General features: G+C 73.6%; 48 protein-coding genes (2 of these 48 cut by a window edge). 31 read left to right on the top strand and 17 right to left on the bottom strand.

The features are described 5' to 3' along the window. The 6 genes from fbaA to IO30_RS0102225 all read left to right on the top strand — a co-directional run. A protein-coding gene (gene fbaA / locus IO30_RS0102250) for a class II fructose-bisphosphate aldolase (protein WP_031138672.1) crosses the window boundary here: on the top strand, positions 1-192 show its 3' end. Its footprint begins 831 nt before the window's first position; 192 of the gene's 1,023 nt are visible here — the last part of the coding sequence; the start codon falls outside the window, past its left edge; it ends in the stop codon at positions 190-192. A gap of 143 nt (positions 193-335) precedes the next feature. Then, complete coding sequence (locus tag IO30_RS0102245) at positions 336-749, top strand: DUF3151 domain-containing protein (protein ID WP_031138670.1); 414 nt, start codon at positions 336-338, stop codon at positions 747-749. Positions 750-909: 160 nt separating this feature from the next. Beyond that, positions 910-1,755: a tryptophan 2,3-dioxygenase family protein gene (locus IO30_RS0102240; RefSeq protein WP_031138668.1), complete on the top strand. Its 846-nt coding sequence runs from the start codon at positions 910-912 to the stop codon at positions 1,753-1,755. Continuing rightward, positions 1,748-2,953 carry a kynureninase gene (kynU, locus tag IO30_RS0102235; protein WP_031138667.1) on the top strand — a complete coding sequence of 402 codons (1,206 nt, stop codon included), beginning with the start codon at positions 1,748-1,750 and terminating at the stop codon, positions 2,951-2,953. The genes IO30_RS0102240 and kynU overlap by 8 nt, the downstream gene beginning before the upstream one ends. A 171-nt stretch (positions 2,954-3,124) precedes the next feature. After that, positions 3,125-4,003 (top strand): alpha/beta hydrolase, encoded by an 879-nt coding sequence (locus IO30_RS0102230; protein ID WP_031138665.1) that lies wholly within the window; start codon positions 3,125-3,127, stop codon positions 4,001-4,003. Positions 4,004-4,103: 100 nt separating this feature from the next. Then, on the top strand, positions 4,104-6,152 hold the full coding sequence (locus IO30_RS0102225; RefSeq protein WP_031138663.1) for a serine/threonine-protein kinase: 2,049 nt from the start codon (positions 4,104-4,106) through the stop codon (positions 6,150-6,152). A gap of 65 nt (positions 6,153-6,217) precedes the next feature. Here the strand turns inward: IO30_RS0102225 and IO30_RS0102220 are convergent, their stop codons facing one another. Next, positions 6,218-7,501, bottom strand: a complete 1,284-nt coding sequence (locus tag IO30_RS0102220) for an adenylosuccinate synthase (RefSeq protein WP_031138661.1) — start codon at positions 7,499-7,501, stop codon at positions 6,218-6,220. 184 nt (positions 7,502-7,685) lie between these two features. On the opposite strand from IO30_RS0102220, the gene IO30_RS0102215 reads away from it, so the two are divergent. Together IO30_RS0102215 and IO30_RS41610 are read left to right on the top strand one after the other, a co-directional pair. Then, positions 7,686-8,522: a diacylglycerol kinase family protein gene (locus tag IO30_RS0102215; RefSeq protein WP_031138659.1), complete on the top strand. Its 837-nt coding sequence runs from the start codon at positions 7,686-7,688 to the stop codon at positions 8,520-8,522. Then, a complete protein-coding gene (locus IO30_RS41610; RefSeq protein WP_031138657.1) occupies positions 8,498-9,082 on the top strand; it encodes a hypothetical protein in 585 nt (194 codons plus the stop codon). Before IO30_RS0102215 ends, IO30_RS41610 begins: the two co-directional genes overlap by 25 nt. On the opposite strand, the gene IO30_RS0102205 is transcribed toward IO30_RS41610, so the two are convergent. From IO30_RS0102205 to IO30_RS0102155, 11 genes are all read right to left on the bottom strand, one after another. Further along, on the bottom strand, positions 9,079-10,296 hold the full coding sequence (locus IO30_RS0102205) for a cytochrome P450 (RefSeq protein WP_031138656.1): 1,218 nt from the start codon (positions 10,294-10,296) through the stop codon (positions 9,079-9,081). The genes IO30_RS41610 and IO30_RS0102205 overlap by 4 nt on opposite strands. 60 nt (positions 10,297-10,356) lie before the next feature. Continuing rightward, the gene (locus IO30_RS0102200) at positions 10,357-11,016 is read right to left on the bottom strand and encodes a response regulator (protein WP_031138655.1); all 660 of its coding nucleotides are present in this window, start codon (positions 11,014-11,016) and stop codon (positions 10,357-10,359) included. After that, positions 11,013-12,338: a sensor histidine kinase gene (locus IO30_RS0102195; protein ID WP_031138653.1), complete on the bottom strand. Its 1,326-nt coding sequence runs from the start codon at positions 12,336-12,338 to the stop codon at positions 11,013-11,015. Before IO30_RS0102195 ends, IO30_RS0102200 begins: the two co-directional genes overlap by 4 nt. A gap of 89 nt (positions 12,339-12,427) precedes the next feature. Continuing rightward, the gene (locus tag IO30_RS0102190; RefSeq protein ID WP_031138651.1) at positions 12,428-13,099 is read right to left on the bottom strand and encodes a response regulator; all 672 of its coding nucleotides are present in this window, start codon (positions 13,097-13,099) and stop codon (positions 12,428-12,430) included. Further along, a complete protein-coding gene (locus tag IO30_RS0102185) occupies positions 13,096-14,421 on the bottom strand; it encodes a sensor histidine kinase (protein WP_037892797.1) in 1,326 nt (441 codons plus the stop codon). The genes IO30_RS0102190 and IO30_RS0102185 overlap by 4 nt, the downstream gene beginning before the upstream one ends. A gap of 10 nt (positions 14,422-14,431) precedes the next feature. Continuing rightward, positions 14,432-15,634: an acyltransferase family protein gene (locus IO30_RS0102180; protein ID WP_037892794.1), complete on the bottom strand. Its 1,203-nt coding sequence runs from the start codon at positions 15,632-15,634 to the stop codon at positions 14,432-14,434. Continuing rightward, positions 15,627-16,811: an alpha/beta hydrolase gene (locus IO30_RS0102175; RefSeq protein ID WP_237403441.1), complete on the bottom strand. Its 1,185-nt coding sequence runs from the start codon at positions 16,809-16,811 to the stop codon at positions 15,627-15,629. Before IO30_RS0102175 ends, IO30_RS0102180 begins: the two co-directional genes overlap by 8 nt. Before the next feature lie 147 nt (positions 16,812-16,958). Beyond that, positions 16,959-17,348, bottom strand: a complete 390-nt coding sequence (locus tag IO30_RS0102170; protein WP_031138643.1) for a nuclear transport factor 2 family protein — start codon at positions 17,346-17,348, stop codon at positions 16,959-16,961. Positions 17,349-17,426: 78 nt separating this feature from the next. Further along, positions 17,427-19,055 carry a serine/threonine-protein kinase gene (locus IO30_RS0102165; RefSeq protein WP_031138641.1) on the bottom strand — a complete coding sequence of 543 codons (1,629 nt, stop codon included), beginning with the start codon at positions 19,053-19,055 and terminating at the stop codon, positions 17,427-17,429. Positions 19,056-19,629: 574 nt separating this feature from the next. Continuing rightward, the gene (locus IO30_RS0102160) at positions 19,630-20,085 is read right to left on the bottom strand and encodes a MarR family winged helix-turn-helix transcriptional regulator (RefSeq protein ID WP_237403518.1); all 456 of its coding nucleotides are present in this window, start codon (positions 20,083-20,085) and stop codon (positions 19,630-19,632) included. 295 nt (positions 20,086-20,380) lie between these two features. Beyond that, positions 20,381-21,052, bottom strand: coding sequence for a DJ-1/PfpI family protein (locus tag IO30_RS0102155; protein ID WP_051901793.1), 672 nt, complete (start codon positions 21,050-21,052; stop codon positions 20,381-20,383). 189 nt (positions 21,053-21,241) lie between these two features. On the opposite strand from IO30_RS0102155, the gene IO30_RS0102150 reads away from it, so the two are divergent. From IO30_RS0102150 to IO30_RS0102140, 3 genes are all read left to right on the top strand, one after another. Next, positions 21,242-22,615 (top strand): aspartate aminotransferase family protein, encoded by a 1,374-nt coding sequence (locus tag IO30_RS0102150; RefSeq protein WP_031138635.1) that lies wholly within the window; start codon positions 21,242-21,244, stop codon positions 22,613-22,615. 147 nt (positions 22,616-22,762) lie between these two features. Beyond that, the gene (locus IO30_RS0102145; RefSeq protein WP_031138633.1) at positions 22,763-23,428 is read left to right on the top strand and encodes a GntR family transcriptional regulator; all 666 of its coding nucleotides are present in this window, start codon (positions 22,763-22,765) and stop codon (positions 23,426-23,428) included. Positions 23,429-23,526: 98 nt separating this feature from the next. Next, positions 23,527-24,177 (top strand): hypothetical protein, encoded by a 651-nt coding sequence (locus tag IO30_RS0102140; RefSeq protein WP_031138631.1) that lies wholly within the window; start codon positions 23,527-23,529, stop codon positions 24,175-24,177. A gap of 60 nt (positions 24,178-24,237) precedes the next feature. Here IO30_RS0102140 and IO30_RS0102135 read toward each other — a convergent pair whose 3' ends face one another. Then, complete coding sequence (locus IO30_RS0102135) at positions 24,238-24,984, bottom strand: SLATT domain-containing protein (protein ID WP_031138629.1); 747 nt, start codon at positions 24,982-24,984, stop codon at positions 24,238-24,240. A 256-nt stretch (positions 24,985-25,240) separates the two neighbouring features. On the opposite strand from IO30_RS0102135, the gene IO30_RS0102130 reads away from it, so the two are divergent. From IO30_RS0102130 to IO30_RS0102100, 7 genes are all read left to right on the top strand, one after another. Beyond that, entirely contained in the window at positions 25,241-25,585 is a 345-nt protein-coding gene (locus tag IO30_RS0102130; protein WP_078903734.1) for a YbaB/EbfC family nucleoid-associated protein, read from the top strand. Positions 25,586-25,665: 80 nt separating this feature from the next. Beyond that, positions 25,666-26,265, top strand: a complete 600-nt coding sequence (gene recR / locus IO30_RS0102125) for a recombination mediator RecR (protein WP_031138625.1) — start codon at positions 25,666-25,668, stop codon at positions 26,263-26,265. After that, on the top strand, positions 26,258-26,905 hold the full coding sequence (locus IO30_RS0102120) for a DUF5063 domain-containing protein (RefSeq protein WP_031138623.1): 648 nt from the start codon (positions 26,258-26,260) through the stop codon (positions 26,903-26,905). The genes recR and IO30_RS0102120 overlap by 8 nt, the downstream gene beginning before the upstream one ends. Before the next feature lie 107 nt (positions 26,906-27,012). After that, positions 27,013-28,287: an aspartate kinase gene (locus IO30_RS0102115; RefSeq protein WP_031138621.1), complete on the top strand. Its 1,275-nt coding sequence runs from the start codon at positions 27,013-27,015 to the stop codon at positions 28,285-28,287. Continuing rightward, positions 28,284-29,357: an aspartate-semialdehyde dehydrogenase gene (locus IO30_RS0102110; protein WP_031138619.1), complete on the top strand. Its 1,074-nt coding sequence runs from the start codon at positions 28,284-28,286 to the stop codon at positions 29,355-29,357. Before IO30_RS0102115 ends, IO30_RS0102110 begins: the two co-directional genes overlap by 4 nt. A gap of 169 nt (positions 29,358-29,526) precedes the next feature. Continuing rightward, the gene (locus IO30_RS0102105) at positions 29,527-30,270 is read left to right on the top strand and encodes a SigE family RNA polymerase sigma factor (protein WP_078903733.1); all 744 of its coding nucleotides are present in this window, start codon (positions 29,527-29,529) and stop codon (positions 30,268-30,270) included. Then, entirely contained in the window at positions 30,267-31,376 is a 1,110-nt protein-coding gene (locus IO30_RS0102100) for a hypothetical protein (protein WP_051901791.1), read from the top strand. Before IO30_RS0102105 ends, IO30_RS0102100 begins: the two co-directional genes overlap by 4 nt. A 76-nt stretch (positions 31,377-31,452) precedes the next feature. Here the strand turns inward: IO30_RS0102100 and IO30_RS0102095 are convergent, their stop codons facing one another. Both IO30_RS0102095 and IO30_RS0102090 read right to left on the bottom strand, forming a co-directional pair. After that, a complete protein-coding gene (locus IO30_RS0102095; RefSeq protein ID WP_037892792.1) occupies positions 31,453-32,274 on the bottom strand; it encodes an SURF1 family protein in 822 nt (273 codons plus the stop codon). A 42-nt stretch (positions 32,275-32,316) separates the two neighbouring features. Next, a complete protein-coding gene (locus IO30_RS0102090; protein ID WP_031138611.1) occupies positions 32,317-34,134 on the bottom strand; it encodes a S9 family peptidase in 1,818 nt (605 codons plus the stop codon). A gap of 99 nt (positions 34,135-34,233) precedes the next feature. On the opposite strand from IO30_RS0102090, the gene IO30_RS45135 reads away from it, so the two are divergent. The 10 genes from IO30_RS45135 (at position 34,234) to IO30_RS0102040 (ending at position 41,964) form a co-directional block, all read left to right on the top strand. Next, a complete protein-coding gene (locus IO30_RS45135) occupies positions 34,234-34,401 on the top strand; it encodes a hypothetical protein (protein WP_157853056.1) in 168 nt (55 codons plus the stop codon). 18 nt (positions 34,402-34,419) lie between these two features. Then, positions 34,420-35,745, top strand: a complete 1,326-nt coding sequence (codA, locus tag IO30_RS0102080) for a cytosine deaminase (protein ID WP_234321537.1) — start codon at positions 34,420-34,422, stop codon at positions 35,743-35,745. A gap of 6 nt (positions 35,746-35,751) precedes the next feature. Continuing rightward, the gene (locus tag IO30_RS0102075; RefSeq protein WP_031138607.1) at positions 35,752-36,348 is read left to right on the top strand and encodes an HD domain-containing protein; all 597 of its coding nucleotides are present in this window, start codon (positions 35,752-35,754) and stop codon (positions 36,346-36,348) included. Positions 36,349-36,411: 63 nt separating this feature from the next. Further along, positions 36,412-37,017 carry a DUF5956 family protein gene (locus IO30_RS0102070; RefSeq protein WP_063768405.1) on the top strand — a complete coding sequence of 202 codons (606 nt, stop codon included), beginning with the start codon at positions 36,412-36,414 and terminating at the stop codon, positions 37,015-37,017. Beyond that, complete coding sequence (locus IO30_RS0102065) at positions 37,017-37,529, top strand: hypothetical protein (RefSeq protein ID WP_031138602.1); 513 nt, start codon at positions 37,017-37,019, stop codon at positions 37,527-37,529. Before IO30_RS0102070 ends, IO30_RS0102065 begins: the two co-directional genes overlap by 1 nt. Positions 37,530-37,632: 103 nt before the next feature. Then, entirely contained in the window at positions 37,633-37,911 is a 279-nt protein-coding gene (locus tag IO30_RS0102060) for a hypothetical protein (protein ID WP_031138601.1), read from the top strand. 168 nt (positions 37,912-38,079) lie between these two features. Then, entirely contained in the window at positions 38,080-38,562 is a 483-nt protein-coding gene (locus IO30_RS0102055; protein ID WP_051858936.1) for a DM13 domain-containing protein, read from the top strand. A gap of 86 nt (positions 38,563-38,648) precedes the next feature. Beyond that, a complete protein-coding gene (locus tag IO30_RS0102050; protein ID WP_031138597.1) occupies positions 38,649-39,710 on the top strand; it encodes a PucR family transcriptional regulator in 1,062 nt (353 codons plus the stop codon). Positions 39,711-39,833: 123 nt separating this feature from the next. Further along, positions 39,834-40,349 (top strand): NfeD family protein, encoded by a 516-nt coding sequence (locus IO30_RS0102045; protein WP_031138595.1) that lies wholly within the window; start codon positions 39,834-39,836, stop codon positions 40,347-40,349. Positions 40,350-40,392: 43 nt separating this feature from the next. Continuing rightward, positions 40,393-41,964 carry a flotillin family protein gene (locus IO30_RS0102040; protein ID WP_031138593.1) on the top strand — a complete coding sequence of 524 codons (1,572 nt, stop codon included), beginning with the start codon at positions 40,393-40,395 and terminating at the stop codon, positions 41,962-41,964. 46 nt (positions 41,965-42,010) lie between these two features. Here IO30_RS0102040 and IO30_RS0102035 read toward each other — a convergent pair whose 3' ends face one another. Next, entirely contained in the window at positions 42,011-43,306 is a 1,296-nt protein-coding gene (locus IO30_RS0102035) for a SulP family inorganic anion transporter (protein WP_078903732.1), read from the bottom strand. A gap of 236 nt (positions 43,307-43,542) precedes the next feature. Beyond that, complete coding sequence (locus IO30_RS0102030) at positions 43,543-44,490, bottom strand: methionyl-tRNA formyltransferase (RefSeq protein ID WP_031138588.1); 948 nt, start codon at positions 44,488-44,490, stop codon at positions 43,543-43,545. A gap of 260 nt (positions 44,491-44,750) precedes the next feature. On the opposite strand from IO30_RS0102030, the gene IO30_RS0102025 reads away from it, so the two are divergent. The 3 genes from IO30_RS0102025 to IO30_RS0102015 all read left to right on the top strand — a co-directional run. Beyond that, positions 44,751-46,103 carry a lysine N(6)-hydroxylase/L-ornithine N(5)-oxygenase family protein gene (locus tag IO30_RS0102025; protein ID WP_031138587.1) on the top strand — a complete coding sequence of 451 codons (1,353 nt, stop codon included), beginning with the start codon at positions 44,751-44,753 and terminating at the stop codon, positions 46,101-46,103. 200 nt (positions 46,104-46,303) lie between these two features. After that, complete coding sequence (locus IO30_RS0102020; protein ID WP_031138585.1) at positions 46,304-47,299, top strand: iron-siderophore ABC transporter substrate-binding protein; 996 nt, start codon at positions 46,304-46,306, stop codon at positions 47,297-47,299. 140 nt (positions 47,300-47,439) lie between these two features. Further along, positions 47,440-57,671, top strand: partial view of a non-ribosomal peptide synthetase gene (locus IO30_RS0102015; protein ID WP_031138583.1) — the 5' portion only. It continues 4,021 nt past the right edge of the window; 10,232 of the gene's 14,253 nt are visible here — the first part of the coding sequence; it begins with the start codon at positions 47,440-47,442; its stop codon lies off the right edge, out of view.

The raw sequence follows: 57,671 nt of genomic DNA, 5'->3' as shown, positions 1-57,671 counted from the left end.
TACGCCTTCACCCGCCCGGTCGTGGACCACATGTTCCGCAACTACGACGCGGTGCTGAAGGTCGACGGCGAGGTCGGCACGAAGTCGAAGTACGACCCCCGCACCTGGGGCAAGGCGGCCGAGGCCGGCATGGCCGCGCGCGTCACCGAGGCCTGCGCGAACCTGCGCTCCACCGGTACGAAGCTCAAGTAGGCGTTCCGCGCCCGCACCGCAGGGCCCGGCCCCCGTCCCAGGACGGCGGGCCGGGCCCTGCGGCCTTCCCCGCCCCCGCAGTTGCGGCGCCGCCGACCGTAGGGCGCCGTCCGGCGGGTGCGGTGATACCCCAGACTGGGTCCATGTCCATTCACCAGAACCTGCTCGGGGGCCCCGCCCCCACCCACCTGCCCGACGAGCCGGGCCGCGAGGCCCTCGCCGCGGGTACCCCTGCCGTCGAGGTGGCGGCCGCGCACCCCACCTCGTCCCTCGCCTGGGCGACCCTCGCCGACGAGGCCTTCGCGGCCGGCCGCACGGTCGAGTCGTACGCCTACGCCCGTACCGGCTACCACCGCGGGCTCGACGCGCTGCGCCGCGCCGGCTGGAAGGGCCACGGCCCGGTGCCGTGGGAGCACGAGCCGAACCGCGGTTTCCTGCGCGCTCTGCACGCCCTGGCCCGCGCGGCCGAGGCGATCGGCGAGAAGGAGGAGTTCGAGCGCTGCTCGACCTTCCTGCGCGACTCGTCCGAGACGGCCGCGGACACGCTCAACGCCTGAGCCTCCCGGCGGGGGGTGCACGCAAGACATGTGACCTGCCCCACTCCCCGCTGGAGCCCCGGCGCACCGTCGTCCTATGATGCGGGCAGGGGACCGGGGCTCCACTCACCTCACGGAAGGAGCGGACCGCTACCCGGAAGCACGTGTCGAGGAGACAGCGATGTCGCACGCCCTTGATGCCTCCGGAGCCGGTTCGGACACCCCGAACCTCGACTTCGCCGGCACCACCCCGTACGAGGACTACGTCCAGGCGGACGTCCTCACCCACCTCCAGCAGCTGCGCTCGGACGACCCGGGCGAGATGGTCTTCCTGGTCACGACCCAGGTCATGGAGCTGTGGTTCACCGTCATCGTCCACGAGTGGGAGACCGCGGCCCGCGCACTGCGCGAGGACCGGATCCCGGTGGCGATGGACGCGCTGAAACGATCCCTCCGTGAGCTGGAGGCCCTCAACGCCTCCTGGCGCCCGCTCGCGCAGCTCACCCCCGGACAGTTCAACGCCTACCGCTCCGCCCTCGGCGAGGGGTCGGGCTTCCAGTCCGCGATGTACCGCCGGATGGAGTTCCTCCTCGGCGACAAGTCGGCCTCCATGCTGGTCCCGCACCGCGGCGCCCCGCGCGTCCACGCGGAGCTGGAGAAGGCCCTCCACGAGCCCAGCCTCTACGACGAGGTCCTGCGCCTGCTCGCGCGCCGCGGCCTGCCCGTCCCGGAGGCCGTCCTGGACCGCGACCTGGCGCAGCGCTACGAGCCCTCGGCCGAGGTCGAGGCCGTCTGGACGGCCCTGTACGCCGACCCCGACGCGCAGCCCGACCTCCACCGCCTCGGTGAGGTCCTCACGGACGTCGCCGAGCTCGTCTGGCGCTGGCGCAACGACCACCTGGTGGCCACCCGCCGGGCCATGGGCGCGAAGACCGGCACGGGCGGCTCCGCCGGGGTGACCTGGCTCGAGAAGCGCGCGACGAAGAACGTCTTCCCGGAGCTCTGGACGGCGCGCAGCCATGTCTGAGCCGACCGCGATACCCGCTCTGGCGGCCCGCGCCGCCGCCCTGGACGCCGCCGACGAGCTCGGCAAGCTCCGCGAGCGCTTCACCCTCCCCGACGGGGTCGTCTACCTGGACGGCAACTCCCTCGGGGCGCTGCCGGCCGGCGTCGCGGCGGCCACCGCCGACGTGGTCGCGCGCCAGTGGGGCGAGCTCCTCATCCGTTCCTGGGACGAGAGCCGTTGGTGGACCGCCCCGGAGCGGATCGGCGACCGGATCGCCCCGCTCGTGGGCGCCGCTCCCGGCCAGGTGGTCGTGGGCGACTCCACCAGCGTCAACCTGTTCAAGGCGCTGGTGGGCGCGGCCCGGCTGGCCGGACCGGGCCGGACCCGTCTCCTGGTCGACGCCGCCACCTTCCCGACCGACGGCTACATCGCGCAGTCGGCGGCCCGGATGACCGGCCTGACGGCGGTCCCCGTCGACCCGGCGGACGTCCCCGCCGCCCTCGGCCCGGACACGGCCGTGGTGCTCCTGAACCAGGTCGACTACCGCACCGGCCGCCTGCACGACCTGCCGGGCCTGACCGCCGCCGCCCGTGCGGCGGGGGCCGTGGTCGTCTGGGACCTGTGCCACTCGGCCGGGGCCCTGCCCGTCGGACTCGACGCGCACGCCGTCGACCTCGCGGTCGGCTGCACGTACAAGTACCTGAACGGCGGCCCCGGCTCGCCCGCGTACCTGTACATCGCCGAGCGTCACCAGGCGGCCTTCGACTCCCCCCTCCCCGGGTGGAACGGGCACGCCGACCCCTTCGCCATGACCCCGGACTACCGTCCGGCCGAGGGCGCGGCACGGGGCCGGGTCGGTACCCCGGACATCCTGTCCATGCTGGCCCTGGAGGCGGCGCTGGACGCCTGGGACGGGGTCCGGATCGAGGACGTACGGGCGAAGTCGCTCGCCCTGACCGACTTCTTCCTCGAATGCGTGGCGGCGTACGTCCCGCAGGGGCTCGTCGAGTCGGTCACCCCGGCCGGACACGACCAGCGCGGCAGCCAGGTCTCGCTGCGCACGGAGAACGCCCGTGAGGTCATGGGGGAGCTCATCTCCCGCGGTGTCATCGGGGACTTCCGGGCCCCCGACGTCCTGCGCTTCGGGTTCACCCCGCTGTACGTCGGATTCGCCGACGCGGAGCGTGCCGCACGGACACTGGGTCACATTTTCGGGTGACGCAGTAGCGAAACGTCACATCACCGGGCGGGCGGGGCTGTAGCTCCGCCCGCCGCGGCATATCCGGGACCCCGCACGGAACGCCCCGTTCCAGACTGATACGGTCCCGCTCTGCCGGAACACCGGAACATCTGTCCCCGCTGTCCCACGCGTTACCGAGAGGTTGAGCCGATGACGGACCCCGCCGCAGTGGAACGGGACGCCGCCGAGGCGGCATCGGCCTTCTCCCATCCGCCCGTCGCCCCGGACGCGACCGCCACCTACGGAGAACACCCCGACCAGCTCGTCGACTTCTACGCCCCGCACGGCAAAACCCCGGGGCAGGCGCCGCTGGTGGTGCTCCTGCACGGCGGCGCGTGGCGGGCCCCCTACGACCGGCAGCACGTCACCCCGCTGGCCGGATTCCTGGCCCGGCAGGGCTTCGCCGTCGCCAACGTCGAGTACCGGCGCGGCAGTTCACTTCCCCACCAGGACGCCGAAGGGCCGGTCGCCGGGCGCTGGCCGGAGACCTTCGACGACGTCGCCGCCGCCCTGGACGCGCTGCCGGAGCTGGCGGCGGCCGCGCTGCCGCAGGCCGACCTGCGCCGGGTCGTCGTCACCGGCCACTCCGCCGGCGGGCAGCTCGCGCTGTGGGCGGCCGCCCGGCACGTGCTCCCGCACGGATCCCCGTGGCGGCTGCCCGAACCGCCGCCGCTGCGCGGTGTGGTGGCGCTCGCCCCCATCGCGGACTTCACGGTGGCGCAGGAGCAGGGAGTCTGCGGCGGTGCCTGCGCGCAGTTCCTGGGCGGCGAGGCGCACTGGGCCGAGCGGATCGCGCACGCGGACCCGGCGGCCCTGCTTCCGACGGGCATCGCCACGGCAGTGGTGCACGGGCGCGAGGACATCGTCGTCCCGGCGGCGGTGGCGGACGCGTACGTGGCCGCCGCCGCGAAGGCGGGCGAGACGGTGGGGCTGACGCTGCTGGACGGGGTCGGGCACTTCCCGCTCATCGATCCGGCAGCGGACGCCTGCGCGGTGGTCTCGGAGGAGATCGCGCAGCTGGCCTGGTAGCCCGTCCCGGGAGGTCAAGTCGGCTGCGGGCGGCCCTCGTTGCACCCCGCAGGCATCGGGTAGATTTCCAGAAAATACTTCCGATGCTGACGGGGCTGACGTGTTAGAGCTGAGGGGGAGCGGGGCGGAGCCGCTGGAACCGGAGGATCCGCGTCGGATCGGTCCGATTCCGCTGGCGGGACGGCTCGGGGCGGGCGGCATGGGGCGGGTCTACCTGGGTGTCCGGGACGGCCGGTACGTCGCCGTGAAGCAGCTGCTGGCCTCCGTCGTCGGCGAGGACAAGGACTTCCTGCGCCGCTTCGGGCACGAGCTGGACAATCTCGCCCGGCTGCCCGACGGGGCCACCGCCCCGCTGCTGGCCAGCGACCGCACGGCGCGGCCCCCGTGGTTCGCCACCGCGTACGTCCCCGGGATCACCCTGAAGGAAGCCGTCGACCTGCACGGCGAGCCCCTGCCCGCGCAGGCGCTGTGGCTGCTGCTGCGGGAAGCGGCGGCCGGTCTGGAAGCGGTGCACGCACTGGACATGGTGCACCGGGACCTCAAGCCGTCCAACGTGATGCTGACCCTGGACGGCCTCACCCTCATCGACTTCGGGGTCGCCCGGGCCGCCGAGCAGAGCCAGCTGACCCGGACCGGCATGGTCGTGGGCACGCCCGCCTACATGGCGCCCGAGCAGGCCTCGGGCACCCGGCGGCTGAGCGGGGCCACCGACGTGTTCGCGCTGGGGTCGGTCCTGGCGTACGCGGCCTGCGGACGGCCGCCCTTCGGCGACGAGTCCGGGCACGGGGTGCTGTACCGGATCGTCCACGAGCAGCCGGACCTGGAGCCGCTGCGGGAGACGGACCCGGAACTCGCGGAGCTGGTCGGGGCCTGCCTCGACAAGGACCCCGAGGGCCGCCCCACCGCGGGTGAACTCCTCGCACGCGCCACGGCGCACGACCCGTCCGCGGTGCTGTGGCCGGACCTCGTCTCCGAGCGGCTGTCCGAGCGGTCCGCCTTCGCCGCGCAGGTGCAGGAGGCCGACGTACCGACGCTGCCGCTCGCGGGCGCGGCGCCGCAGGAAGAGGCCTCCGGCGCGGAGTCGGCACCGGCACCGGCACCGGCACCGGCACCGGCACAGGCACCGGTTCAGGCTCCGGTTCCGGTTCCGGTTCCGGTTCAGGCACCGGTGACGCCTACGGCGCCTGCGGCGGATGCGGCCCCGGACCCGGCCGGTGGTCCGGCGGCGGGACCGGCGGCCGGACCGGCCGCGCCGGCGGCGGATGCGGCGCCCGGGGTCCCGGCCGCGGCGGCCCGTCCGGAGGAAGGGCGGCGGCCCGCACGCCGCCGTACCCGCATCCTGCTGGCCGTCCTGCCCGTCGTCGTGGTCGGCGGCGGGACGACCCTGGTCATCCAGAACCTGCCGTACACCTCCGCACCCCGGTCCGAGGCCGGGGCCGATCCGTCGGCCTCCCCCGCTGCCCCGGGAGCCCAGGCCGCGGCGTCCCCGGGCGGGAGCCCCCAGGACCCGGCGGCCCCGGCCGCGTCACCGCCGCCCGGAGCCACCCCGGGCGAGACCGGCGCCGCTGCGACAGGCGGCCTCGGAGGCTCCGGACCGGCGGCCGGCGGGGGCGCCGCGGCCGGGGCGGGCGGCGCCGTCGGCGGCGGCGGGACGGGCACCGGCAGCGGTACGCAGCCCGGGGCGGGCGCGGGCGGCGGCTCCGCGGGTCCCGGCCCGGTCCCCTCCGGTGCGCCCAGCCGGCCCGGCACCACCGCTCCGGGGAAGCCCGCGACCACCCCGCCGCCCGCCTCCGGCACCTACCGCTACCGCAACGGCGACAACGGCAAGTGCATCAGCCAGGTCTACGGCTCGTCGAGCTACGCGGAGTGCGGGGACGCCAGTACCCGGTGGACGGTCCAGGGCCGCTCCGACGGGGGCTTCAAGCTCGTCAACCAGCAGTCCGGCCAGTGCCTGTACTCCAACGGGCTGAACCAGGCCGCCTTCGTCGGGGACTGCGCCCAGGACATCGGCCGGGTGTGGCGCACGGGTGCGGACGGCAGCCTGCGCAGCGACTTCGGCGGCGGCTGCCTCGACCCGTACATGGGCACCGGCCTGCACACGCTGACCTGCGCCGGGAAGGCCTCGCAGCGCTGGACGCGGCAGTCCTGACGGGCCCGGACATGCCGGTGGGGCGGCGGTCGTACCGCCGCCCCACCGGTGTGGGCCACTGGTTCCTAGAGGAACGAGTTGATCTCGATCGTCTCGGTGCGGCCGGGGCCGACGCCGATCGCGGAGATCGGGGCGCCCGACATCTCCTCCAGGGCCTTGACGTACGCCTGGGCGTTCTTCGGGAGGTCCGCGAAGGTCTTGGCCTTGGTGATGTCCTCGGACCAGCCGGGGAGGTTCTCGTAGATCGGCTTCGCGTGGTGGAAGTCGGTCTGCGAGTAGGGGAGCTCCTCGACGCGCTTGCCGTCGATCTCGTACGCGACGCAGACGGGGATCTCCTCCCAGCCGGTCAGCACGTCCAGCTTGGTGAGGAAGAAGTCGGTCAGGCCGTTCACGCGGGTGGCGTAGCGGGCGATCGGCGCGTCGAACCAGCCGCAGCGGCGGTCACGGCCGGTGGTCACACCGCGCTCGCCGCCGATGCGGCGCAGGTCCTCGCCGTCCTTGTCGAAGAGCTCGGTCGGGAACGGACCCGCACCCACGCGCGTGGTGTAGGCCTTCAGGATGCCGATGACGCGGCTGATCTTCGTCGGGCCGACACCGGTACCGGTGCAGGCGCCGCCCGCGGTCGGGTTCGAGGAGGTGACGAAGGGGTACGTGCCGTGGTCGACGTCGAGCAGGGTGCCCTGGCCGCCCTCGAAGAGCACGACCTTGTCCTCGTCCAGCGCGTTGTTCAGGATCAGGGTGGTGTCGGCGACGTAGCCCTTGATCTGGTCCGCGTACTGGAGCATCTCCTCGACGATCGCGCCGGCCTCGATCGCGCGGCGGTTGTACAGCTTCGCGAGGAGCTGGTTCTTGCCCTCCAGCGCCGCTTCGACCTTCTGGGTGAGGATCGACTCGTCGTACAGGTCCTGGACGCGGATGCCGACGCGGTTGATCTTGTCCGCGTACGTCGGGCCGATGCCGCGGCCGGTCGTACCGATCTTGCGCTTGCCGAGGAACCGCTCGCCGACCTTGTCGAGGGTCACGTTGTACGGCGTGATCAGGTGCGCGTTGCCGCTGATGAGCAGCTTGGAGGTGTCGATGCCGCGCTCGTTCAGACCGCGCAGCTCGGAGAGCAGGACGGCCGGGTCGACGACGACTCCGTTACCGATGACCGGGGTGCATCCGGGGGAGAGGATGCCGGAAGGGAGAAGGTGCAGCGCGTACTTCTGGTCGCCTACGACGACCGTGTGGCCGGCGTTGTTGCCGCCCTGGTAGCGCACCACATAGTCAACGGATCCACCGAGCAGGTCGGTGGCCTTTCCCTTGCCCTCGTCACCCCACTGAGCTCCGAGCAGCACAAGAGCGGGCACAGGCGTACACCTCTTCCGGATGGGGCATGTCCAAGGTCAGGGGGCGTACGACGATGTACACCGCAGGCTGAGCCGTCGGACCGGTACCCCGGAATAGACGAAGGCCCTGGCGCAATAGCGCAAGGGCCTCTTGCACAAAGATGCTACCCGAGGAAGGACCGAGGTGTCGGCTCCAGAGCCCACCATGAGCCATGCGGGCGCGCCGGTAGGCGGCCTTCTCGTGCTCGTCGACCCGGTCGCCCGCCGTCTTGACGGCGAGTCCGTGCGGATCGCGAAGGATGTGTTGTCAGCGGGAGCAGAAGCGAAAATCTGCCTTCCGGATTCGCAGGAGGAATTTGCGCGGGCTCTTGCCCGCCGGGGCCATCGCAGGCTCGTGGTCGTCGGTGACGACCGCGCTCTGGTGCGCACCGTGGGGCTGCTGCACCGGGAGCGCGGGCTGGGCGAGGGCGCGTTGTCACTGGTCCCGGTGGGTCCCGCGGGCTCGCTGGGGCTGGCCCGGACGCTGGGCGTGCCGCTGTCGGCGGTCGCGGCCGCGCGGGCGGCGCTCGACGGCTCGGTGCGCATGTGCGACCTGTTGGTGGACGACAGCGACGGGGTCGTGCTGGGGGCGCTGCGGATCCCTCCGGTGCGCGGCGGCGGGCGGCCTCCGGAAGCCTCGGGAATCCTGCGGCCGTCCGTGTGGAGTGCCTACCGTTCTCTGGTCCGGACGCTGGCGCGGCCCGCCGGGACGGGCGGCGCGGGCCAGTACCGGCTGCGCGTGGAGGCCGACGGGGTGGTGCTGGCGGACGTGGACCGGCCGGTCGCGGACGTCTCGGTGCGCACGCGGGACGACGGCGGGCTCGCCGAGGTGGTCGTCCGTACGGGCGGCGCGGCCGGCGGGGCGGTGACCGCGCGGGCGAAGACGGTGACGGTGTCGGGGGCGGACTTCCGCTACCGCGCCGACACGGCGACGGCGGGTCCGGTCCGGCGGCGGACGTGGACCCTGCGCCCGCAGGCGTGGACGCTCACGCTGCCGCGGTGAGCCGCGGCGGCGCGGTCCCCGGCGCCGGTGCGCCCCGCCCGGGGCCGGGCGGGGACCTCCTGAGCGGCGCGCTCGGGGACTGGCGGCGCGACGGGCTGCTGCTGTGCCTGCTGCCGGTGTTCTGCTGGCCGGCGGTGGTCGCGGCCGTGCTCACCCGGCCCGTCCTGCTGGTCGTGCTGCTGAGCCCGGTGGTGCTCGGGGTGCGGGAGCTGTACGCGGTCCGGCGGGTGCGGCGCGCCCTGCGGGACCCGGCGGTGCACTGGACCGCGTACGAGGCCGAGGTGGTGCGCCGCGGGGCGCTTGCGCCGGTGCTGGTCCTGGACGGCGGGCCCGAGCTGACGCTCGGGCCGCTGGGGCGCAGGGCGCTGCCGAGGCGTCCGTGGCCGCCCGGGGCCCCGGCGGAGCTCCGGGCGGGTGTCGTCGAGATCGCGCTGGCCGGGGACCCGGCGACGGGGGCCGTCCTGTGGGCGCCGGCGGCCGGCCGCCTCGGCCTCGCCCGGCCCTTGCGCGGTCAGGCCCTGCGGCGGAGCCGGGCCGAGCAGGCGCGGAGCCTTTCCTAGAACTCCACCAGCAGCTGTTCCAGGCCGCGGATGACGTACCCGTCCCGCCACCGGGGTTCCTCGACGAGCCGCAGGGGCGGGATCCCGTCCGCCAGCAGCGCTCCGAAGGAGGCTTCGAGCTCCCGCCGCGCCAGGGGAGCCCCCAGGCAGTAGTGGATGCCGGCACCGAAGCTCAGGTGCGGATTGTCGGTCCGCCCGAGGTCCAGCGTGTCGGGGTCCGTGAAGCGGGCGGGATCACGGTTCGCAGAACCGAACAGCAGTGCGATTTCTGCGCCGCGGGGGATCACCGTGTCCCCGATCCGGATCTCGTCGAGCACCCACCGCTCGAACATCTGGAGCGGTGTGTCGTACCGCATGAGTTCATCCACAGCTGTGGACAACTTTTCGGGATTCCGCGATCCGGGGTCCGCGCGCAGGGCCGCGAGCTCCCCGGGATTGCGGAACAGCGCCCACCATCCGTTGACGGTCGTGTTGACCGTGGCCTCGTGTCCGGCGTTCAGCAGGAGGACACACGTGGAGATCATCTCCTGCTCGCTGAGGCGGCCCTCCTCGTCGTGGGCGGCGATCAGCGCCGAGATCAGGTCCTCCCCGGGGCGGGTACGCCGCTCGGTGATCAGGGCGCGCAGATAGGCGCTGAACTCGGTGCTCGCCCGCACCGCCCGGCGCGCCGTGTCCTCGTCCGGCCGGAGCTCGAACATCCCGCAGATATCGGCCGACCAGGGCCGCAGCAGCTCCCGGTCCGCCTCCGGCACCCCGAGCAGCTCCGCGATCACGGCCACCGGCAGCGGCTCGGCGACCACGCTCTGCAGGTCCCCGCCGCCGTCCGCGAGCAGTTGGCCGACCAGCCGGCGGGCCAGCCGCTCCACGGCCGGTACCAGCCGCTCCACCGTCCGGGGCGTGAAGGCCTTCGCCACCAGCCGCCGCACCCGCGCGTGCGCGGGATCCTCCAGGTCCAACAGGCCGTTGCCGTTGAGCACATGGAAGGGCTCGTGCTCCGCGGGCGGGGCCTCACGGCCGAATTCCTCGTGCGAGAAGCGGTGCAGGTAGGTACGCCCCAGCCGCCGGTCCCGCAACAGCGCACTCACATCGGCGTAGTGCGGCACGAGCCACTGCCCGGTGGCCTCGCACCACACGGCCCGCCCCTGCTCCCGCAACTCCCCGTACGCCGGGTACGGATCGGCGACGAACGCGGCATCCCACGGATCAAAGCCCATCCCGGCACTCTAGTGCTGGGATGGGAAGGTCCACCGGATCGCGGCGCCGGGCGCCGCGACTCAGGCCGGGGTCACCAGCCGGGTCTCGTAGGCGAACACCGCGGCCTGGGTGCGGTCCCGCAGGCCCAGCTTCACCAGGATCCGGCTCACATGGGTCTTGATCGTGGACTCCGCGACGATCAGCCGGTCGGCTATCTCCGCATTGGACAGCCCCTGCGCGATCAGCACCAGCACCTCCGTCTCCCGCTCCGTCAGCTCACCCACCTCCACCGGATCGGCCGGGCGCGGGGTCTCGGCGAGCTTGGAGAACTCCACGATCAGCCGCTTCGTCACCGACGGCGCCAGCAGGGCCTCCCCGGCCGCCACCACCCGCACCCCGTCGGCGAGCTGACGGGCCGAAGCGTCCTTGAGCAGGAACCCGGAGGCACCGGCCCGCAGCGCCTGGTACACGTACTCATCGAGGTCGAAGGTCGTCAGGACCAGCACCTTCGCGTCCGTGTCCGCGGCCACGATCTCCCGGGTCGCCTCCAGCCCGTTCATCTCCGGCATCCGGATGTCCATCAGCACCACGTCCGGCCGCAGGGCCGCCACCTGGGCGATGGCCTGCCGGCCGTCCACCGCCTCGCCGACCACCTCGATGCCGTCCATGGCGTTCAACAGGACGGAGAAGCCCTCCCGGACCATCATCTGGTCGTCGACGATCAGCACTCTGATCGTCATGCCGGTTCCTCCCCCGACGCCTGTTCCGGACGGCTCGACACCGGTATGAACACCGCCACCTCGTACCCACCCGCGGCCGTCTGCCCGGCCGTCATCTCACCCTCCAGCATGGCCACCCGCTCCCGCATCCCGGTGATCCCGTGCCCCGCCCCCGGCGAAGGCCGGACGTCCCCGGTCGCCGCCTCGTTGACGACGCGTATCCCCAGGCCGCCGAGCACATAGGACACCTCCACCCGGGCCGCGGCGCCAGGCGCATGCCGCAGCGTGTTGCTCAGGGCCTCCTGGATGATCCGGTACGCCGACAGCTCCACGCCCTGCGGCAGCTCCCGCACCGCTCCGGTGACCGTCTTGTCCACGCTCAGCCCGGCCTCGCGCACATTGGCCAGCAGCCCGTCCAGGGAGGCCAGCGTCGGCTGCGGGGCATCGGGGGCCTCGTAGTCCGCGGAGCGCACCACGCCCAGCACCCGCCGAAGCTCCGTCAGCGCCGCCACCGCGTTCTCCCGGATGGTGACGAACGCGGCCTCCAGCTCCGGCGGCGGGTTCTTCACCCGGTACGGCGCCGCTTCCGCCTGGATCGCGACCACCGACATGTGGTGCGCCACCACGTCGTGCAGCTCCCGCGCGATCGTCGTCCGCTCCTCCAGCAGCGTCCGCCTGTCCCGCTCGAAGGCCGTGACCTCCAGCTGGGCCGTGACCTCCTCGCGCGCCTGCCGCCGCGTGTTGCGGACCGTGACGGCAAGCAGGGCCAAGGCCGTCAGGAAGGCCATCGGCCCGACCTCGGAGGACCGCCCGATCAGCTCCGGCAGGACCGCACCGGCCACCACGGTGATCACCCACATCCAGGCGGCCACCCGCGGCCTGCTCCGCATCGCGACGACGGTCACGACCGCCAGATGCGCCACGAAGGTGCTCGGCGTCCACGGCCAGGTCATGCCCGTGTCCTGGACCATGGCCAGCGGCAGCGTCACGGCCAGCACCGTCCAGAACGCCCCCGCAGGCCGCACCAGGGTCATCAGCACGGGCGCCGCGGCTATGAGCCCCACCAACAGCGTCATGCCCCCCGGGGCGCCCCCGCTGTTCGCGGTGGAGGCCACTACCGTCACCACCGCCAGCAAGGTCACCACGGCGTGGGGGAGATGGCCGGCATGGGGCCGCAGCCCCCGGGGAAGCCAGCGCACCCACCGCCCCTCGGGACGGAGCGGCGGCAGCGGCCGGTAGGCGAAGGCATCAGTGACCAGGTCTTCGCGGAAGCCCTGGAGCAGGCCCGAGGCGATACGGAGCTCGGGTGCCCGGGCTGTCCCCCCGGTGGTGGTCTCGGTCATACCCAGAACCGTAGGCCGCCGCCACCCTCACCCGCGTCGCCGCTGATGGGGATTTCCCCGGGTCCCCCTCAAGTACTACCCGGGTGGGTTCAGTAGCCCGTCGGGCGTACCAGCCCGGTCTCGTACGCGAACACCGCGGCCTGGGTGCGGTCCCGCAGGCCCAGCTTCACCAGGATCCGCCCCACATGCGTCTTGACCGTCTGCTCCGCCACCGTCAGATGCCGGGCGATCTCCGCATTCGACAGGCCCTGCGCGATCAGCGACAGCACCTCGGTCTCCCGCTCGGTGAGCTCCTCGATCCGCGCCCGCGACGGCGCGCGCGGCGCGCCCATCCGCGAGAACTCGGTGATCAGCCGCTTCGTGATGTTCGGCGAGAGCAGCGCCTCCCCGGCCGCCACCACCCGCACCGCCTCCGCGAGCTGATCGGCCGACGCGTCCTTGAGCAGGAAGCCGGAGGCCCCGGCGCGCAGCGCCTCGTACACGTACTCGTCCAGGTCGAAGGTGGTCAGCACCAGCACCTTCACGGCGGCGCCGGGCACGGCGGTGATGACGGAGGTGGCCTCGATGCCGCCCATCCCCGGCATGCGGATGTCCATCAGGACCACGTCCGGTGCCAGCTCGCCCACCTTGGCGACGGCGTCCGCCCCGTCCACGGCCTGGCCGACCACCTCGATGTCGGGCTGGGCGTTCAGCAACACGCTGAAGCCCTGCCGGACCATCATCTGGTCGTCGGCGATCATCACCTTGATCGGGGTGCTCATCGTTCCCTCTTCGTCTCGTGCGGGGAGCTGGCCGCCCGGACCGGCGGGTCCATCGGGAGAACGGCCGTCACCTCATAACCCCCGTCGGGGCACGGGCCGGCGCTCAGCTCGCCCCCCAGCATGCCCGCCCGCTCCCGCATCCCCAACAGCCCGTGCCCGGCGCCCGGGGAGGGCGGCGCCGCCCGGGTCGGAGCGGAGTTGGCGATGCACAGGTGCAGCTCCCGCGGGCCGTACGCGATACCGACCTCCACCTGCGAACCGGGGGCGTGGCGCAGGCAGTTGCTCAGGGCCTCCTGCACGATCCGGTACGCGGTGAGCTCCACCCCCGGCGTCAGCGCCCGCCGGATGCCCGCGATCTCGGTGGTGACCGCCAGTCCGGCGCCCCGGACGTTGTCCACGAGCCCGTCCAGCTCGGCGAGGGTCGGCTGCGGATGCTGCGGGGCCCCGGGTTCGTCCGGCTGTTCGGAGCGCAGCACGCCCAGCACCCGCCGCAGCTCCGTGAGGGCCTCCAGCGCGTTCTCCCGGATGCCCGCCAGGTTCTCCTTGAGCTCCTGCGACGGGTTCTCCACCAGGTGCGGGGCGACCTGCGCCTGGATGGAGATCACCGACATGTGGTGCGCGACCACGTCGTGCAGCTCGCGCGCGATGCGGCTGCGCTCCTCCAGCAGGGTGCGCCGGGCCCGTTCCTCCTCGGTGAGCGTCTCCTGCTCGACCAGCTCGCCGCGGGTCAGCCGCACCGCGCGCAGCGCGTAGCCGAGCAGTCCGGCGAACCCGAAGAGGAGCGCGGCCGCGGGCACGGTGCTCGCGCTGAGCTCCGGGCTCCACAGGGCCTCGGCCAGGCCGGTGAGGACCAGGGAGGCCGAGACGACCGCGACGGTGACCCTGGGCGGTACCCGCAGGGCCACCAGCAGGATCACGATGCCGAGGCCGAAGATCCCGCCGGGGGTCCAGGGCCAGGTCTGCCCGTGGCCGACGTGCTCGTGCATCGTCCAGGCGCCGAGGCCCGCGGCGAGCAGTCCCAGCCACCACGCGGGGACCGGGCGGAACATCGCGAGCGCGATGGAGACCCCCGACAGCGCGGCCGGGACCCAGATGACCGAACCGTCGACGTGGTAGTGGTCGGCGAGCTGTTCCGCATAGAGGAAGCCGATGAATGCGGCGGCGTAGGCGACGAGGACGTGCGGCAGCCGGGCCAGCCAGCGCGGCCGGGACATCCGGGGCAGGGGATCGCGCCGCAGGGTGAGCAGCTCCCGCGCCGTGGCCCGCAGCACCCTGCCCCGGCTCGCGGGGGTCTGCTCGGGGACTGTGCTCTGCTCGTTCACGGGCTCAAGGCTAGACACGGGTGATCTCCCGCGCGGGGGCGCTGCGTCGCCGGTACGGGACGGGGGAGCCCGAGGCCGTACGGGACTGCCCGGCGGGCCGGCCCTGTTCGTAGGTGCGGAACGCGGCCCAGCAGAGCAGCAGTGCGGCGGCGAACACCGGCAGCCACAGCAGCCGGGCGGCGATCCAGCCCGCCGAGCCGGGCACGGTGTGCAGCCCGGGCAGGTCGGCGGGCGCCAGCAGCCCGAGGGCGGTGACGGTCATCATCGCCGTCTGGTGCCAGAGGAAGACCGTCATGGCGGAGAGGTTCACCAGCGCCACCTTCGCCCAGGCGGTGGGCCTTCGCACGGCCCGGGCCAGCGGTTCGCGCACCAGCAGGGCCAGGCCGCACTGGGCGAGTCCGAACGCGGCCGCGGCGAGCGTCGGCGGGTTCAGGTTCGACACCGCGGCCCCCGGGACCCCCACCATGGCGGCCGGGTACCCGCACCACAGGACGAGCGCGGCGGTGGCGCCGCTCCCCGCGGCGAGCAGGAGCACGGCGGACCGGCGCCGGGCGAACGCCCCCCGGGCCCAGGCGGCGCCCAGGGTGTAGGGCACGAGCCAGCCCGCGCCCACATTGATCCAGCCGGCCCACGCGGGCCCGCCGTACCCGAACCGCCACAGGTCGACGCCCGCCACCACGGCCAGGGGCCACAGCGGGTGGACGCGGAGCACCAGCGGGGTCGCGGCGGTGAGCGCGGCGAAGACGAGGAGGAACCACAGCGGGGAGAGGGCCAGCTTGACCAGCGTGCGGACGGTGTCCAGCTCCGCCCCGCCGAGCAGCATCCCGCCCGCGACCACGGTCCACAGGACCAGGACGGCGGCGACCGGACGGGACAGTCGGCCGAGCCGCCGGCCGACCCAGGCCCCGTACGAGTCCCCGCGGGCCCGCGCCACGGCGTAGCCCTGGGCGGCCACATGGCCGCCGACCAGGAAGAAGACGGCAAGGGTCTGCAGCACCCAGGACACCGGGGCCAGCCAGGGCATGTGCTCCAGCGGGCTGGTGGCGCTCAGCCCGCCGTCGGCGGTGGTCAGGGCGGTCACCAGCCAGTGGCCGAGGACCACCCCGAGGATCGCGAGGGCCCGCAGCGCGTCGACGGCCCGGTCCCGGCCGGCCGGGGTGGCCGAGTCGATGCGGCCCGCGAGGGCGGACCAGCGGGCGCGGAGCTCAGACACGGGGGGCCTCCTGCGCGGCGGCGGTGCCGAGGACGATGGCGGCCAGGCTGTCGAGGGACTCGGTGCCGGGCTTGAGGTAGTCGCTGTGCCCGGCGCTGCCCGCCGCGAAGGGCCGGGCCCCGAAGGCGGGGGCGACCGGGTCGGGGCCCAGGCCGATGCCGCCGAACCGGACGTGGGGGACCTCGGCTATCCAGTCGCCACTGCCCCGCCCGGCCCAGACCCGGGCGTCGGTGGGCAGGTCACGGACGGAGCCGGAGCCGGTGCCCGGGCTGCCGTAGAGGACCATGTCGGCGACCGCGGAGCCGGTGTCGGTCCGGGCGCAGACCACGGAACCGTAGGAGTGGCAGAGGAGGGAGAGCCGGGCACCGGGCCCGGCCAGATCCCGCAACCCGGTGAGGAAGGGCCCCAGTTCGGCGGCGGCCTGCTCGGCGCGGCCGGTGGTCAGGACGGTGGTGCTGACGGCGCCGGGGGTGTCGTACCCGAGCCAGGCGACCACGGCGGAGCGGGGATGTCCGGCCCGCAGGCGCTCCTGGAGGGAGAGCGCCCCGGCCCGGAACCGGGCGTAGGTGTCCAGGGTGGTGTCGGACCCGGGCAACAGGACGGTGACCCGGTCGGCGCTCCCGAGGTCGCCGAAGACCTCGACGGCCCGGCCCCGGCCGCGCCCGTCAAAGGCGAGGAAGCGGGCCGTGCCGCCCGCCTCCATGGCGCGGAGCTTCGCGGCCCGGCCGGTACGGCCGGCCTCCTGGGCCATCCGGGCCGCCTCGGCGAGGCCGGCGAGGTTGGCGGCGTACCGGGTGGGGGCGTCGGCGCCCTCGGCGAACGCCGCGGCCTCAGGGGCGGGGACGTGGGGCGAGGCCGCGGCGGATACGGGGACCACGACGGCCGCGGCGACGACCGAGGCCAGCAGCGTGCGACGCAGACGCCCGCCACCGGATCCGGCCCACCGCCCCAGCAGGCGTCGGCCTCCGGCCGAATGGGCGGGGGCTTCCGCGGCTCCCGCAGCTGCTGTCGCGGCCTCGCTCGACGTACTTGCCGTGCCCGGCGTGCCTACCGTGCCCGGCGCGATCGCCGAACCTGCCGTACCCGCCGTGCCTGCCGTACTCGCCGTGCCTGCCGTACCCGCCGTACCCGCCGTGCCGCCATAACCGGCCGCACCGCCCGCTGCCCCCGTAGCCATGTCCGCTCTTCCTCCGGTCGCCGGAAGAGCGGTCAGCGCTCTTCTCTGCTCCCGAAGTTAGAAATCGGCACCCCTGGTCGGCGTCACGCTGCGGAGCTGTGTTCCTGTGTAGCTCTCAGGTAGTACGGGGGGTACGGGTCCCGGCCCTCAGTCCGCCGGCAGGGCTTCCACGTACCCCGCCCGCCAGCGGGGCGCCGGGTCCTGGCCGGGGCTGGTCCAGTACTCCCGCGCCGCGACCACCTCCCCGTCCCGCACCGTCCACAGCGACACCGCCCGGTAGACGACGTGGTCCTGGGGCATCTCTATCTCGGTGACGACGAGGTCTCCGTCGGCCAGGATCCGCAGCAGTTCCACGGATCTCTCGTCCGCGAAACCGTCGTCGCTGTTCACGGCGATGAAGTTGGCTCGCCCCACGATGCGTTCACCGCTCACCGGCCATTCGATGACCGCGTCCTCGGCGATGAGCTTGGCCACGCCGTCCCAGTCGCGTGCTTCGATCCGCTCCCACAGTTGTGCCACTACGTTCAACGGCTCCATGTGCGGCAGTGTCCGCCGGGGGCGCGAGGCGTAACAAGCACTGCCTGCAGGCTTATTGACTTCGACACAAAGGGCCGGTCACTGCTTGCGGTAGGTGAGAGGGGTGCCGGAACCGCCCGCCAGCTCCCGCCGGAGGCTGCCGTCGGGCAGCAGCCGCAGCAGGCTCCAGCTGCCCGGACTGCACGTGGGAGGGGCGCCGGAGGTGACGGTGGAGGCGTCGAGTTCCACAGGGTCGGGGGCGCTGCGCAGCGCGGCCCGCCAGGTGCAGGCGAAGGCGGGGTCCTGGACGCTCAGGGTCATCACCGGCTCGCCGACGACGCCCGGGCCGAGGGTGAGCTGCCAGGTCTGCGTGCCGGTGGTGGCCCGCCAGGTTCCGAGGTACGCCTCGGGGAGCGCGCCGGGGGCAGGGGCCGGGGCCGGGGTTCCGGTTCGCGCCGAGCCGGACGGGCCGGCGCCGCCGGTGGGCCGGGTCGGGTCGGGTGCGGCGCCCGTGGCGCCGCCCGGCGGAACGGGGTCCGCCGAGCCGTTCATCACCGCGTACACCGTGCCGCCCGCCGCGACGGCGACGACCACGGCGACCGCGAGGAGGAAGACGGTCGACGCGGCCCGGGAGCGGTCCACGCGCTCCGCTTCCTGCGGGGCGAACGCCGGATAAGTGGGGTGGCCGGACAGGGCCGGTGCGGGTGCCGCCGGCGGGAGGGGCGGGGGCGCGGCCACCGGCGGCGTCGGCGGTGCGGGCGGTGCCGGCGGCACGGGAGGCGCTGCGGGCGGTATGGGCACCGCAGGTGCCGCGGGGATGCGGTCCGGGCCCGCGTCCTCGCGGTCCAGCAGCTGTACGGCCTGCCGACCTAGCTGCGCCACCAGCAGCCCTGGAAGCCAGGGTTCCAGGGCCCTCCCGTCGGCCACGGTGTCCCCCGCGCCCACCCGGGTCAGCACCTCGGAGGGCTCCGGCCGGGCCGCGGGATCCCCGTGCAGGCAGTCCCGTACGAGCTCGCGCAGCTCGGGCGGTACGTCGGCCAGGACCGCTTCCGCTCCGGCGCCGTCGGGCCGTCCGGCCTCGCCGGAGGGCAGCCGGCCGGTGGCCGCGTACGCCAGGACCGCGCCGAGGCAGTAGACGTCGCAGGCGGCGGTCGCGGGCTCGCCGCGGAGCTGCTCGGGAGCCATGAAGCCGGGGGAGCCGATGAGTTCACCGGCCATGGTGAGGCCGTGGCCGGGCTCCGCGGGGGCGCGGGCGATGCCGAAGTCGATGACGCGGGGACCGTCGAGGGTGATCAGGACGTTGGAGGGCTTCAGGTCGCGGTGCACGAGGCCCGCGCGGTGGATGTCCCGGAGGGCGTACGCGAGCCCCGCGGCCAGGATCCGTACGGAGCGGGCCGGCAGCGGACCGAAGTCCTGGGCCACGACCTGGCGCAGGCTCGGCCCGGCCACGTAGCCCGTCGCGAACCAGGGGACCTCGGCCTCGGTGTCGGCTTCGAGGACCGGAGCGGTCCACTCCCCGGCGACCCGGCGGGCCGCGGCGACCTCGTGGCGGAAGCGGATGCGGAACTCCTCGCGGGCGGCGAGCTCCTGGTGGACCAGCTTCACGGCCACGGTGCGGCCCCGGTCGGAACGGGCCAGGTACACCTGGCCCATGCCGCCCGCGCCGAGGCGGGCCAGCAGACGGTACGGGCCGATGCGGTGCGGATCCCGTGGGTGCAGTTGTTCCATGCCGGCGGTCCTCCCCCTGGGGCCAGTGGCCCCCGGAGGAGGAGACGGCTGCGGGTGCCCGGTGGTTGCCCGCGGCGGACTCGTACCGCGGCCCCCGGCGGGCGGACTCCGCTCCGCTCAGGACCCGGGAGGGTGAGTCCCGGCCTTGGCCCCGGCCCCGGCCTTGGCCCCGGCCCCGGCCTTGGCCCCGGCCTTGGCCCTGGCCCTGGCCCTGGCCCTGGGTGTGGGCCCGGGCCTGGGCCCGGCCCCGGCCCCGGCCCCGAGCTCCGCGGTCGTGGGCTCCGGGCGCGGAGCTCGGGCTCCGGCCATGGAACCCGGCTCCGGGTCCGGCTCGGGCGATGGCTCCCGGTCGGGGGCTCCGGTTCGGCTTCCGGCTCCAGGCGCGGGCTCTGGCCCCGGCCCCGAGCGGGCGTGGGCCCCGGCCCCGAGCGGGCGTGGGCCCCGGGCTCCGGGCGTGGGCCTCGCTTTGGCCCCGAGCCTTCGGGCGTGGCTTCCGGGCCCGAGTGTCGGCCCCCGAGCCCCGGGCCTGGGCTCCGGCTCGGGGCCTGGGCTCCGGTTCCGCTCCCGGCCAACGTCAGGGCTGCGGCGGGGGCAGGGTGTCCAGGGTCCGGGTCAGGCGTTCCAGGACGCGGACCGTCTCGGCGAGGCCTTCGTCGCCGAGCTCCGCCGCCAGGCGGGTGGCGAGGGAGGCGTGTCCCGGGCCGATCCGGGCCACCGCCGCGCGGCCGGCCTCGGTCGGGCGCAGCAGTTTCGCGCGCCGGTGTGCCGGGTTCGGCACGTACTCCGCCAGGCCCTTGGCGGCCAGCAGGTCGGCGACGCGCTGGACGCTCTGCCGGGTGATGCCCATGGTCCGGGCGATCCCTGCCACCGGCAGCGGCTCCCGGAGCACGGCGCCGAGGACCTGCCACCAGGCTGCGGTCAGCCCGGCCGGGCGTGCCAGCTCCTCCGAGAAGGTGAGGAACTGGCCGTTCAGCCGGAACACCCCGAGCGCGGTACGGCTCAGCAGGTCCTGCCGGGCACGCACGGACAGCGCCCCGCCCGGAGCCTCGGCCCCGGCCTGCGCCGCCGCCCCGGCCTCTGCGTCGGCTTCCGCCCCGGCCCCACCGGCCGCCCCGGCCCCGGCTCCCGCCCCGTCCGGAGCCCCGGTCCCCACCCGGGCCTCCGCAGCCATCCCGGCCTCCGCCCCGCCCGGAGCCTCAGCCCCGTCCGGAGCTCCGGCCTCAGCCCCGTCCGGAGCTCCGGCCTCAGCCCCGTCCGGAGCCTCAGCCCCGTCCGGAGCTCCGGCCTCAGCCCCGCCGGGAGCCCCCGCCCCCGCCCCGTCCGGTTCAGGCATCGCCGGACTCCGCCGCTGCCATCAGGACCGGGTACGCGCTCTCGTCCGAGTCGTGGAAGAGCCGGTACCACGCGTCCAGCACCTCCGGCTTGTACGCGCCGAGCCGTGCGAAGACCTCGCGGGCGAACGCCACCGGTTCCGTCGGCCCCGCCGTGATCAGGTTGCCGTCGGTCACCGTATCGGCCTCGACGTAGTGCCCGGCGCCCGCGTAGCCCGGCTGCTGCGCCAGGTAGAAGGAGGCGCCGCTGGTGTGGGCCCGGCCGTCCAGCAGCCCCGCCCGGGCCAGCCCCGCCGTGGCCCCGCAGATCGCCGCGACCGGGACCCCGGCGGCCAGGAACTCCGCGGCCTTGGCCGCGAAGGGTGCGAGGTCGTCACCGGTGTCCCAGAGGGAGGCGCCGGTCAGGATCAGCAGCGAGGAGTCCTCGGGCCGCAGCTCGGCCAGGGCCAGGTCGGGCTGGATCCGGACGCCGCCCATCGTGGTGACGGGCCGCTCCGCGGCGGGTCCGACCGTGACGATCCGGTGGCCGCGCTGGGTCAGGTGCGCGGTCGTGTGGCCGGTCTCCCAGTCCGCGTACGTGTCGTACACCGCGAGGTGGACGGGCTTGTCGTGAGCCTGGGGGTGGGCCTGGGCCTGGTTCTGGTCGTGCTGCGGGGTCCCGCTCATCGTGCTCGCCTCCGGTGGTTGGTCGGATCCAGCGTGCTCTGCTTATGACAAGAGACTGTCATATCGACAGCATGCTGTCAATGACCCCTTCGCACCGCCCGGCCGGGAGACAGACTGCCGAGACCGGCACCCCAGCCGCAGACAGTCCGCCGATGTCCCGTCCCACCTGCGCACTTCTAACGTGACGGCATGACCCCTCATGTCACCCCGCACACCGACCCGCTCGCCGGTGCCGCAGTCAAGGACGCCGACCGGAAGCATGTCTTCCACTCCTGGTCCGCCCAGGCCCTGATCGATCCGCTCGCCGTCGCCGGGGCCGAGGGTTCGTACTTCTGGGACTACGACGGCAACCGCTTCCTCGATTTCTCCTCCCAGCTGGTGAACACCAACATCGGCCACCAGCACCCCAAGGTCGTCGCCGCGATCCAGGAGCAGGCCGCCCGGCTCTGCACCCTCGCGCCCGGCTTCGCCGTCGACGTCCGCTCCGAGGCCGCACGCCTCATCGCCGAGCGGACCCCGGACGGCCTGGACAAGGTCTTCTTCACCAACGGCGGCGCCGAGGCCGTGGAGAACGCCGTCCGCATGGCCCGGCTGCACACGGGCCGGCAGAAGGTGCTGTCCACCTACCGCTCGTACCACGGGGCCACCGCCGCCGCCATCAACCTGACCGGTGACCCGCGCCGCTGGCCCTCGGACACGGCCGCGGCCGGTGTCGTCCACTTCTGGGGCCCGTACCTCTACCGGTCGGCCTTCCACGCCACCTCCGAGGCCGAGGAGTACGCCCGCGCCCTCACCCACCTCGCCGACACCATCGCCTTCGAGGGCCCGCAGACGATCGCGGCGATCATCCTGGAGAGCGTGCCGGGCACCGCGGGGATCATGACCCCGCCGCCCGGCTACCTCGCGGGCGTGCGCGAGCTCTGCGACCGCCACGGCATCGTCTTCGTGCTGGACGAGGTCATGTCCGGGTTCGGCCGCACCGGCGCGTGGTTCGCCGCCGACCACTGGGGGGTCACTCCCGACCTGATCACCTTCGCCAAGGGCGTGAACAGCGGCTACGTACCGCTGGGCGGGGTCGCGATCTCCGCCGCCGTGGCCGAGACCTTCGCCACGCGCCCGTACCCCGGCGGGCTGACGTACTCCGGCCACCCCCTGGCCTGCGCCGCCGCCGTCGCCACGATCAACACCATGGAGGAGGAGGGCGTCGTCGAGCACGCCGCCCGCCTCGGGCAGGACGTCATCGGCCCCGCGCTCGCCGAGATCGCCGAGCGGCACCCCTCGGTCGGGGAGGTCCGGGGCCTGGGCGCCTTCTGGGCGCTGGAGCTCGTACGGGACAAGGAGACGCGGGAGCCGCTCGTGCCGTACAACGCCTCCGGCGCCGCCAACGCGCCGATGGCCGAATTCGCCGCGGCCTGCAAGGCGTCCGGCCTGTGGCCCTTCGTCAACATGAACCGCACCCACGTCGTCCCCCCGTGCAACATCACGGAGACGGAGGCCAAGGAGGGCCTGGCCCTGCTGGACGAGGCGCTGACGGTCGCCGACCGGCACACCACGGCCGGCTGACCGGGCGGTCGGTACGGCAGCGCGGTGGTGGCCGGTTCTCGTCCGCATAACGGGCGTTAAATCCGCATAACGGCCACGAACCGTTCGGTTTCGGCCGCGCTGCCTGGCCTAAGGTGTCCGGAGTCCTACGACAGGAGACGGACCCCTATGCCAGGCAGCGGAGCTGTCACCCGCAACACACTTCGCCAGCAGATCGCGGACGCGCTGCGTGACGAGGTGCTCGCGGGACGTCTGCCGCCGGGCACCGAGTTCACGGTCAAGCAGATCGCCGAGCAGTACGAGGTCTCCGCCACCCCCGTGCGCGAGGCCCTCGTGGACCTCTCGGCGCAGGGGCTGCTCGAACTCGTCCAGCACCGGGGCTTCCGGGTGCGGGTCTACTCCGTCGACGACTTCCGCGGCATGGTCGAGGCCCGCTCCCTGGTGGTGGACGGGATCTTCCTGCGGCTCGCCGAGCGCGGCACCGCTCCCGGGTCCGGCGAGATGCTGGTGTCGGTGCGCCGCCGGGCCGAGGAGGCGCGCAGGGCCGCGCACAGCGGTTCGCTGGAGGTGCTGATCGGCTACGACCTGCGGTTCTGGCGGGAGCTGAGCGGGCTGGTCGGCAACACCTACATCTCCGAGTTCCTGCACCGCATCCGGGTGCAGTGCTGGGTCTTCGCCGTCCCGCACCTCCAGCGCGAGCCGCAGCTGCGGGCCGCCCTGTGGGACCGGCACGGCGAGCTGGTGGACGCCGTGACGCTGGCGGACGCCGACGAGGTGCGGCGCCTCGTGCAGGACTACAACCAGCACGGGCTGGACTGGGCCGCCGCACTCTGAGTCACCCTCTCGTGACTCAGGTTCTGCGCACCCCTTCGCGGAGCGTGTCCGGCGCATTACGCTGGCCCGATCGGCGGCAACGACTGATCGGAGGCCGCGTGGCCTGTGACCTGTGGCTGGTCCCCCTTGTCGATGTGCTGTGCCACAGCCCCGACAACCCCTTCGCGGAGGAGATCGCCGCGTACGACAAGGCGCTGGGCGAGGCCGGACTGCCGTCCGTGCCCGTGTTCGCCTACATGCCGGGCCTGAGCGGCGATGTCGCCCCGGTCGCCGGTTTCGACTACGACGCCCTGCACTTCCTCCGGCGGGCGTACCTGCTCCAGGTCTGCGGCCTGCCGGTGACCCCGGTGGACGAGCTGGGCGGGGACTACGAGCAGCTGCTGGAGATGTTCGAGCCCACGGCCCAGCAGTCGCACCTGGTGTGGCACTACGACCACGCCGGGGCCTACGTGCCGGTGGACTTCGCGGCCCCGCTGGCGAACGAGGAGCTGCTGGCCGGTGGAGGGCCGCTGGGGTCCGCGCAGGGGCTGCTGCGGGAGCTGGCCTTCGTGGCGCCCGTCATCGGGATAGACCCGGGGAACCCGCCCGCCGCCCCGGCTCCGCCCGGGCGGCCGACCTCGCTGGAGGAGCCCGCCGGGCCGATCCCGTACGACGACAGTCCCTTCGCCCGTGAGCGGCACGTCTGGCTCGGGCTGCACGCGGCCGCGACGCGGAGCCTCGGGCAGGGCTCGATGATCATCTTCAGCTGAGGTCCGGTCCTGCCCCGCGGCGCCCGTCGCCTCCCGTGCTGTGGCCGAAAGGTCACAGCACTAGCGAGGCTGCTCCGGCGGGCGCTGGCGGGGCATGTTCGGCCGGGTGCCGGGCGGGAGCGGGAAGCGGGCCGGCGGGACGCCCGCCTCCGTGCGCGTCGCGGAGGCGCCCAGGGACTGCATCACCAGGGGGGCGGACCCTGCGCGGAACTCCACCATCCAGTCCGCCGTCTCCGAGCGCACCAGCTCGGTGATGTCCTCCGAGAACCGGCGCAGCACGGTCAGGCACCGCTCGGCGGCCTCGCTCGCCGTGCCCTCGGTCGGGCCGAGGACCTCGCGCACGTTCTCCGAGGCCCAGTCGAACTGCAGCGTCTGGAGCCGCCGCTGCACCGCCTGGGCGGTCGCCACGTTGCGCATCCACCCGGAGGTGAGCCCGAAGAAGCGGTCGCAGGCCAGGGCGGCCGCGCCGAACAGCAGCGCCAGGTACCCGTACGCCGACGCACCCGGCACCGAGCCCGTCAGCTCCAGCAGGGGCAGCGCGGCGCCCGTGACGGCGCCCACGGCCGCACCGGCCCGCAGCACGCGGGCCCCCCGGCGCTTGCGCGCCCGGTCGGACAGGTACCACTCGGCGGTGCGCAGCGCATCGGCCTCGACCCGCCGGTAGAGCTCGTCGAGCCGCTCGGCGGGCTCGCCCCAGTCCCCCAGGGGGAAGGGCCGCCCGGTCAGGTCGCCAGCCGCCATCGGCCCGCCGACCTCCTCCCGGGGATCCCGGGGTGGCCCCTCGGGCTGCATCTCCGGCTGGCTCACCCGGCACTCCCTCTGCCTGCGCTGACGTGTGGTGGTGCGCGTGTGCGCAATGGTGCGCATGCTCTTCCTACCTTCGAATGACGGACGGTGGACGACGAATCCCCGGTTTTCCGCCCGCAAGGAGGTCTCCAGCAGGTACGTGCACGCCCCGGCTCTCACTCGAAAGAGTTGGTCCTCACGGCGTAGGGCGCAGCGCCCGGGGAGCACGTAGGCTCGGATTGACCAAGAGCTTCCGAAGGTATGGAGTGAGTGCCCAGTGATTCCCGGTGGTGGCCAGCCCAATATGCAGCAGCTGCTCCAGCAGGCCCAGAAGATGCAGCAGGACCTCGCCACGGCCCAGGAGGAGCTGGCGCGGACCGAGGTCGAGGGCCAGGCCGGCGGCGGTCTGGTCAAGGCGACCGTGACCGGCTCCGGTGAACTGCGTGCCCTGGTGATCGACCCGAAGGCCGTGGACCCGGAGGACACCGAGACCCTCGCCGACCTGGTGGTCGCGGCGGTCCAGGCGGCCAACGAGAACGCGCAGGCGCTCCAGCAGCAGAAGCTGGGCCCGCTCGCCCAGGGCCTGGGCGGCGGCAGCGGCATCCCCGGCCTTCCCTTCTAGTCCCGGCACGACCGACCTACCCGACCGACCCGACCGACCCGACAGAACGACCGAGCGACCGAACGAAAGAAGGCAGTCCGTTGTACGAAGGCGTGGTCCAGGACCTGATCGACGAACTGGGCAGGCTGCCCGGCGTCGGGCCCAAGAGCGCGCAGCGGATCGCCTTCCACATCCTGCAGGCCGAGCCCACCGACGTCCGCCGCCTCGCGCACGCGCTGCTTGAGGTGAAGGACAAGGTCCGGTTCTGTGCGGTGTGCGGGAACGTGGCGCAGGAGGAGCGGTGCGGGATCTGCCGCGACCCTCGCCGCGACACGACGGTCATCTGTGTCGTGGAGGAGCCGAAGGACGTCGTCGCCATCGAGCGGACGCGCGAGTTCCGGGGCAAGTACCACGTCCTGGGCGGTGCGATCAGCCCGATCGAGGGCGTCGGACCGGACGACCTGCGCATCCGTGAGCTGCTGACGCGCCTCGCGGACGGGACGGTGACCGAGCTGATCCTGGCCACCGACCCGAACCTGGAGGGCGAGGCGACCGCCACCTACCTCGCCCGCATGATCAAGCCCATGGGCCTGAAGGTCACCCGCCTGGCCAGCGGGCTCCCCGTCGGGGGAGACCTGGAGTACGCGGACGAGGTCACGCTCGGGCGGGCCTTTGAAGGAAGGCGACTTCTTGATGTCTGACGCAACGCTGCACGCCCTGTCCCCGGACCCGGACGACTTCGCCGCCTCGATCGCGGACCAGATCGGGTCGTTCATCGTCGCCGTCACCGAGGTGGCCAAGGGCGAGGACCCGGACAGTGCGGTGCCGTTCCTCCTGCTGGAGGTCTCCCAGCTGCTCCTCGCGGGCGGCCGGCTCGGCGCGTACCAGGACGTCCTGCCCGAGGAGCGCTACGAGCCCGACCTCGGCCCGGAGCCGGACGTGGACGACCTGCGCGAGCGGTTCGCCCTGATGCTGGAGCCCGTCGACGTCTACTCCGAGGTCTTCGACCCGTACGAGCCGCGCAAGGCCCCCGTCCCGCACCGGATCTCCGACGACCTGGCGGACGTGGTCGCAGACCTGCGGCACGGCCTCATCCACCACCAGGAGGGGCGCATCACGGAAGCGCTGTGGTGGTGGCAGTTCTCGTACTTCACCAACTGGGGCCCCACCGCCTCGGCGACCCTGCGCGCCCTCCAGTCGCTGATCGCGCACGTCCGGCTGGACCAGCCGCTCGCCGCGCTGGACGGACTGGACACGGACGAGGACCTGGCGGAGGACGACCTCGCCGAGCAGGCGGGCCGGGTCATGGCCGAGGAACTCGGGGGTCTGGGCCGCCCGTAGGGAACGAATCCTTTGATCTTTTCGTCTCATGATGTGGTACGAGGCGGTCGGATCGCGGCCGCTCGTTAGACTGCACCAGCAAATGACGGACTGAGCGAGGAGCGCACGTGGGCCTTGTCGTGCAGAAGTACGGAGGCTCCTCCGTAGCCGATGCCGAAGGCATCAAGCGCGTCGCCAAGAGGATCGTGGATGCCAAGAAGAACGGCCACCAGGTGGTCGTCGTGGTATCCGCGATGGGCGACACGACGGACGAGCTGATCGATCTCGCCGAGCAGGTGTCCCCGATGCCTGCCGGGCGCGAATTCGACATGCTGCTGACCGCCGGAGAGCGGATCTCCATGGCCCTGCTGGCCATGGCGATCAAAAACCTGGGCCACGAGGCCCAGTCGTTCACGGGCAGCCAGGCAGGTGTGATCACCGACTCGGTCCACAACAAAGCGCGCATCATCGATGTCACGCCGGGCCGTATCCGCACCGCACTGGACGAGGGCAACATCGCCATCGTCGCCGGTTTCCAGGGCGTGTCCGCGGACTCCAAGGACATCACCACCCTCGGCCGCGGCGGCTCGGACACGACCGCCGTCGCCCTCGCCGCGGCGCTCGACGCCGAGGTGTGCGAGATCTACACCGACGTCGACGGCGTCTTCACCGCGGACCCCCGGGTCGTGAAGAAGGCGAAGAAGATCGACTGGATCTCTTCCGAGGACATGCTGGAGCTCGCCGCCTCCGGTTCCAAGGTGCTGCTGCACCGCTGTGTCGAGTACGCACGCCGATACAACATCCCGATCCACGTCCGGTCGTCCTTCTCGGGACTGCCGGGCACCTGGGTCAGCAACGAGAATCCGCAAGGGGACGAGCAGGTGGAGCACGCCATCATCTCCGGAGTCGCTCACGACGTCTCCGAAGCCAAGATCACGGTCGTCGGCGTCCCGGACAAGCCGGGTGAGGCCGCGGCGATCTTCCGCGCCATCGCGGACGCCGAGATCAACATCGACATGATCGTGCAGAACGTCTCGGCGGCCTCCACGGGTCTCACCGACATCTCCTTCACGCTCCCCAAGGCCGAGGGCCACAAGGCCATCGACGCCCTGGAGAAGGCGAAGGGCCAGATCGGCTTCGACTCCCTGCGCTACGACGACCAGATCGGCAAGATCTCCCTGGTCGGCGCGGGCATGAAGACGAACCCGGGCGTCACCGCCTCGTTCTTCCAGGCGCTGTCCGACGCGGGCGTCAACATCGAGCTGATCTCCACCTCCGAGATCCGCATCTCCGTCGTGACCCGCCAGGACGACGTGAACGACGCCGTCCGCGCCGTGCACACCGCCTTCGGCCTCGACTCCGACAGCGACGAGGCCGTCGTCTACGGAGGCACCGGACGATGACCGCGCCCCGGTCCTCCGGCCCGGCGCTCGCCGTGGTCGGGGCGACCGGAGCAGTCGGCTCCGTCCTGCTCCAGATCCTGTCCCAGCGGGCTGACGTCTGGGGCGACATACGCCTGATCGCCTCCTCGCGCTCGGCCGGCCGCATGCTGGCCGTCCGGGCGCAGGAGTGCGAGGTGCTCGCCCTCTCCGAGGACGCCTTCGACGGCCTCGGGGCGGGCGACGTGGTGCTCTTCCTCACTCCCGCCGAGGTCTCGGCCCGGTGGGCGCCCGTCGTCGTCGCGCGCGGCGCCGTCGCCGTGGACCAGTCCGCCGCCTTCCGCGAGGATCCCGAGGTGCCGCTGGTGGTGCCTGAGGTCAACGGGCACGCCGTACGCATCCGGCCGCGCGGCATCGTCGCGGGCCCCGACTGCGTGACCGCGGCGATGATCGCCGCCCTCGGCGCGCTGCACGCCGAGTACTCCCTGGCCGAGCTGGCCGTCTCCACGTACCAGGCCGCGAGCGCCGCCGGACGGGCCGGTTCCGCAACCCTGCGGCGGCAGCTGGCCGTGGTGGCCGGGACCTCCCTCGGGGAGCAGACCGGTGACGTCCGCCGTGCCGTGGGCGAGGACACCGGCCCCTTCGCGGCCCCGCTGGCCCTCAACGTGGTCCCCTGGTCAGGGGAGTTGCGCGCGGACGGCTGGTCCTCGCACGAGCTCGCCGTCCGGGCCCAGACCCGCCGGATCCTCCAGCTGGAGCGCCTCCCGGTCGCGGTGACCTGCGTCCAGGTGCCGGTGGTGACCGGGCATTCGATGACCGTGCGGGCCCGGTTCGAGCGCGAGGTGGACGCCGCGCACGCCCGGGAGATCCTGGAGGCCGCGCCGGGCGTGGTGCTCGTGGACGACCCCGCCGCGGGGGAGTTCCCCACACCCGCGGACGCCGCGGGAACGGATCCCGCCTGGGTGGGACGGGTGCGCTCCTCGCTCGACGATCCGTGCGCCCTGGAGTTCTTCGTGTCCGCCGACAATCTCCGCAAGGGCGTCGCCCTCAACGCCGCACAGATCGCAGAACTGGTTGCAGGTGAATTTGCGTAATTCGCTTTGTAGGATCGGTGCTGATCCCTTGATCAAGGTGATGGCCCGACTGCCGTCTCGATGGACGGGGCACTCGGGAAGAGCGGGTTCGCATGACGGCGTTGGGGATTTTGCTGGTGAGGCCGCCCCGCGCGTACAACCCTGACGGGGGGACGCGCGTCCTACAGGCGTGGCAGAGGCACTCCTCGATTTCGCCGTCGTACCGGCACGCACCGGGATCCTTCCCCCGCGCCGGGGTTCCGGCACGTCCGGCGGCGGTTTCCCGGTGATCGTTCCCGTCCCGCCCGCCGGGCCCTCCGAGGTGCCCGTACGGGCCTCCGTGCCACCCCGCGGCAGCCGCGTGCCGGCGCCGCGCGACGGCGAGCAGGCGCCGGTGGGCCAGGACGGCGAGGGCGCGGTGGAGACGGCCGTCGTGGCCGGCACCACCGTCGACCACCTCACCGAGACCTACCAGGCGCACTACCGCTCGCTCCTGGGACTGGCCGCCCTGCTCCTCGACGACACCGCCTCCTGCGAGGACGTGGTCCAGGAGGCCTTCATCCGGGTCCACTCGGCGCGCAACAGGGTCCGCGACCGCGACAAGACCCTGGCCTACCTGCGCCAGACGGTGGTCAACCTCTCGCGGTCCGCGCTGCGCCGCCGCATCCTCGGCCTCAAGCTGCTGTCGAAGCCGATGCCGGACATGGCGAGCGCCGAGGAGGGCGCGTACGACCAGCTGGAGCGCGACGACCTGATCAAGGCCATGCGCGCACTCCAGCGCCGCCAGCGCGAGGTGCTGGTGCTGCGCTACTTCGCGGACATGACGGAGGCCCAGGTCGCCGAGACGCTCGGCATATCGATCGGTTCGGTCAAGGCGTACGGATCGCGGGGCATTGCCGCGCTGCGGGTGGCGATGGAGGCTGCGCAGTCATGATGGACGACCACACTCCGCCCGGCGGGACTTCCGGGACGAGCGAGGAACAGGCGCTGCGGGGGCTGTTGCGCGGCGCGGTCGGGGGCCTGGAGCCCTCCGACGGCGCGCTGGAGCGGCTGCGGTGCGCGGTCCCGGCGCGCCGGACCCTCAGACGCCAGGCCTTCGTCGGGGCCGCGACGGTGGTGCTGCTGACCGGGGCCGCCGTCCCCGCGGCCCTGTACGCCGTCGGCAGCCAGGGCGAGAGCACCGACCACTCGGCGATGGCGGGCCACGGCGAGCAGCCCCGCGCCAAGGGCGGCGCCACCGACTCCGTGCCGCACCAGAACGGCTCCGGGGACCAGCCGAGGTCCAGCAGGTCCGGCGGGTCCACCCCGGATGCGGGCGGCACCACCGGCGGGACGCCGACGCCCTCGGCCAGTGGATCCCCGGCCGGCGGGATGACCGCGGGCCCCGCGGGGACCGGCGGCCCGGCGGGCTCGGCCGGCAGCGCCGCGGGGACGGGGCCGATGCCGCCGGTGGCGGCGCCCGGGGTGCCCGGGTGCGGCGCCGACCAGCTGGGCGTGGTGGGGTCGGCCCGGGCCCCGCAGGCCGACGGCAGGGTCTACGGGAGTTTCAAGGTCACCAACGTCTCGGCGCAGGGCTGTACCGTCACCGGCCCGGACACGGTCCGCGCGGCGCCCCTGAGCGGGGCCCCCACCACCCAGGGCACGGGCGTCGCGGTGGTCGGCCACACGGCGGGCGACCCGGCGAGCGGGCTGCTGCCGGACCCGTCGGTGGAGGCGCGGGTGCTGACGCTGGAGCCGAACACGGCGTACGAGGTCCGCTTCGCCTGGGTGCCGCCCGCGGAGCCCTGTCCGGCGCAGAGCACCGGCGGGGGCGCGAAGCCGCCGCAGGGCGGGGCCGGGGGCGCCTCGGACGGCGCGGCGAGCGGGACGGCGGACGCGGAGCCGCAGACCGGCGGGACGACGGCCAAGGAACCGGCCGGGCTGGCGGTGTCGCACACGCCCCAGACGGGCTCTCCCACCACACAGACCACGATTCCGGACGCCTGCGGCGGGACGGTCTACCGCACCGGGGCGATCCCGGTCGACGAGACGAAGCCGTAGCGGTGGGGGTAGCAGGCGCAGGCGCAGGCGCAGGCGCAGGCGCAGGCGGGAAGCGGCAGGAGCCGGCAGAGACGCCCTAGCCGCGGGGAGCTGTGGCTTCGGCGCTCGCCGCAGGAGCGTCCGCAGGCGTCTGCGCGGGGGTTCCGTCCGGGAGCAGGCCGGCCTCCGCGTCGCGGATCATCTCGACCTCGCGCCGGTAGAGCCGGAACCACATGAAGAGCACGAAGGCGACGAAGACGAACCACTCGCCCGTGTAGCCGAGGTTCTGGAAGGCCTTCAGGTCCAGCCCGGTGTTGTTCGGGGCCTTCGCGGGCACCGCGCTCATCCCGTCCGCCGGGGTCTGCACCGTCAGCCACGCGTCGTAGAGGTCGTACGGGACGAGGTTGACCAGCGAGGCCGCCCCGATCACCCCGAGCTGCCCGGACGGCAGTCCGCCCTCCGCGTGCACGCCCTTGGTGCCGGAGTTCTCCGAGGCCTGCAGGGCCCCGGTGACCTCGACCCGCCCGGTCGGCGGGGCGGGCGCCTTCGCCGCGTCCGCGGTGCCCGGCAGCCAGCCCCTGACCACCGGGACGGCCTTGCCGGAGTCGGTCTTCAGCAGGGTCAGGACGTAGAAGCCGGACGCCCCGTCGAGGCGCCGTTCGGGAACCAGCAGCTGCTCGCCGTACTCCCCGGCGGCCGTGGCGAGGCGTCCGGAGGTGGTCTTGTCCACCGGAAGGAGCGAGTCCAGCGGGGCGGCGGCCTCGGCGGCGGGCCGCTCCGCGCTCGCCTCCCGGTGGGTGTCCACGCGGTCCTCGAACCGGCCGAGCTGCCAGGACCCCATGAACAGGCAGAAGGGAACGGCGAGCGCGACGAAGACGTTGATCCCCCACCAGCGCGGGGTCAGGAGAAACCGGTGCACCCCACCACCGTACGGGGGTGCACCGGCAAGCCCGTCGTCGGGTCAGCGCGGCAGGTGCTTCAGCGCGAACTCCAGCTCCATCCGGACCTGCTTGATCCGCTCCTCCACCACCAGCGAGCCGTGCCCGGCGTCGTAGCGGTACACCTCGTGCACCGCGCCGCGGGCCGCCAGCCGGTCCACGTAGTTGTCGATCTGCCGGATCGGGCAGCGCGGGTCGTTGACGCCCGCCGCGATGTGCACGGGCGCCAGCACCTCGTCCACGTACGTGAGCGGCGAGGAGACCTCGAAGCGGTCCGGGACCTCCTCCGGCGTACCGCCGAAGAGGGTGCGGTCCAGGGCCTTCAGGGCCTCCATCTCGTCGTGGTAGGCGGTCACGTAGTCCGCGACCGGTACGGCGGCCAGGCCCACGGCCCAGGCCTGCGGCTGCGTACCGAGGCCCAGCAGGGTCAGGTAGCCGCCCCAGGAGCCGCCCGACAGCACCAGCCGTGCCGGGTCGGAGAGGCCGGAGCCGACCGCCCATTCCCGGACCGCTTCGACGTCCTCCAGCTCGATCAGGCCGACCCGGTGCTTGAGGGCGTCCGTCCAGGCCCGGCCGTAGCCGGTCGACCCGCGGTAGTTGACCCGGACGACCGCGAAGCCGTGGTCGAGCCAGGCGGCCGGGGCGGCCGCGAAGGCGTCGCTGTCGTGCCAGGTCGGGCCGCCGTGGACCTCGAAGACCGTCGGGAAGGGGCCCTCGCCGTGGCCCACGGGCCGCTGCACGAGCGCGTGGATCCGGCCGCCGGGGCCCTCCACCCACGCGTCCTCCACCGGCACCGAGCCGGGCGGGCGGAAACCGGGCGGGTCCAGGACGGTGCCGCCCGCGGTGGACCGTACGGCGGCGGGCTCGGCGGCCGAGGACCACTGGTACTCCACCGTCCCGTCGGGCCGGGCCGTCGCCCCCGACACCGTCCCGGGCGGCGTGTCCACGCGGACGAGCTCCCCCGCGGCCAGGTCGTAGCGCCACAGCTCGCTGCGGGCCTCGAAGCCGTGCACGATCAGCAGCGCGGAGCCGTCGGGGTACCACTCGGCGCTGACGTCGCCCGGCAGGTCCACGGCCAGGTCCTGCTGCGTCCCGGCGGCCACGTCCCACACCATCGGCTCCCAGCGGCCGCGGCGCTGGTGGCCGACCAGCAGCCGGGTGTCGCCCGCGACGGGCGCGAAGCCGAGCACCGCGAGACCGAGCTCCTCGGTACCGCCGCGGGTGTCGTCCAGCTCGGCGACGGTCGCGCCGTCCAGGGTCAGCACGCGCAGCGCGGAGTGCATCGCGTCGCCGTGCTCGGTGTGCTCGACGGCGACGAGGGTCCCGTCGCGGGACAGGTCGCCGACCCCCGCCGACTCCCGGTGCCGGTAGATCACGGTGGGCGCGGAGCCGTCCGGGCGGACCACGTGGACGGTCGAGCCGTCCTCGTCGGTGGAGCGGCCCACGACGGCCGTGCCGTCCCGGCCGATGGCCAGACCGGCGGGGTACGAGGGCTCCAGCCCGGGGGTGGCCGGTTCGTCGGGGCCGCCCGCGAAGGGCTGGCGCACCCAGGTGCCGAACTCGTCGCCGTCGGTGTCGGAGAACCACCAGATCCACTGCCCGTCGGGGGACAGGGCGCCGTCGGTGGTGCCGTTCGGGCGGTCGGTGGCCTGCCGCTGGGAGCCGGTGGCGCGGTCCCAGGCGTAGAGCTCGTAGGTGCCGGTGGCGTTGGAGACGAAGAGCGAACGGTCCGGGGCGTCCTCGGCCCATTCGGGCAGCCCGACGCGCGGGGCCCGGAACCGCTTCTCCCAGTCGGGCATTCCGGGGGCCGTGCCGGTGGTCACATCGCTGTCGCTGGTCATGCACCCATTCTTGCCCGACCGGGCGCCGGGATGCCGACTGCTCCGAACGGGCGCACAGTGGGAGCCGTACCGCCTCCCGTGCCCACAGAAGGAGTGGTCATGAGCAAGAAGGCCCGTACCGGCCAGCACCGCCACCAGGACTCCGAGCGGGCGATGGCCAAGAACACGGCCGCCGAGGCCCGCGCCAAGGCCGCGGTCAGGGACGTGCAGTCGGTCGCCGCGAAGACCCGGGGCATGCAGCAGAAGGCCCAGGCCAAGCGGGGCTGACACCCCTAGGGTGGGCTCATGCGGATGATCGTGCGGGGTGCCCGGCTGCTGCCGGCCGACGGGAGTGCCGCCGCCGACGCGCACGGCCTGTCCGACGTCGAGGTCGGCGAGGACGGCCGCATCGCGCGGGTCCTGCCGCACGACGACCAGAAGGAGCCGCCGGCCACCGGCACCCTCATCGAGGCGCACGGCTGCCTGCTCACCGCCCCCTTCGTCGAGCCGCACATACACCTCGACACCGCCCTGACCGCGGGGCAGCCCCGGCCCAACGCCTCCGGCACGCTCTGGGAGGGCATCGCCTGCTGGAGCGAGCGCAAGAAGACCCTGACCCGCGAGGACGTCGTCGCGCGGGCCACCGAGGTGCTGCGCTGGCAGGCGGCGCAGGGCGTGCTGCACGTCCGTACCCACTGCGACGTCACCGACCCCTCCCTCACCGCGCTCGACGCCCTGCTCGAAGTGCGCGACCGGGTGCGGGAGTTCATGACGCTCCAGATCGTGGCCTTCCCGCAGGAGGGCATCGTCTCCTTCCCCGGCGGGGAGGCGCTGCTGCGCGAGGCGCTCGTGCGCGGCGCGGACGTCGTCGGTGCGATCCCGCACTTCGAGGACACCCGGGAGGACGGGGTCGCCTCGCTGCACACCGCCTTCGCGCTGGCCGAGGAGTACGGGCTGCGCCTGGACGCCCACTGCGACGAGATCGACGACGAACAGTCCCGGTTCGTCGAGGTGCTGGCCGCGCTGGCGCTGCGTTCGGGCCTGCGCGAGCGGGCGACGGCCTCCCACACGACGGCCATGGGCTCCTACAACGGCGCGTACAGCTTCAAGCTCCAGCGCCTGCTGGCCCGTTCCGGCATCAACCTGGTGTCCAACCCGTTCGCGAACCTCAACCTCCAGGGCCGCTTCGACGCCTACCCCAAGCGGCGCGGCCTGACCCAGGTCAAGGAGATGCTGGCGGCGGGCGTCAACGTGGCCTTCGGGCACGACGACGTGATGGACCCCTGGAACGCGCTGGGCACCGGCAACCCGCTCCAGACCGCCCTGCTCGGGGTGTACGCCGCGCAGCTGACCGGGGCCGACGAGATCCCCACCGCCTTCTCGATGGTGACGGACCGTGCGGCGCGGGTACTGGGCCTGGACGCCGGCCGGTACGGCATCGCCGAGGGCGCCCCCGCCTCCTTCGTCCTGCTGCCGGCCCCGTCGCCCCGGGAGGCGGTCCGCCGCCAGGTCCGCCCCTCGTACGTCGTCGCGCACGGGGACGTCCTCGCGCGGACCCCGGCCGCCCCGACGGTCCTCAACTGGCCGGGCGAGCCCCCCTCGGAGGTCGATTTCACCCCGCGCCTACCCTGACGTCCCATGACCCTCACGTGGACCCTCGACACCCCGGCCGCCCGCGCCGCCCTGCAGATCGCCTCGGAGTACGCCGACGCGGACCTGCTGGCCCACTCCGTGCGCTCGTACGCCTTCGGGGCCCGGTACGCGGCCGAGCACGGGCTCGCGTACGACGCCGAGCTGTTCTACGTGGCGGCCCTCGTCCACGACCTCGGCCTGACCGCGCCGTTCGACAGCCACACCCTCCCCTTCGAGGAGGCGGGCGGCCATGTCGCGCGGGTGCTGACGGCCGGTCTGGGCTGGCCCGCCGACCGCCGGGACCGGGCCGCGGAGGTGATCGTCCTGCACATGCGCGACGACGTCACGGCGGCCGAGGACGTGGAGAGCCACCTCCTCCAGGTCGGCACCAGCGCCGACGTGTCGGGCCTGCGCGTCGGCGAGTTCGGCCCGGACTTCACGGCCGCCCTGCTCGCCGCCCACCCGCGGGGCGCCTTCGGTGCGGGCTTCCTCGCGCTGGTCGAGGACCAGGCGCGGCGCAAGCCCGCCTGCGCGGCGGCCGGTTACGTGGCCGGCGGCGCGGCGGCCCGCATCGCGGCCAACCCGCTGGACCGGCAGGGCTGACCGGGCGCCGGGGGCCGGGCGGCGTTCCCCGGCATCGGGCGCCGCGTCGGATAGCGTGCCCGCATGTCGTGGGACGAGGACGGGGCGCCGCACCCGCTGGCGCGGCGCCGCACCGGCCGCAGCGAGCAGGAGCCGGACCGGCTGCCCGAGGTCCGGGAGCTGGAAGTGCTCGGCTGGGAGCAGGCGCCCGCGAGCGCGCTGTGGGCCTTCCTGCCGTACGTGTGGCCGCCGGGGGACCGGACCTGGGTCCCCGACCGCTCCACCCACTGGGCGGTGGAGACCGGACTCGACGGCCACGGTCACGTCACCGGCGTGGAGTGCGCCCCGCTCCCCGAGGCGGACGTGGACCAGCTCGACGCGGAGGCCGACGCGATCCTCGCGGACCTGGGCCTGCCGCCGCGGCCCCGGGGACGGCTGTGGCTGCTGCGCCCGGTCGGCTCCTTCCTCACGGTGGACGCGGTCCTCGGCCACGTCCGCGCCGTGGCCGCCGCCCGGGGTGTGGAGGAACGCCCCGGCGCGGCCTTCCTCGCCCTGACCCGGACCGAGCTCGCCGCCCTGGCCGGGACCCGTAGCGACAGCACCGACCGTACCGACAGCACCGACAGCACCGACAGCACCGACAGCACCGACAGCACCGACAGCACCGACAGCACCGAAGGACTCGGCTGATGAACGATCTGGACCGGACCCCCGTCGAGGACACGCGCTTCGGCGCGATATCCGTCCGTCAGGAGGGCCAGGACCGCCTGGAGGTGGACGGGGAGCGGATCCCCCGGGTGACCCTGGAACGCGATCCGCAATCGCAGCCCGACCCGCAGATCGCCATCGGCACCCGTGACCCGGACGCCCTCACGATGCGGATCGACGGGAACCCGGTCCGCCTGACCCCGGCGAAGGGCTCCCTGACCAGGCGTTCGTACCGGGTGGACGTGGAGTACGGGGGCAGCCGCTACCGCCTGGTCCCGGACTCGGTGCCCAGCAGCAGGCTGACCCGCGACGGCACGCACCTCGGCGACTTCTCCTGCGACGGCGACGAGAACGTGATCGCCGAGTGGCGCGAGGACGCCACGACCGAGCCGGTGGACGCAGCGGTCGGGTACGCCCTGGCCTCGGCCTTCGGGACGGGCGGACAGCCGCTGTGGATGATGATCGCCGACGGGGTCAGCAGCGCGCTCCCGTAGAGCCTTCGCGCCACCGCCGCCGCACCGCCGCCGTGCTCGCCCTGCCGTCCGGCGGACCCGTGGCTAGGCTGGGCGTGAGGGGCGAGCGACGGGAGGCGGTTCCATGGGGCGACGCCATCACTTCCACATCGACCACGCCGGGCATTCGGTGAGCGCCACCGTCCAGACGGGACACCGGGCCCTGGTGGAGGTACTGGTCGACGGCAAGGAGACCGGCCAGGCCACCACGCACGACGACCACCCGGTGACCGTGCAGGTGGAGCTGCCCACCGATCCGCCCACGCGTGCCTCGGTGCGCGCGACCCCCGGCCCCGGGGTGCCGCGCTGCGTCTTCGAGACCGCGGCCATCGAGCCGCGGATGATGTCACCGCGTTCCTACTGACGGACTGACTGACTGACTGACGGACGGCCCGCACCGCCGAGCGGCCTGGCGTCCGCGCGGTGCCCCGCGCTTGAATGGGCGCAACGGTCCCGTGAGGAAGAGGCTTCGGTGAAGGCAGTCAGGCAGTGGCGCGGCAGGACCGTTGTCGGTTCGCTGGTCGTGGCGGCGATGGTGCTGGGCGTGGGGCTGTACTGGTTCCAGCCGTGGAAGCTCTGGCGGGACGACACCGTCCACGAGGCCCTGCCCTCCGCCCCGGCCGCCCCCTCGGCCTCCGCCGTCCCGGGAGCCCCGGCCGGCCCGCAGACCGTGGCGCAGGGCTCCCTGATCAGCCACGAGCACGCGACCACGGGCACGGTGAAGCTCGTCCGGCTGCCCGACGGCTCGCACACCGTGCGCCTGGAGGGCCTGGACACCAGCAACGGCCCGGACCTGCGCGTCTGGCTCACCGATGCGCCCGTGAAGGAGGGCGTGGCCGGCTGGCGGGTCTTCGACGACGGCGCGTACGTGAGCCTCGGCAAGCTGAAGGGCAACAAGGGCGACCAGAACTACCCCGTCCCGGCCGGGGTGGACCTGGCCGCCTACAGCAGCGTCGCCATCTGGTGCGACCGCTTCGACGTCTCCTTCGGCGCGGCCGCCCTCGGCGCCGTCTGAACTGCCGTGCGAGGCCCCGTAGCGCACGTGTAACCCTGTTCGCGGATCGCAGACCCGAGGGGGAGCGCCGTGATCGGGGGACGACAGTGGTGGAACGGGACGAGACGGATGGTCATCTGGCGGGGTTTGCCAAGATCCTGCGCGGGGCGTGTGCGACGGGCCGCAGGCTCACGCGCGACGAACTGGAGTCGCGCCGCCTGCACGGGCAGCGGGCGGCGGAGGCCGGACGGCCGCTGCGCGGGCTGATCAGGGAACACCTCGCCGCGGCGCGGGAGGTCCAGCCGCAGCTGGGTTCCGGCGCGGCGGGCCCGCTGCTGGCGGCGGTGGAACAGGCGGTGGACGCCTTCGCCGAGGGGTACGAACGGGCGCAGCGCCACGCGGTCCGGCAGGAGGAGGCCGCGCGCCGGGAGTTCATCGACGACCTGCTGTACGGGCGCAGCGACCTGGGGCGCCTCGCGGAGCGGGCCGTCCGTTTCGGCCTGCGGCTCTCCCAGGCGCACGCGGTCGCCGTGGCGACCGGGCCGGAGCCGTACGGCGACGGCTACCCCGTGGCCCGGGGGATCGAGGAGGCGGTGCTGGCCCGGTTCGGCAAGCGGCAGATCCTGCTGGCCACCAAGGACGGCCGGCTCATCTGTGTCGCCCCCGGCGACCAGCCCGACGTCCTCGCCTACTTCGCCAAGCGGGCGTACGCGGCCACCGACGGCGGCCGGGTGGCCATCGGCCGGTCCCACGCGGGTGCGGGCGGGGTGGTGCACTCGTACGAGGAGGCCCTCAACGCGCTCGACCTCGCGGAGCGGATGTCCCTGGACGGTCCGGTGCTGCACGCTGCCGACCTGCTCGTCTATCCGGTCCTGACCCGCGACCGGCAGGCCATGGCCGATCTGGTGGAGAGCGTCCTGGGGCCGCTGGAGCAGGCCCGTGGCGGCGCCCAGCCGCTCCTCGACACCCTCACCGCCTACTTCGAGAGCGGCTGCGTGGCCACCGAGGCGGCCCGACGGCTGTCGCTGAGCGTGCGGGCGCTGACGTACCGGCTGGAGCGGATCCACACCCTCACGGGTGCCGACCCCGCAGACCCCGTGCACCGCTACACCCTGCAGACGGCGGTGATCGGCGCCCGGCTGCTGGGCTGGCCCGGGTCCGGGGACTGAGGACGGACGCTGCGTCAAAGGCGCGTAAAGATTGCCGGTGACCGGCAATGTGCGGGGGGACGGTGCGGTGAAACGATCCCCTTGTCCGGAGAGAACACCGGGTCGGCAGGGGGGTGGGTGCTCATGGGCTTGTTTCTCGGTCTCGGCATCGCGGGGATCGTCCTGCTGGTGTGTTCCCTGGTGTTCGACGGGGTGCTGGAGGGGTTCTTCCACGGCGCCCTGGACGGGCTGCTCGACGGGTGGCTGTCGCTCCCGGTGGTCGCGGGCTTCGTTTCGATGCTCGGTTTCACGGGGGCGATCGTGCTCGGGTCCACCGGACTCGGGCCGGGGGCGGCGGCCACCGCCGGAGTACTGGCCGGTACGGGGGCCGGCTGGGCGACGTACCGGCTGAGCCGGGCCCTGATGCGCGACGGCAGCGGCCGGGCGCCGCACCAGGACGACCTCATCGGCTCGGCGGGGACCGTGGTCACCGCGGTCCCGGCGGGCGGCGGTTGCGGCGAGGTCCTGCTGCGGCTCGGCGGCCAGCCGGCCAAGTACACCGCGCGCACCGAGGGCGCCGCGCTGCCCCGGGGCACCGAGGTGTGGGTGACGGCCGCCCCCTCGTCCACGTCCGTCACGGTCCGCCCCGTCGACCGCTGACGACGCCCCGCTTCCTCTTTCCCTCCGCTCCACGGGAGTTGTCATGAGCCCTGTCCTCACCGCAGTCGTGGGGGTGGTCGTCCTCCTCGTCCTGCTCGCACTGGCCGTCGTCACCCGCTACAAGGTCGCCGGTCCCAGCGAGGCGTTCATCATCACGGGACGCCGCGGCAAGAAGTCCACGGACCCGGCGACCGGACAGGTCGTCACCGACAACAGCGGCCAGAAGGTCGTGGTCGGCGGCGGGGTCTTCGTCGTCCCCTTCGTGCAGCAGCGCTTCACCCTGGACCTGTCCAGCCGTCACATCCCGGTGGCGGTCCGCGGGGCCGTCACCCTGCGCGGCATCAAGGCCAATCTGGAAGGCGTCGCGATCGTCAAGGTCGGCGGCACCGAGGACGCCATCCGCGCGGCCGCCCAGCGCTTCCTCCAGCAGCAGGACGGCATCGTCGGCTTCACCCAGGAAGTGCTCTCCGGTGCCCTGCGCGCCATCGTCGGCCGCATGTCGGTGGAGGACATCATCCGCGACCGGGCCGCCTTCGCCGGGCAGGTCGCCGAGGAGGCCGAGGCCAGCCTCTCCGGCCAGGGCCTGGTGCTCGACGCGTTCCAGATCCAGGACATCACCACCGAGGGCTCCTACCTGGAGGACCTCGGCCGCCCCGAGGCCGCCCGCGCGAAGCAGGAGGCCGACATCGCGGAGGCCAACGCCCGGCGCACCGCCGCGCAGGCCCGGCTCAAGGCCGAGGAGGAGATCGCGGTCGCGGAGCGCACCCTGTACCTGCGCCAGGCCGAGATCAAGGCCGAGACCGACGCCGCCGCGGCCCAGGCGAACGCCGCCGGACCGCTGGCCGACGCCGACCGCCAGCAGCAGATCCTCGCCGAGCAGGAGAAGGTCGCAGAGCGCCAGGCGGCGCTGACCGACCGCCAGCTCGACACCCAGGTCCGCAAGCCCGCCGACGCCCGCCGCTACGAGGCCGAGCAGGAGGCGGAGGCCAAGCGCGTGGCCCGGGTCAAGCAGGCCGAGGCCGAGCGCGCCGCCGCCATCGCCGCCGCGCAGGCGGAGGCCGAGCGGTCCCGGCTCACCGGTGAGGGCGAGAAGCAGCGCCGCTCCGCCCTGGCCGAGGCGGAGGCCGTCGAGGGCGCCAAGCGCGGTGAGGCCGAGCGGGCCCGGCGTGCGGCGATCGCGGAGGCGGTCCAGCTGGAGGGTGACGCGGAGGCGGCGTCGATCCTGGCGCGGGGCGCCGCCGAGGCCGAGGCGATGAACCGCAAGGCCGAGGCCTTCGAGCGGTACGGGGACGCCGCGGTCCTGCAGATGCTGGTCTCGGTGCTCCCGGAGGTCGTCGGCAAGGCCGCCGAGCCGCTGGCCGCCATCGACAAGCTGACCGTCATCTCCACCGACGGGGCGAGCAAGCTCTCCCGTACGGTCGCCGACAACGTCGCGCAGGGCATGGAGCTCCTCGGTTCCACCACGGGCGTGGACCTCGCCCAGCTCCTCAAGGGCCTCACCGGCGCCCAGCCGGCCGCGTCCGGTGCCGCGGCGTCAGGCGCCGGAGCGTCAGGTGCGGCACCATCCGGTGCCGCGCCGGCCCCGTCGAACGGCAAGATCGCCATCACCGAGTAGGGCGTACGGGTGCGGACGGGGCCCGCCGCGGTGCGGCGGGCCCCGTTCAGCGTGCGGTGGGGGCGGGGGCCTTCCGCGCGGACTCCGGGGCGGACTCCGGTGCCGGGGACGGCGCAGGGGCGCCGGAGGTGCGGCCCCGGTTCCGCAGCCGGGTCAGCGCGATCGCGGTGAGGGTGCCCGCGACGACGCCGACGGCGAGGTTGTGGGTCGCCACCACGCAGGCCACGGTGAGGGCCATGACGACGGTCTCCGCGGCCGGGGTCCGCCGCAGCACCCTCGGCGCGACCGAGCGCCAGTCGAAGGTGGCGAAGCAGACCATCACCATGACGGCGACCAGCGCGGCCATCGGGATGCGGGAGACGACCGGCCCGCAGACGATGCACAGCACCATCAGGAAGACGCCCGCGAGGAAGGTCGACAGCCGGGTGCGCGCCCCGGACACCTTCACGTTGATCATCGTCTGGCCGATCATCGCGCAGCCGCCCATGCCGCCGAGGAATCCCGTGACGATGTTCGCGACGCCCTGTCCGACGGACTCGCGGGTCTTGCCGGAGGGCGTGCCGGTGATCTCGTCGACGAGCTTCGCCGTCATCAGCGACTCCATCAGCCCGACCAGCGCCATCGCGAAGGCGTAGGGGGCGATCGTCGCGAGCGTCTCCAGGGTGAACGGCACGTCCGGCAGCCCCGGTACCGGCAGGCCCGTCGGCAGCTCGCCCTTGTCGCCCACGGTCGGCACGGCGATCCCGGCGGCCAGCGTGAAGGCCGTGAGGACGGCGATGGAGACCAGCGGGGCGGGGACCACGGAGGTGAGCTTCGGGAGGAGGACCAGCAGGGCCAGTCCGGCCGCGACGAGCGGGTACACCGGCCACGGCACGTCCCGCAGTTCGGTGAGCTGCGCCAGGAAGACCAGGATGGCCAGCGCGTTGACGAAGCCGGCCATCACGGCGGGCGGTACGAACCTCAGCAGCCGGGCCACGCCCAGCGCACCGAGCACGATCTGGAAGACGCCGGCGAGGATCACCGCGGCCACCAGGTACCCGAAGCCGTGCTCCCGGTTCAGCGGGGCGATGACCAGGGCGACGGCTCCGGTCGCCGCGGAGATCATCGCCGGGCGGCCGCCGAAGACGGCGATCGTCACGGCCATGGTGAAGGAGGAGAAGAGCCCGATCGCGGGGTCGACCCCGGCGATGACCGAGAAGGAGATGGCTTCGGGTATCAGCGCGAGGGCGACGACGAGCCCGCCGAGCACCTCGGTCCGCAGCACCTTCGGCGAGAGCCAGGCCGGCCGGCGCGGGGCGCGCGGCCACGGCGGGGAGGCGGGGGCGGGGACGGCGGAGGGCATGGCGGAGCGGCCTGTCGTGTCGTGGGGGCGAAGTGAGGAGTGTACGGGGCTCTCACCGGCGCCCGGCGCGCGCGCATGCCGAGGGGCCCGGCCCGTGGCACGGGTCGGGCTCGCAGAAGGTCCGAGGCGGTGAAGCAGGCCGGTCCGCACGCGGTCAGCAGGCCGGTCCGCCTGCCCGGGGACCGTCCGGGGCAGGCGGACCGGCGGTCCGGCGGGCGGCCGTGGCCGCCGCGGTGTCAGGGACGGCTCGTCAGGTACCCGCCCATGGAGGTGAAGTACTCGGACGCGGGCAGCTCCCGGCCGTCCTCGGTCCGTACGCGGGTGATGGCCAGGCCGTGGTTGCGGCCGGTGCGGGCGTCGGCACCGGCGACGATGACCACGCCCTCGCCCTCGCGGTAGAAGATGCGGCCGGGGGTGCCGCCGTAGCGGCCCTCGGAGACGACGGCCGTCACGATCTCCAGGCGCTTGCCCTTGTGGAAGGCGAAGGCGCTCGGGTACGGGGCGCACTGGGCGCGGACCAGGCGCTCCAGGTCCTCGGCGGGCCACGTCCAGTCGACGCGGATGTCCTCCTCGGCCCGCTTGTGGAAGAAGCTGGCCTGGGAGCGGTCCTGCTTGGTGAACTCGGTCTGCCCGGAGGCGATGAGGTCGAGCGCGCCGATGGTGACGGGGCCGATGAGGTCCACGGTCTTGTGGAACAGGTCGGTGGTGGTGTCGGTCGGACCGACGGCGACCGCCTGCTGCAGGACGATGTCGCCGGCGTCGAGCACCTCGTCCATCATGTGGGCGGTGACGCCGACTTCCTTCTCACCGTTGATGAGGGCCCAGATCAGCGGGGAGAAGCCCGCGTACTTGGGGAGCAGGGAGTCGTGCACGTTCAGCGTGCCGTACTGGGGCAGCGTGTAGATGCGCGGGGGGATCCAGGTGCGCCAGTTGTTGGCGACGAGGATGTCCGGGTCGGCTTCCTTGAGGAGCTGGAACAGCTCTTCGTCGTCGGGCCGGTTGCGGATGACGACCGGGACGCCGTGTTCCTCGGCGAGGTCGGCGACCGAATCGCTCCAGATCTTCTCGTAGGCGTGGTCGCTCTTGGGGTGGGTCACGACCATCACCACGTCGTGCTCGGAGTCCAGGAGAGCCTGCAGGGTGCGATGGCCCCAGGTCTGATAACCGAACATGACGACCCGCATAGGGGTTCCTCCTCAGAAGAGCGACTGACCAGGACAAGTAAAGCAAGGCTTACCTAAGGGTGCAACGGGCCGTAATTCTGGGCCTGGTTGACCGGATGATCGACCAGTTGTCCGTTTTGCCCCGTCGACAGGGTGGCCAGATCAGGTTAGCTTTACCTAAGTTCCGCTCGGCTGCCGGTCACCGGTGTGCCTGGACTTCCGTTTCCCCCCTCGCTTGCCCGGACCCCTGGCAGGCGGCTGTCCCGCACGATGGGAGTGACATGTCTCAGGCTCTTCCTGGCGACGCACCACTGATCCACGATCTGATCGGTATCGGCTTCGGGCCGTCGAACGTGGCCATGGCGATCGCGCTGAGCGAGCACAATGCGCGCGTCGGAAGGCAAGAGGCCGTCACCGCTCACTTCTTCGAGCAGCAGCCCCGCTTCGGCTGGCACCGCGGCATGCTCATCGACGACGCGACCATGCAGGTCTCCTTCCTCAAGGACCTGGTGACGCTCCGGAACCCGAGCAGCGAGTACACCTTCCTCCGCTTCCTGCAGAGCAAGGGCCGCCTGATCGACTTCGTCAACCACAAGAACCTCTTCCCGCTGCGGATCGAGTTCCACGAGTACTTCGAGTGGGCCGCGGCCAAGGTCGACGACATGGTCTCCTACGGCCACCAGGTCATAGCGGTCGAGCCGGTCGTGCGCGACGGCGTCGTGGAGTACCTCGACGTGACGGCCCGTTCCGGCGACGAGGTGGTCACCCACCGCGCCCGCAACCTCGTCATCGGCACCGGCCTGCGCCCGGTCATGCCCGAGGGCGCCGAGCGCACCGACCGCGTGTGGCACAACTCCGACCTGCTGGCGAAGGTGGAGGGCCTGGAGGGCGCCGACCCCTCGCGCTTCGTCGTCGTCGGCGCCGGCCAGAGCGCCGCGGAGAACGTGGCCTACCTGCACCGCCGTTTCCCCCAGGCCGAGATCTGCGCCGTCTTCTCCCGCTACGGCTACAGCCCCGCGGACGACAGCAGCTTCGCCAACCGCATCTTCGACCCGCAGGCCGTCGACGAGTACTACACGGCCCCGGACGACATCAAGCAGAAGCTGATGGACTACCACGGCAACACCAACTACTCCGTGGTGGACATCGACCTCATCGACGACCTGTACCGCCAGGCGTACCAGGAGAAGGTCCTCGGCAACGAGCGGCTGCGCTTCCTGAACGTCTCGCGCCTCATGGGCGTCGAGGAGACCGAGGACGGCGTCCGCGCCACCATCAAGTCCCTGGTCACCGGCGAGGAGGCGCCGCTGGACGCCGACGTGGTCGTCTGCGCCACCGGCTACCGGCAGGCCGACGCCCTCGGGCTCCTCGGCGAGGTCGCCGAGCGCGTCCACCGCGACGAGAGGGGCCGGGTGCGCGTCGAGCGCGACTACCGGATCGCCACCGACGAGGCGCTGCGCTGCGGCATCTACCTCCAGGGCGGCACCGAGCACACCCACGGCATCACGTCCTCGCTGCTGTCGAACACCGCGATCCGGGTCGGCGAGATCCTGGACTCGATCCTCGACCGCGACCTCCGGGGCGCGTCGGACGAGCTCCGCCCGGTCGCGGACGGGATCCCCTCCACCCACTGACCTCCACCACCGAGGCCTTCACCCCCGTATGGCCTCACCCCCGGGGTCACCGCCCCGTACCGTCCCACCCGCCCGGCCCGCCGGCAGCGCCGTCCTGAACGGCGGTCCGGGCAAAGCACCGTGAAACCCCCGTGAAAGGAACATCCGTGTCCACTGGTACACGCCCCGCGCTGACGCGGTTCGGCAGAAGCATCCCCCGCGTGGCAGTCGCCGCCGCCGCAGCGCTCGCCCTCGCCGCCTGTGGCGGCGGCTCCGAGAAGAAGGAGACCGAGGCCACCCCCTCGGCCGGGGCCGACGCCAAGTCCGCCGCCTTCCCGGTGACGGTCGACCACAAGTACGGCAGCACGACGATCGACAAGGCGCCGACGAAGGTCGTCACCCTCGGTCTGTCGGACCAGGACGCGGTCCTCGCCCTCGGCATCAAGCCGGTCGGCGCGGTGGACTGGTTCAAGGAGGACCCGTACGGCAAGTGGCCGTGGGCGAAGGACAAGTGGGGCGACACCAAGCCCACCATCGTCGGTGAGCGTGACGAGTACAACGTCGAGAAGATCGCGGCCCTGAAGCCGGACCTGATCATCGCCCAGTACTCGGGCATGAAGAAGGAGCAGTACGACACCCTGTCGAAGATCGCCAAGGTCGTCGCGCAGCCCAAGGACCTGCCCGACTACGGCGCCTCCTGGCAGGTGATGACCCGGCAGATCGGCAAGTCCCTCGGCAAGGACGCGGAGACCGAGAAGCTGATCTCCGACATCGACGCCCGCTTCAAGGCCGTCCGCGAGAAGCACCCCGACTTCCAGCAGAAGACCATCGCCGTCGCCGACAGCTTCGAGGCCGGCAAGTACTCGGCGTTCACGAAGACCGACCCCAAGGCGATCTTCTTCTCCGAGCTCGGCTTCAAGCTGAAGCCCGAGATCGACACCCTGGCCAAGCCCGGCTTCAACGTCGCCGAGCTGAGCGCCGAGAAGCTCGACGTCCTCGACGTCGACCGCCTGGTGTGGGTCACCTCCAGCACCGAGGCCAACGACCGCATCAAGGCCGAGGCGCTCTACAGCAAGCTGAAGGTCCACCAGGAGAAGCGCGACCTGTTCGTGCCCTACCAGAACCCGGACATCGGCGCCGCGTTCTCCTTCAACACCGTCCTGTCGATCCCGTACGCCATCGACCAGGTCGAGCCGCTGGTCGCGGCCATCAAGTAGCGGCCACCGCGTAACCGCCGGCCTGCCGGCAACCCGCCCGTCCGCCGACCCCGTCGCGGACGGGCGGGCCCGCTGCGCCCCCGTCCGGCCGGCCGGGACACACCTCACCGACGCACCACCAGGGAAAGGCCCATTCGACGATGTTTGACGTCGCGTCTGACCGGACGTTCGCTTCCGGCATACCCGTCACGGGCGGGCAAACCGGCATCTGGCTCGCTCAGCAGATCGACCCGGACAGCTCCGCCTACAACATCGTGTTCACCCTGGACCTGCGGGGCGACATCGACCTCGGCCTCCTGGCCGCGTCGGTGCGCCAGGCCGTGACGGAAGCCGAAAGCCTGCACGTGCGCGTGGGCGCCGGCGCGGACGGCCCCCGGCAGACGCCCCTGCCCGCGGACTTCGACGTCCCCGTCGTGGACCTGCGCGGCGCCGCCGACCCCGAGGCGGCCGCCGCCGAGTGGATCGCCTCCGAGCGCGACCGCCCCGCCGACCTGGCCCGCGGCCCGCTCTTCGCCCAGGCGCTGCTGCGGCTCACGGACGACCGCGTCCGCTGGTACCAGCGCTACCACCACATCGTCATGGACGGCATGGGCGTCGCCCTGGTCACCCGTCAGGCCGGTGAGTACTACAGCGCGGGCGGCGCGGACGCCTCCTCCCCGCGCGACCGCCGGATCTCCCGCCTCGTGGACGCCGACCAGGCCTACCGCGCCTCGGAGAGCCACCAGGAGGACCGCTCCTACTGGCTTGAGCGCATGGCCTCCCGGACCGAGCCGGTCCGCCTCGTCGAGCGCGCCGCGGTGCCCATGACGCGCCGCCTGCGCCGCACCTCGGAGCTCTCCGCCGCGGACACCCGCCGGCTGTTCGCCGCCGCCGGCCGCGCCGGGACCCGCCCGTCCAGGCTGCTGATCGCGGCCGTCGCCGCCTACCTGCACCGGGTCAGCGGCGAGCAGGACCTCGTCCTCGGCCTGCCCGTCGCCGCCCGCCAGGACGCCGTGTCCGCGGACGTCCCCGGCATGGTCTCCAACATCGTCCCCCTGCGGCTGACCGTCCGCCCCGGCACGACCGGCACCGAACTCCTCGCCGACGTCCGCACGGCCGTCTCCGGCGCCGTCGCCCACGGCCGCTACCGCGCCGAGGACCTCGCCCGCGAACTGGGCCTCGCCGACGGCGTGCCCGAGCTCGTCGGCCCCACCGTCAACGTCCTGCCCCGCCCCGACGGCCTGCGCTTCGGCGACCTCGACAGCGAACTCGACGCCGTCTGGCTCGGCCCCGTCAGCGACCTCGCCCTCAGCTTCGTCGAGACCGACGGGGGCCACGGCATCCGGGTCCACCTCGACGCCGACGCCGCCGTCTGCGACGAGCAGGCCCTGCGCGACCACGAGGACCGCTTCCTGGCCCTGCTGGACGCCCTCGCCGAGGACCTCGACCGCCCCGTCGGCCGCATCGAACTGACCACCGCCGCCGAACGCACCCAGCTGCTCGGCGAGTTCGGCGTGTCGCCCACCGACTCCCCCGAGCTCTCCTGGCCCGGCGCCTTCGAGGAGCAGGTACGGCGCACCCCCGACGCCGTCGCCCTCGTCTGCGAGGACCGCGAGCTCACGTACGCGGAGCTGAACGCCGCGGCCAACCGGCTCGCCCGCCTCCTCACCGCCCGCGGAGCGGGCGCCGAGGAGGTCGTGGCCGTGGCCGTGCCGCGCTCCCCCGAACTCGTCGTGTCCCTGCTCGCCGTCATGAAGGCCGGCGCGGCCTACCTGCCGCTGGACGCCGACCACCCGCAGGACCGCATCCTCTACATGCTGGAGGACGCCGGCGCGCGCACCGTCGTCACCACCCGCGAGCTCGCCGCCGCCCTGCCGGACGCCTCCGGCGTCACCCACCTGCTGCTCGACGACCCGGCCGTCGCGGCCGAGTGCGGCGCGCTCGACGCCACCGACGTTGGCCTGCCCGTCGCGCTCGACCAGGCCGCGTACGTCATCTACACCTCCGGCTCCACCGGCCGGCCCAAGGGCGTCGTCGTCTCCCACGACGGCGTCGGCAGCCTCGTCGCCACGGCCACCGAGCGGATCGGCATCACGTCCGGCAGCCGGGTGGTGCAGTTCGCCTCCGTCGGCTTCGACGTGACGGTCTGGGACCTCATCATGTCGCTGTGCGTCGGCGGCCGGATCATCGTCGTGCCCTCCGAGCGCCGCGTCGCCGGGGCCGCCCTGACCGACTACATCGCGCGCCACCGCGCCACCCACATGATCCTGCCGCCGTCGCTCGTCTCGGCGCTGCCGCAGGACTGCGACCTGCCCGACGGCGCCGTCCTGATCGTCGGCACCGAGGCGGTGCCCAGCGAGCTCATCGCCCGCTGGGCCGGCCGGCTCCAGGTCGTCGTCGCCTACGGCCTCACCGAGGCGACCGTCAACTCCACGCTGTGGGTCGCCCAGGCGGACCGCCCGGGCCCCGCCCCCATCGGCGAGCCCGACCCCAACACCCGTACCTACGTGCTCGACGCGGCCCTGCGCCCGGTGCCCGTCGGCGCCGAGGGCGAGCTGTACGTCGCCGGGCGCGGCCTGGCCCGCGGTTACCTCGGCCGGCACGGGCTCACCTCCGAGCGCTTCGTCGCCGACCCGTACGCCGACGAGCCGGGCGGGCGCATGTACCGCACGGGCGACCGCGTCCGCTGGGCCGCCGACGGCAACCTGGAGTTCCTCGGCCGCTCCGACGGCCAGATCAAGATCCGCGGCCACCGGATCGAGCCCGGCGAGGTCGAGAGCTTCCTGATGGCCTGCCCGGGCATCGCCCAGGCCGCCGTACTGGTCCGCGAGGACCACCGCAGCGCCAAGCGGCTCGTCGCCTACCTCGTCGCCGAGTCCGCCACGGACGCCGAGGCCTCGGTGGCGCAGGCGCGCACCCTCATCGCCGAGGCGCTGCCCGACTACATGGTCCCGTCCGCGGTCGTCCGCCTCGACGGGCCGCTGCCGCTGACGCCCAACGGCAAGCTCGACGCCCGGGCCCTGCCCGAGCCCCAGTGGACCGCGACCGCCGGCGGCGACGCGCCCACCACCCCCGCCGAGAACGTGCTCGCCGGGCTCTTCGCCGACGTGCTCGGCCTGCCGTCGGTCGGTGTCCACGACAGCTTCTTCGAGCTGGGCGGCGACAGCATCGTCGCCATCCAGATGGTCAACCGCGCCCGCGAGGCCGGACTGGCGATCAGCCCGCGCGACGTGTTCCGCCAGCGCACCGTCGCCGCGCTCGCCCGGACGGCGGGCGAGGCCCCGGCCGCCGCGCAGGCGGCCCCGGCCGTGGAGCTCGACGAGGACGCCCTGCCCGTATCGCCGCTCCAGGAAGGCTTCTTCTTCCACGCGGAGTTCGACCAGGACGCCGGTGACCTGTACGTCGTCCAGGAGCTCCTCGACCTGGAGGGCACGGTCGACGCCCGGCGGCTGCGCGACTGCCTCCAGCTGCTGCTCGACCGGCACCCGCTGCTGCGCGCGTCGTTCCGCCAGCTGCCCGGCGGCCAGGTCGTCCAGCGGATACCGGACCACGCGGCCCTGCCCTGGCGCGAGGCCGACACGGCCCGCACCCCGCTGGAGGAGGTCCTGCGGCAGGACCGCGCCGAGCGCTTCGACCTCGGCCGGCCACCGCTGATGCGCGCCACCCTGGTCCGGGACGGGCAGCGCAGCCGACTGCTGCTGACCCTCCACCACATCATTGCCGACGGCTGGTCGGTCTCCGTCCTGCTGCGCGAGCTCACCGCCGCCTACCAGGGCGAGGCCCTGCCCGAGCCGCCCGCCCCGCAGCCGTACCTGGCCTGGCTGGCCGGCCGGGACCGCGACGCCGCGCGCAGCGCGTGGCAGCAGGCGCTGGCCGGTCTCGACGAGCCCACCCGGCTGCTCGACGCCGGCCCGGCCGGTGACGGGCCCGCGCCCGTCGCCGCCCCCGCGGACGTGGACGTCCGGCTGCCCGCCGCGCTCACCGCGGGCCTGACCGCCGGAGCCCGCAGCCACGGCCTGACCCTCAGCACCGTCGTGCACGGAGCCTGGGCCCTGCTCCTCAGCAGCCTGACCGGCAGCCGGGACGTCGTCTTCGGCACCACCGTCTCCGGCCGCACCACCGAGGTCGAGGGCCTGGACGCGGCCGTGGGCCTGTTCATCAACACCGTCCCGGTGCGCATCTCCCTGCGCCCGGACGAGGCCCTCGCCGAGCTGCTGCTGCGCGTCCAGGACGAGCACGCGGCCCTGCTGGACCACCAGCACCTCGGGCTCGCCGAGATCCAGCGGATCGCGGGCGACGGGGAACTCTTCGACACGCTCGTGGTCTTCGAGAACTACCCCTCCGGCGACCTGTCCGCCGAGCAGGACGCGCAGGCGCTGCGCGTCACCGGCGCCGAGGTCTTCGACGCCGTGCACTACCCGCTCGCGATGATCGTCGAGCCCGGTGGAGACCGGCTGTCGCTGCGCTTCAAGTACGACGCGTCCCGGCTCGGCCAGCCGTCCGTCGAAGCCGTCGCCCGCCGTTTCGAGGCGCTGCTCCAGACCCTCGTGTCCGACCCCGCCCGCCCGGTCGCCCGCGTCGCGGTGCTGTCCGGCAGCGAGCAGGAGGAGCTCACCGCGCTGAACGCCACGGCGCGCACCCTGCCCGACGCGGACGCCACCCTCGCCTCGCTCTTCGCCGCCCAGGTGGCGCGGACCCCGCACGCCCCGGCCGTCGTCTTCGAGGACACCACCCTCGACTACGCCGAACTCGACCGCCGTGCCGAGGCGCTGGCCCGGCGCCTGCGGGCCCGCGGTGCGGGCCCCGAGCAGTTCGTGGCGGTCGCGGTCCCGCGCTCCGCAGAGCTGATGGTCGCCCTGCTCGGCGTGCACAAGGCCGGAGCCGCCTACCTGCCGCTGGACCTCGACTACCCCTCCGACCGGGTCGCGTTCATGCTCGCCGACTCGGGCGCCCGTACCGTCGTGACCACCGCCGACGCGGCCGGCCGGCTGCCCGGCGTACCGGGTCTGGCCCACGTCCTGGTGGACGGCGGCGAAGACGCCCCCGGAGCCTGCGACGCCTCCGGTGCGGCGCTCCCGGCCGCCGGGGCCGACCACCCCGCGTACCTGATCTACACCTCCGGTTCCACCGGGCGACCCAAGGGCGTGGCCGTCACCCACCGGGCGATCGTCAACCGCCTGGCCTGGATGCAGGGCGAGTACGGTCTCACCGCCGACGACCGCGTGCTCCAGAAGACCCCGTCGAGCTTCGACGTGTCGGTCTGGGAGTTCTTCTGGGCCCTCGTCGAGGGCGCGAGCGTCGTCCTCGCCCGGCCGGACGGCCACCGCGACCCCGCCTACCTCGCCGACCTGATCCGCACCCGGCGGATCACCACGATGCACTTCGTGCCGTCGATGCTGGCGGCCTTCGTCCAGGTCCTGGAGGCCGCCCCCGGCGCCCCGCAGTGGGCGGCGAGCCTGCGCCGCGTGTTCTGCAGCGGCGAGGCCCTCACCGGACCCGACTCCCGTCGCTGGCACGAGCTGACCTCCCGCCACGGCAGCACCCCCGTGCCGCTGCACAACCTGTACGGGCCCACCGAGGCGGCCGTCGACGTGACGTACTTCCCCTACGAGGGGGGCACCGAGCTCGCCGTGCCGATCGGCCGGCCCGTGTGGAACACCCGGCTGTACGTGCTGGACACCTTCCTGCGCCCCGTCCCGGCGGGCGTCCCGGGCGAGCTGTACCTCGCCGGCGTCCAGCTGGCCCGCGGCTACCACGACCGGCTCGGCCTGACCGCCGAGCGCTTCGTCGCCGACCCGTTCGGCGGGCCCGGCGAGCGCATGTACCGCACCGGCGACCTGGTCCGCCGCCGCGCCGACGGCGCCGTGGAGTACCTCGGCCGCACCGACCGCCAGGTCAAGATCCGCGGCAACCGCGTCGAACTGGGCGAGATCGAGGCGGCCGTGGCCGCCCTGCCCGGTGTCGCCCGCGCCGCCGTGATCGTCCGCGACGGAGCCCTCCTCGGCTACGCCGTCCCCGCCCCGGGCACCGCCCTGGACGCCGAGGCCCTGCACCGCGAGCTCGCCGCGGCGCTGCCCGCAGCCATGGTTCCGGCGGCGCTGACGGCCCTCGACGAGATCCCGCTGACGCCCAGCGGCAAGCTCGACCAGAACGCCCTGCCCTCGCCGTCCGTCGCCCCCCGGGCCGGCGGCCGCGCCCCCCGCGACGAGCGGGAGAGCGCCCTGTGCGAGATCTTCACCGACGTCCTCGGCATGACCGGGATCGGTGCCGACGACGACTTCTTCGTGCTCGGCGGTGACAGCCTCACGTCGATCTCCGTCGCCACCCGGGCCCGTGGAAGGGGACTGGCCATCAGCCCGCGCGATGTGTTCGAGCACCGCACGCCCGCCGCGCTCGCCGCGACGGCCGCGAGCGTGCCGGACGAGACCGCTCCCGCAGCCCCGGCAGCCCCGGCAGGCACCGGCGTGACGGTGACCGCCGACGCCGCCGGGCAGGCCGCGGCCGCCCTGCAGGCCGTGCTCGCCCTCCAGCAGCAGTCCGGCGCGGCCGTCGACCCGGCCCTGCAGGCGCTGCTGGCCCAGCTGACCGCCGCCGCTCCGGCGCAGGAGCCCCCGGCCCCCGCCCCGCTCGGCGGACTGGAGCTCTCCGAGGAGGAGAGCGCCCGCGTCGAGGCGGCCGCCGGACTGCCGGTCGCCGACATCTGGCCGCTCTCCCCGCTCCAGGAGGGCATGTACTTCCACGCCACCTACGATGCGGGTGACGCGCTCGACGTCTACCTGTCGCAGGAGACCCTGGACTTCGACCACCGCCTGGACGCGGACCGGCTGCGCGCCGCCTGCCGGGCGATCCTGGAGCGCAACGCCAGCCTGCGCGCCGGTTTCACCAGCGACGGCCTGCCCCGGCCCGTGCAGTTCATCGCGGACGGCGCCGAGATCCCCGTCCTGGAGACCGACCTGTCCGGGCTGTCCGCCGAGGAGCAGCGCTCCCGCGTGGAGGAGCTGCTCGCCGCCGACCGCCGCAAGCGCTTCGACCTGTCGGCGCCGCCGCTGTGCCGCCTCCAGCTGATCCGGCTCGCCGACGGCCGCGACCGGCTCGTCGTCACCCACCACCTGATCCTGTGGGACGGCTGGTCCGCGTGGCTGTTCCTGGAGGAGCTGTTCACGCTGTACGAGCGGTCCGGTGAGACCGCGGGCCTGACCGCCCCCGGCTCGTACCGCGACTACCTGGAGTGGCTGGACCGCCAGGACACGGCCGAGGCCGTCGGCGCCTGGCGCGACGCCCTCGCGGGCTTCGACGAGCCCACCCTCGTCGCCCCCACGGGCCGCGACGCGGGCCCGGTCATCCCGGCCGACTTCGACGCCGTGCTGTCCCGGGAGACCAGTGACCGGCTGCGCGCCCTGTCGCGGCAGCACGGCCTCACCCTGAACACCGTGCTCAACGCCGCCTGGGGCCTGGTCCTCTCCGCGATGACCGGCCGCGGCGACGTCGCCTTCGGCACGGCCGTCGCGGGCCGCCCCGCGGACGTACCGAACGTCGCCGGCATCATCGGCATGTTCCTCAACACCATCCCGGCCCGGGTCGCCTTCACCCCGGACGAGCCGCTGCTCGCCCTGCTGCGCCGCATGCAGTCCGAGCGGGCCGGCGTCATGCCGTACGAGTACGTGGGCCTGGGCACCCTCCAGCAGGAGACGGGCCACCGCCGCCTGTTCGACACGCTCTTCGTGCTCCGCTCCGCCGACGGCGAGGACCGCGCCGCGGCGCTGCGCCAGCGCTACGGCATCACCGACGTCTCGAACGTCGACGGCACGCACTTCCCGCTCACCCTGATCGTCACGCCCGAGACCCGGCTGCGGGTGACCCTGGCGGCCCGCCCCGACCTGTTCGACGAGCAGGCCGCGAGCACGATCCTGGGCCGGTTCACCACCGTTCTGGAGCGGCTCGGCGAGCTCCTCGCCGCCCCGGACGCCGCGTCCGCCCGTACCGTCGGCGTGGACCTGCTGCTCCCGCCGGAGCGCGCCGCCCTGACGGCCGAGTGGGCCCGCAGCCGCGAGCCCGTGCCCAACGAGACCATCGCCGACATGCTGACGGCCCAGGTCGCCGCCACCCCGGACGCGGTCGCGCTGGTCTTCGGCGAGCGCGCCCTGACGTACGCCGAGCTCGACGCGCACATCAACCGGATCGCCCGCCTGCTGCTGGCCCGCGGCGCCGGGCCGGAGAAGGTCGTCGCGCTGGCACTGCCCCGGTCCATCGACATGGTGGCCGCGCTGTTCGCCGTCCTGCGGACCGGCGCCGCCTACCTGCCGCTCGACCTGGACCACCCGGCCGACCGGCTGCGGCTGATGGCCGAGGACACCGGCCCCCTGTGCCTGGTGTCCACCGCGGCCGTCGCCCCGACCCTGCGCGGCGAGAGCGGCCCGGTGGCCCCCGAACTCCTCCTGGACGACGAGGCCGTCGCCGCCGAACTGGCCGCCCTGCCCGGCGGCGAGATCACCGACGCCGAGCGCCCGGCCTTCGCCCACGACGTGGAAGGCCGCCTGGAGTACCCGGCGTACGTCATCTACACCTCCGGCTCCACCGGCCGGCCCAAGGGCGTCGTCACCCCCTACCGGGGCCTGACGAACATGCAGCTCAACCACCAGAAGGAGATCTTCGACCCGGCCATCGCCTCGGCCGGCGGACGACGGCTGCGCATCGCGCACACCGTGTCCTTCGCCTTCGACATGTCGTGGGAAGAGCTCCTGTGGCTCGTCGAGGGCCACGAGGTCCACGTCTGCGACGAGGAGCTGCGCCGCGACGCCGAGGCGCTGGTCGCCTACTGCGACCGCCACCAGGTCGACGTGGTCAACGTGACCCCGACGTACGCCCAGCTCCTCATCGAGGAGGGCCTCCTGGAGCGGGACGAGCAGGCGGGCAAGCACCGCCCCGCCCTGGTCCTGCTCGGCGGCGAGGCCGTGTCCGACACCGTGTGGACGACGCTGCGCCGCACCGAGGGCACCTACGGCTACAACCTGTACGGCCCGACCGAGTACACCATCAACACCCTCGGCGGCTCGACCGCGGACAGTGCCACCCCCACGGTCGGCATGCCCATCCGCAACACCCGCGCCTACGTCCTGGACGCCATGCTGCGCCCGGTCCCGCCCGGCAGCCCCGGCGAGCTCTACATCTCCGGCACCGGCCTGGCCCGCGGCTACCACGACCGCCCCGCGCTGAACTCCGAGCGCTTCGTCGCGGACCCCTTCGGCGAGCCGGGCGAGCGCATGTACCGCACCGGTGACCTCGTACGGCAGCGCCCCGACGGGCTGCTCGACTTCCTGGGCCGCACCGACGACCAGGTCAAGATCCGCGGCTACCGCATCGAGCTCGGCGAGATCGCCGCGGCCCTCTCCGCGCACCCCGAGGTCGCCCACGCGGCCGTCGTCGTCAACGAGAGCACCGGGACCAAGCGCCTGGTCGGCTACTTCGCACCCGAGGACGCCGCGGCGGCCGGGGACGCCGGGGAGGAACTGCTCCAGCGGCTGCGCGAGCACCTGAAGGCCGGACTGCCCGACTACATGGTCCCCTCGGCGCTCGTCCCCGTCGCCACCCTGCCCCTGACCGTCAACGGCAAGCTGGACGTCCGCGCCCTGCCCGCCCCCGACTTCGCCGGCAGCGGCACGAGCCGCGCCCCCCGCACCCCGCGGGAGGAGACGCTCTGCGCCCTGTACGCCGAGGTGCTCGGCCTGCCCGAGGGCAGCGTCGGCATCGACAGCGACTTCTTCGAGCTGGGCGGCCACTCGCTGCTGGCCACCCGGCTCGTCAGCCGGGCCCGTACCGCCCTCGACGCCGAACTCGCCATCCGTGACCTGTTCGAGGCGCCCACCGTCGCCGAGCTGGTCGAGCGCGCCGCCCGCTCCGGCGGCGCCGCCCGCCCGGCCCTGACCGCCGGCGAGCGCCCCGACGAGCTGCCGCTCTCCCACGCCCAGCAGCGGCTGTGGGTCATCCAGCAGCTGGAGGCCAGCTCCGCCGCGTACAACTTCCCGCTGGTCATGCGCCTGCACGGGGCCTTGGACACCGACGCGTGGGAAACCGCCCTCGCCGACGTCACGGCCCGGCACGAAGCCCTGCGGACGGTGTTCGTGGAGGGCGACGGCCAGACCGTCCAGCGGGTGCTGCCCGCCGAGGGGGCGTGGCCCGTCGTGGAGCGGCTGCACGCCACCGAGGACGAGATCCCCGGCATCGTCGACGCCGCCGTCAACCGGCCGTTCGACCTTGCCACCGAACTCCCGCTGCGCGCCACGATCGTGGAGCTCGCGCCGCAGGACCACGTCGCGGTCCTGCTGCTGCACCACATCACCACCGACGAGTGGTCGGACCGCCCGTTCCTGCGCGACCTGGCCGCCGCCTACGCGGC

Origin of the sequence: Streptomyces xanthophaeus, assembly GCF_000725805.1 — a bacterium.
GTDB classification, from domain to species: Bacteria; Actinomycetota; Actinomycetes; order Streptomycetales; family Streptomycetaceae; genus Streptomyces; species Streptomyces xanthophaeus.
This window is presented reverse-complemented; position numbering and strand designations above follow the sequence as displayed.

Excerpts from the sequence above, each read along its gene's own strand:
- IO30_RS0102245 (WP_031138670.1), top strand. The coding sequence starts at position 336 with ATGTCCATTCACCAGAACCTGCTCGGGGGCCCCGCCCCCACCCACCTG.
- IO30_RS0102240 (WP_031138668.1), top strand. The coding sequence starts at position 910 with ATGTCGCACGCCCTTGATGCCTCCGGAGCCGGTTCGGACACCCCGAAC.
- kynU (WP_031138667.1), top strand. The coding sequence starts at position 1,748 with ATGTCTGAGCCGACCGCGATACCCGCTCTGGCGGCCCGCGCCGCCGCC.
- IO30_RS0102230 (WP_031138665.1), top strand. The coding sequence starts at position 3,125 with ATGACGGACCCCGCCGCAGTGGAACGGGACGCCGCCGAGGCGGCATCG.
- IO30_RS0102215 (WP_031138659.1), top strand. The coding sequence starts at position 7,686 with ATGAGCCATGCGGGCGCGCCGGTAGGCGGCCTTCTCGTGCTCGTCGAC.
- IO30_RS0102205 (WP_031138656.1), bottom strand. The coding sequence starts at position 10,296 with ATGGGCTTTGATCCGTGGGATGCCGCGTTCGTCGCCGATCCGTACCCG.
- IO30_RS0102200 (WP_031138655.1), bottom strand. The coding sequence starts at position 11,016 with ATGACGATCAGAGTGCTGATCGTCGACGACCAGATGATGGTCCGGGAG.
- IO30_RS0102195 (WP_031138653.1), bottom strand. The coding sequence starts at position 12,338 with ATGACCGAGACCACCACCGGGGGGACAGCCCGGGCACCCGAGCTCCGT.
- IO30_RS0102190 (WP_031138651.1), bottom strand. The coding sequence starts at position 13,099 with ATGAGCACCCCGATCAAGGTGATGATCGCCGACGACCAGATGATGGTC.
- IO30_RS0102175 (WP_237403441.1), bottom strand. The coding sequence starts at position 16,811 with ATGGCTACGGGGGCAGCGGGCGGTGCGGCCGGTTATGGCGGCACGGCG.
- IO30_RS0102170 (WP_031138643.1), bottom strand. The coding sequence starts at position 17,348 with ATGGAGCCGTTGAACGTAGTGGCACAACTGTGGGAGCGGATCGAAGCA.
- IO30_RS0102165 (WP_031138641.1), bottom strand. The coding sequence starts at position 19,055 with ATGGAACAACTGCACCCACGGGATCCGCACCGCATCGGCCCGTACCGT.
- IO30_RS0102155 (WP_051901793.1), bottom strand. The coding sequence starts at position 21,052 with ATGAGCGGGACCCCGCAGCACGACCAGAACCAGGCCCAGGCCCACCCC.
- IO30_RS0102150 (WP_031138635.1), top strand. The coding sequence starts at position 21,242 with ATGACCCCTCATGTCACCCCGCACACCGACCCGCTCGCCGGTGCCGCA.
- IO30_RS0102145 (WP_031138633.1), top strand. The coding sequence starts at position 22,763 with ATGCCAGGCAGCGGAGCTGTCACCCGCAACACACTTCGCCAGCAGATC.
- IO30_RS0102120 (WP_031138623.1), top strand. The coding sequence starts at position 26,258 with ATGTCTGACGCAACGCTGCACGCCCTGTCCCCGGACCCGGACGACTTC.
- IO30_RS0102110 (WP_031138619.1), top strand. The coding sequence starts at position 28,284 with ATGACCGCGCCCCGGTCCTCCGGCCCGGCGCTCGCCGTGGTCGGGGCG.
- IO30_RS0102100 (WP_051901791.1), top strand. The coding sequence starts at position 30,267 with ATGATGGACGACCACACTCCGCCCGGCGGGACTTCCGGGACGAGCGAG.
- IO30_RS0102090 (WP_031138611.1), bottom strand. The coding sequence starts at position 34,134 with ATGACCAGCGACAGCGATGTGACCACCGGCACGGCCCCCGGAATGCCC.
- IO30_RS45135 (WP_157853056.1), top strand. The coding sequence starts at position 34,234 with ATGAGCAAGAAGGCCCGTACCGGCCAGCACCGCCACCAGGACTCCGAG.
- codA (WP_234321537.1), top strand. The coding sequence starts at position 34,420 with ATGCGGATGATCGTGCGGGGTGCCCGGCTGCTGCCGGCCGACGGGAGT.
- IO30_RS0102075 (WP_031138607.1), top strand. The coding sequence starts at position 35,752 with ATGACCCTCACGTGGACCCTCGACACCCCGGCCGCCCGCGCCGCCCTG.
- IO30_RS0102070 (WP_063768405.1), top strand. The coding sequence starts at position 36,412 with ATGTCGTGGGACGAGGACGGGGCGCCGCACCCGCTGGCGCGGCGCCGC.
- IO30_RS0102065 (WP_031138602.1), top strand. The coding sequence starts at position 37,017 with ATGAACGATCTGGACCGGACCCCCGTCGAGGACACGCGCTTCGGCGCG.
- IO30_RS0102060 (WP_031138601.1), top strand. The coding sequence starts at position 37,633 with ATGGGGCGACGCCATCACTTCCACATCGACCACGCCGGGCATTCGGTG.
- IO30_RS0102055 (WP_051858936.1), top strand. The coding sequence starts at position 38,080 with ATGGTGCTGGGCGTGGGGCTGTACTGGTTCCAGCCGTGGAAGCTCTGG.
- IO30_RS0102045 (WP_031138595.1), top strand. The coding sequence starts at position 39,834 with ATGGGCTTGTTTCTCGGTCTCGGCATCGCGGGGATCGTCCTGCTGGTG.
- IO30_RS0102040 (WP_031138593.1), top strand. The coding sequence starts at position 40,393 with ATGAGCCCTGTCCTCACCGCAGTCGTGGGGGTGGTCGTCCTCCTCGTC.
- IO30_RS0102035 (WP_078903732.1), bottom strand. The coding sequence starts at position 43,306 with ATGCCCTCCGCCGTCCCCGCCCCCGCCTCCCCGCCGTGGCCGCGCGCC.
- IO30_RS0102030 (WP_031138588.1), bottom strand. The coding sequence starts at position 44,490 with ATGCGGGTCGTCATGTTCGGTTATCAGACCTGGGGCCATCGCACCCTG.
- IO30_RS0102025 (WP_031138587.1), top strand. The coding sequence starts at position 44,751 with ATGTCTCAGGCTCTTCCTGGCGACGCACCACTGATCCACGATCTGATC.